The organism is Streptomyces sp. NPDC101194 (assembly GCF_044767885.1).
GTDB lineage: Bacteria > Actinomycetota > Actinomycetes > Streptomycetales > Streptomycetaceae > Streptomyces.
Genome location: NZ_JBIWOS010000002.1, coordinates 885,174 through 942,844, shown reverse-complemented (window position 1 = coordinate 942,844; position 57,671 = coordinate 885,174). Strand labels below are relative to the sequence as shown.

Here is a 57,671-nt window from a genome sequence, read left to right as displayed (position 1 = left end):
CCGGCTACGCCCTCGCGGCGGGCGAACCGCTCGTCGTCGGCGGCCGGGTGATCGCCCGGGGCTCGGGGACCAACGACTGGCGCCGCTACCCGCCCGGCTTCGTCGACGCCGCCGAGCACGCAGTGTCCTGGACCGCCCGCGCGCTCGGCGCGCGACGGCAGATCGAGGTCGAGGTCGTCGCGCACGTCGCGGCTCCCGCCACCGGTGCGCCCCTCGTCGCGGAGGTCCGGGTGAACGGCGGTCGCCCGATCCGGATGCCCCTCGCCCGGCGGGACGACGTGTGGACCGGCCGGGTGGATGTGGACCTGGCCCCGGATCCGTCGGCCGCGATGTCGCCACCGCCGCGCATCGAAGTCGGTGTCCTGCTTCCCGGTTTCGACCCGGGCGCCGGTCCCGAGGCAAGCGCCGATCGTGACACGATCCGCGCCCTGGCCCGGCGGCGACTGGCCCGTGCGGCACACCCCGTGGCGGACGACGCCCACGGCGGTGTGGCGGGACCGTTTCTCGCCGAGACCCTCGCCGCCACTGCCACCGGCGAGGACTACTGACGGATGACGAACGGAAACAACGCACCGGTGCAGCTGTACGGGGAGCCGTTCGACAGCGGCCTCGCCGAAGCCCACGAGCATCACATGGCCGCCGAGTTCGGGGCCGCGTGCGCCGTGCACGACGAACTGCTCACCCTGGCCGAGTCCCTGGAGGACTCCCCCGACGTACGGTTCCTGCGGGCACACCTGCTGGCCGATCTCACGAGCGTCCTCCTCGCCGCCTCGGACCTGCCCCGGGCCCAGGACACCAATGAGCGGTCCCGTGCGCTGCTCGACAGCATCGCGTCGGCGCCGATGGGGCCGCGGGGCCGTCAGCTGTGGCTGGAGATCCTCCTGCGGACAATGATCGCCGGATCCGCCGTGCTGAGCGACACGGGGCGTCTGGACGAGGCCCTGGCCTGTCTCGACGAGGCGGCGGCCACCCTGCCCGAGTTCGATGACCCCGACGGGCTGCGCGCCGCCGAACTCGGCCTGAGCCGGGTCCTCCTGCTGATGGCGCGGGGCGAATGGGGAACCGCCGAGGAACAGGCCACGCTCCTGCTGTCCACCACTCCGGGGACCGCGGCGGAGACCATCCCGCGGCTGCTGACCGCGCTCGGCTCGATCTGCTGCGCGACCGGGCGGTACGACCCGGCCGAGGACTGCTTCGCCCGCGCGGAGGACGGCTTCCGGGCACTGGGCGACACCGGTGAGCAGCAGACGCTGCTTGCACACCGCGCGTTCCTCGCGATGGGGCGAGGTGAACTCGACCGGGCGGAGCGGCTGTTCGCCGAGGCGTCCGCCCTCTTCGAACGACAGCGGCAGTTCGGCGATCTGGCGGCCTGCGAGCAAGCCCGCAGCCATCTCGCCGGCCTGCGCGGCGACACCGCGGGCGCGCACGACCTCATGACGGCGAGCCTGGAGCGGTTCGCGCGACTCGGCGCCTCTGTCGCCGCCGCCGACACCATGCTGCTGGGCGCCCAACACGCCTACGAACGGGGCGACATCGAGGAGATGAAACGGCTGGCCCAGGAAGCCCGTGACGTCTATCAGGCCCGGGAGATCCACGAGCGGTGCGCCCAGGTCGACCTCATGCTCGCCCGAACCATTGAGGACAACCTGAACCGGACGGACCACGGCGACCACGAGAGGGAGTCCGTCGACACCGCGCTCTCCCTCGCCCTCCCCGCCGCACTGGCCCTGGCCGCGGCACGCCACGACTTCGTCACCGCTCACGCACGCAACCAATGGCTCGAACTGGCCGACGACGCCATGCGGTTGGCCTTCCGTCTCGCCGTACGCCGCCAGGACCAGGGGCTCCTCTTCGAACTGGTGGAACACCGTTGCGCGGGCGCCGCGCTGGCACTGGGCTGCGCGCCGGGGTCCGTCGCGTCCTCCGGCGCGGACGGGACGCCCGTCTTCCCGGACCCCGCCATGAAGGCGTACGGCGAGGGCGACGACGGGGCCATGACGCTCGGGGGTGTCGCCGCGGAGGCCGCCGTCTCCGTCGGTCTGCGCGTCGCGCCGCCGCCGAAGGTACGGATGTCGGCGGAATCCGGCCGGGTCGCGCTCCAGGAGTACATCGCGGCGGCCGAGTTCCGCTATCGCCGACGGATCGTGGACGAGAAGGAAGTTCCGTTCTGGAACACCGACGAGCTGACCGGCCGCCCGGTGGTCCAGGTCCGACTCGCCGACGCGGGCGACCTGTTCATGACGTGGATGTGGGCCGGCGGCGCCCGGGGATTCGGCACCGGGCGCGGCCCCGCCGCCGAAGTCGACCGTTCAGTGAGGGAGTTGGCCGCCGCGCTGCCCGGATCGGGCGAGGGAGCGGCGGGTATGCGCCGCGCCTTCGAGTCGGGCGCGCTGGCCGACCACCGCGCCGAGCGACGGCTCGCGCGGACGCTGGGCGAGGCGCTGTGGCCGGAGGAGCTGACCGCGCAGATCCGCCAGGTGTCGGCGCGTGCGGGGCGTCCGCTGGTACGCGTCCAGCCGTCGCCCCGGGTCGCCCAGATCCCCTGGGAACTGCTGGCCGTCGACGACGCGGGCACCCGGCTCCTCGATCTGGCAGACGTGGTGACCACCGCGCCGACGTCGTTGCGACGGCAGAAGGCCACTGAACGTCCGACACCGCACTCCGGCCCGGTCGTCCTCGTTCTCGACCCCCGTGTGCCCGGCTTCCGGGCCGACTCCCCGCTCGGCTCGGTCCTGGGACCGCCCGGCTCGGATCCGGAACTGCTCTCACTGGTCCGGAGCCACCTCGACACGGGCGCCGTGAAGCCGTCCCTCACCACCCCGGCGGAGGCGTTCCGCCGCACCGACCTGGACCGGGACTGGCTGGGCGGAGCGCTCCGCAAGGGGGCACGCAGACTGATGTACGTCGGGCACGTCAGCGGCGCCCCGGTCGCCGGCGGGCAGAGTGAGGACGGCACCCTCCATCTGTGCTGCGGCCCGCAGACCGTCGGCCTGACCGAGCCGGTCCGTACCCATCGGCCGCTGTCGGCCAAGGATCTCCTGCTGGGCACTCTGCCCCTGCGCGGCGACGGCGAGCCGGGTGCGCGGATCTGGCCCGCGCCGCCGCGGGTCGCCCTGATCGGCTGCGAGAGCGGCGGCGATCTGCGGTTCGCCGAGTCGTTCGGCCTGGCCACGGCGATGCTCCACAACGGTGCCGACCTGGTCACCGCCACCCGCTGGACACTGCCGACCAGCTTCGCGTTCCACCGGCTGGCCGATGTGCCCGAGTCCGTACGCCCGCTGTCGGAGGCGATCGTCGCCGTCGACGCCGCCCATGAGGACCGCGACCCGGTGCACCGGGTCTGCCGCTGGCAGCGCGAGCAACTCGACCGCTGGCGCGCCGACGGCCGGATCGAGCACTCCCCCCTGCTGTGGGCGGCCATGACCTGCATCGTCGTGTGACCACGGGCGCCGCTTCCCGTCGGCGACAACATCTTCGTCGCCCGAGGAACTGACTGCGCGCGAGTTGCGGGCGTCCGCTCTCCGCTTCCACGGGACCGGGGGCGCGGGAGGCAGACGAGATCCCGGACTTCGCGGCTATCGGGGCTGCCACGACCGTACGAGGTCCTCCGGCCCCCAGTGCGCGGTGAGCGGCAGATCATCGGTCACCCCACAGCGGGAGACCGCGACCAGTGGAGTATCCGGGGCGGTACCGGGGACGGCGAGCATGTCGCGCACCAAGGCGTCGTACTCATGACGGCCGAAGGGCTGGGTCTCCAGCCACTTGACCGACCCGACGAAGGAAACCTGCCGGGCCACCGGCTCGCGGTCCGCACCGATGAGGTCGATCTCGGGGTTGTTCCGACGGTTCCACCAACCGCCGATGGCCTCGGTCTCGGGCCACTCATCATTGGGCATCAGACGCAGCAAGGACGCGCGGATCAGTGGCTCGACCGCTCGCCCACGCCAAGTGGTCCATGACCGCTCGATGCGTTCCAGCGCCAAGTCACCGCGGCCACGCTCGATGAGTGGGATCGCGCGTGCCAGGAACGCCAGCCAGAACCGCAGATACGGGTCGGCGATCCGGTAGCGCTTGTTCTTGCTGTCCGGCTTGACCGACAGGGGGAGATCAGCAGCCAGGACTCGCTTGGCCTGCAGCATGGCCAGCAGCGGGGAGAGCGTGCCGGACGGCAGAGCGCTGGCGCCGCCGGCCCGGGCTGCGATTGCACTGAACGTGCGCTCACCGCTGCCAACCGCTTCCAGCACGGCCCGTGAGTGCGAAGCCTCGGGGAATTCGCCCAGCAGGGACAGCTCGCCGGCCACCAGCAAGGGCGAGAGAGGATTGGCGACCGACGCCTGCAAGAACGCTGTACGCCCCATTCCCGGCCGCCACGACTGCACGATCTCGGGGAATCCGCCAGTGATCAACTGGGCGTCGACGGCCCCTGCGGCGTCGAGTTCGGTCATGGCCTGTACGTCGGCCAGGTTCAGGGGGTGGACGGTCATTTTCGCCGCCCGACCGAAGAACGGGCGTCCGTACGACTGCAGTGCCTCCATCACCGATGTATCGCTGCCGACCAGCAGCAGAAGCACGGGCTTGGAGGACAAGTGACGGTCCCAGACAGTCTGGAGTGCGCCCTCGAATTCCTGATCCTGCTCGACCAGCCAGGGCACCTCGTCGATCACCGCGATGCTGGGCGAGTCATCGGGTACCGCGAGCGCCAGCGAGCGCAGGGCCTGGTTCCAGTCCTGCGCCTGGAGGCCGGCGACCAGCTCCGCCCCAGGCAGTAGCGACTGCGCGAGCGTCGCGGCAAAGTCGGCGCGCTCCGTCACAGGGTTGCGCCCACGGGTGGCCTGAAACACCACGTACGGCGCTCCCGAACGGTCGCAGAACTCCTGGACCAGTCGCGACTTCCCCACTCGGCGCCGACCCGTCATGATCACAGCCCGCCCCCGGGTGGCCCCAACCGCCTCTGCCACTGTCCGGTACTGCTCAGCCAGCAGCTCAAGATCTCCGGCCCGACCTTGAAACTCCACGACGCACCCCCGAGGACAATTGACGTAGATAGATTCTTACGTAGATTGAATCTGACTTCATCTCGTCCTGATGGATCGAACGGGGGAAAACCCAGAGGCCCGACTCGGAAGAGCCGGGCCCCTTCTGACCTGCCTTTTCGCCAGATCAGTGACGTACCGTATCGCGTCCGTCACACGTTGAAGCGGAACTCCACCACGTCCCCGTCCTGCATCACATAGTCCTTGCCCTCCATGCGTGCCTTGCCCTTGGCGCGGGCCTCGGCGACGGAGCCGGTCTCGACCAGGTCCTCGAAGGAGACGATCTCGGCCTTGATGAAGCCCTTCTGGAAGTCGGTGTGGATCACACCGGCCGCCTCGGGGGCCGTGGCGCCCTTCTTGATCGTCCAGGCACGGGCTTCCTTCGGGCCTGCCGTGAGGTAGGTCTGCAGGCCCAGCGTGTCGAAGCCGACACGGCCGAGGGTGGCGAGGCCGGGCTCCTCCTGGCCCATGGACTGGAGGAGTTCCAGGGCCTCGTCGTCGTCGAGCTCGATCAGCTCGGACTCGATCTTGGCGTTCAGGAAGATCGCCTCGGCGGGGGCGACCAGGGCGCGCTGCTCGTTCTTGAAGTCCTCGTCGACCAGCTCGTCCTCGTCCACGTTGAAGACATAGAGGAAGGGCTTGGTGGTCAGGAGGTGCAGCTCGTGGAGGAGCTTGCCCTTCTCCGTGCCCGCGGTGATGCCGGCGGCGAAGAGGGTCTGGCCGGACTCCAGGATCTTCTGGGCCTCCTCGACCGCGGCGAGGACCGCGACCTTCTCCTTCTGGAGACGGGACTCCTTCGTGAGGCGCGGGACGGCCTTCTCGATGGACTGGAGGTCGGCGAGGATCAGCTCGGTGTTGATCGTCTCGATGTCGTCCTTGGGCGAGACCTTGCCGTCGACGTGAACGACGTTCTCGTCCTTGAAGGCGCGGATGACCTGGCAGATCGCGTCCGACTCACGGATGTTCGCGAGGAACTTGTTGCCCAGGCCCTCACCCTCCGAAGCGCCCCGGACGATACCGGCGATGTCGACGAAGTCGACCGTCGCGGGGAGCAGTCGCTGGGAGCCGAAGATCTCCGCCAGCGTGTTCAGACGCGCGTCGGGGACGCCGACGACGCCGACGTTCGGCTCGATCGTGGCGAACGGGTAGTTGGCCGCCAGCACGTCGTTCTTGGTCAGGGCGTTGAACAGGGTCGACTTGCCGACATTCGGCAGACCGACGATTCCGATCGTGAGCGACACGTTGGCGACTTCCTGAGGAGTGAGGAGTGAGGCGAGGGGGGTGGTGAGCGGGTGGAAGGGCGTCGGCCCGGGTGGGCCGATTCTCCAGTTTACGGGCGGGCGCAACCGGGTAACCACGGGTCCGGTCCGGGTGCCGAATCGGTTCCCGTTCGGCCGTGTGGCATCGAACTGCCCCCCAAGCTCACCCAAAGCGCGTGTCCCGCACCCGTTTCCTCCCGTTCGGCGACCTACGTTGTCCCGGTGGAGCAGCACAGGACACGTCCCCCGCAGCGCGGCCGGTCTCGGCAGGCCCCGCTGTCCCCGCAGGGCACCATCGACGAGGCCGCGACCGTCTACCGGGTGGTGGAAACCAAGCCGGAGGGCCGGTCCCGTCCGGTGCCGCCCATCGTTCTCGCGCTGCGCAGGCTGCCCAACCCCCGGCTGACCGGTATCGGCGCCGGGCTCTTCGCCGCCGCCGCCATGTTCGTACTGGCGTGCCTCGACCAGCTGATCCTGGACGGTTCGTCGGTCGTGTTCGGCGTGCTGTTCCTGCCGGTCAGCGCGCTGACCGCGCTGTGGGTGCGACCCGCGGACCTGGTGACCGCGCCGATCATCGTGCCGATCGCGTTCGCCGTCGGAGTCATCCCGATCTCCGGCGGTCCGAGCGGCTTCGCGGGCCAGACCATGGCGCTCGTCACCGCGCTCGCCGTGCACGCCGGATGGCTGTACGGCGGCACCCTCGTCGCCGGTCTCATCGCGACCGTGCGGAAGGTACGGCTGATGCGTCAGCGCCAGCGGCAGCGCCGGACGCTGCTCGCCGCGCAGACGGCGCGGGCCGCACAGCCGCCCCGCCGCCCCCAGCGCTGACCGGGGGAAGAACGAAGGGACGGGGCGCGGGGCGGAGCAGTCGTGTGCGCCCCGGCCGTCACCACCTACACCGTGCCGGTGCCCGCCCGCACCGTGCTCGCCGCCGACATCGCAGCGCCCACGATGCCCGCGTTGTTCTGCAGCTCCGCGGGCACCATCTCGGCCCGTACGTGCTCGATCAGGGGCAGGAACTTGTCGGCCTTGCGGCTGACTCCGCCACCGATGATGAAGAGCTCGGGCGAGAACAGCATCTCCACATGGGCGAGGTACTTCTGCAGCCGGTGCGCCCAGTGGTGCCAGCTCAGCTCCTCGTCCTCCTTGGCCTTGGTGGAGGCGTGCTTCTCCGCGTCGTGGCCGTCCAGCTCCAGGTGGCCCAGCTCGGTGTTGGGGACGAGCCTGCCGTCGATGAAGAGGGCGCTGCCGATCCCCGTACCCAGCGTCAGTACGATCACGGTCCCCATGCGGCCACGCCCCGCGCCGAAGGCCATCTCGGCGACGCCGGCCGCGTCCGCGTCGTTCAGGAGGGTGACGGGCAGGCCGAGTCTGTCGCCGAGCAGTCCACGGGCGTCGGTGTCGATCCAGGCCTTGTCGACATTGGCCGCCGTACGGGTGCAGCCGCCGGTGACGACGCCCGGGAACGTGATGCCCACCGGGCCGGACCAGCCGAAGTGACCGACCACCTCCGCCACGCACTCGACCACGTCCTTGGGCGTGGCTGGGTGCGGTGTCAGTACTTTGTGGCGCTCCTGCGCCAGGTCTCCGCGGTCCAGGTCCACGGGAGCGCCCTTGATCCCGGATCCACCGATGTCCACGCCGAAGATCTGCATGCAATCCACGGTACGGGCAGGTGGCCCGGCCCACTCCCCGGAACGGGAAGCCGTCGGTGCGCAGCCGTCACTTCTCCGCGAGTGCGGCGGCCTCGGCCCGCAGGTCACGGCGGAGTTCCTTGGGCAGCGAGAAGGTGATGGACTCCTCGGCCGCCTTGACGATCTCCACGTCCTCGAATCCGCGCTCCGAGAGCCAGGCCAGAACGCCGTCGACCAGCACCTCGGGAACGGACGCGCCCGAGGTGACACCGACCGTGGAGACACCCTCCAGCCAGGCCTCGTCGATCTCCTCGGCGAAGTCGACCAGATGGGCGTCGTTCGCACCCGCGCCGAGGGCGACCTCGACCAGGCGGACGGAGTTGGAGGAGTTCTTGGAGCCGACGACGATCACGAGGTCGGCGTCCGCGCCCATCTGCTTCACGGCGATCTGACGGTTCTGCGTGGCGTAGCAGATGTCGTCGCTGGGCGGCGAGACCAGGAGCGGGAACTTCTCCTTGAGCGCGCCGACCGTCTCCATCGTCTCGTCGACGGAGAGGGTGGTCTGGGAGAGCCAGACGACCTTCGACGGATCGCGCACCTCGACACCCGCGACGTCCTCGGGGCCGTCGACCAGCGTGATGTGCTCGGGGGCCTCGCCGGAGGTGCCGATGACCTCCTCGTGCCCCTCGTGGCCGATCAGGAGGATGTCGAAGTCCTCCTGCGCGAAGCGGACGGCCTCCTTGTGGACCTTGGTGACCAGGGGGCAGGTCGCGTCGATCGTGGCGAGCTTCCGCTCGGCCGCCTCCGCGTGCACGGTCGGCGCGACGCCGTGCGCGGAGAACATCACGATCGAGCCCTCGGGGACCTCCGCCGTCTCCTCGACGAAGATCGCGCCCTTCTTCTCCAGGGTCTGTACGACGTACTTGTTGTGGACGATCTCGTGGCGGACGTAGACCGGGGAGCCGTACTGCTCCAGGGCCTTCTCCACGGCGATCACGGCACGGTCCACGCCCGCGCAGTAGCCACGGGGAGCGGCGAGCAGGACGCGGCGAGGTGTCGGAGCAGTCATGCGTCCCATCGTAAGGCCGCGCCGGACGCGCGGAAGATCGGCGGGGTCGCGAGACTGAGGCGTACGCGACTCAACGGAGGGCTCATGTCGGGGACGGGCGGCGGCGGGGTCATGGAGGCGGGCGGGGCGAGCGGGGCGCACCAGGAGAAGGGCAGGCTGCGGCGGACGCTCGGCTTTCGCGATCTGGTGGTCTACGGGCTCCTCTTCATCGCGCCGATGGCGCCCGTCGGTGTCTTCGGCACACTCGACGCGAAATCGGGCGGTGCGGTCGCACTGGTCTACGTCGCGGCGACCGTCGTGATGGCGTTCACGGCCTTCAGTTACGCCCAGATGGTGCGCGTGGCCCCGCTGGCGGGCTCGGTCTTCGCGTACGCGCGCAGGGGGCTCGGGGAGGGACCGGGGTTCATCGCCGGGTGGATGGCGATGCTGGACTACCTCCTGATCCCCGCCGTCGCCTATCTCTTCTCCGGGATCGCGCTGAACGCGCTCGTGCCCTCGGTGCCACGGTGGGTGTGGACGGCGCTCGCGGTCGTCGTCACCACGCTGCTCAATCTCTGGGGTGTACGGGCCGCCGCCCGGGCCGGTTTCGCGGTGCTCGCGATGGAGATCGTGGTGCTGCTGGTGTTCCTGGTGTCGGCGGTGGCGGTGCTGGTGGTGAACGGGGCGCAGCGCGGCTGGCTGACCCCGTTCACCGGTGATTCCGGCTTCTCCGCGTCGGCGGTGCTGGGGGCGGTGTCGGTGGCCGTGCTGTCGTATCTGGGCTTCGACGCGATCGCCTCGTTCGCGGAGGAGGTGACGGGGGGCTCGTCGAAGGTCGCGCGGGCGCTGCTGTTCTGCCTGGTGCTCGCGGGCGTCCTGTTTGTGGCGCAGGGGTATCTGGCGGCGCTGCTGGAGCCGCTGACGTCGGCGGAGCTGGCCTCCGATCCGGCCGCGCAGGGCTCGGCGTTCTACGACACGGTGGATTCCTCGGTCGGGACCTGGCTGCACGACCTGGTGGCGGTCAGCAAGGCGATCGGGGCGGCGTTCGCCGCGCTGGCCGGGCAGGCGGCCGCCGGGCGGCTGCTGTTCGCGATGGCCAGGGAGCGGCGGCTGCCCCCGCCGCTGTCCAAGGTCGATGCGCGGTCCGGGGTGCCGCGGATCGCGATTCTGCTGGCCGCGACGGTGACGTCGGTGGCGGCGGTGTGGGCGGCCCGGCGCGCCGACGGTCTCGACCACCTGGTGTCGGTCGTCGACATCGGAGCGCTGACGGCGTTCGTGCTGCTGCACGCGTCGGTGGTCGGCTGGTTCGCCGTACGCCGCATGGAGGGGCCGCCGAGCTGGTGGCGGCATGTGCTGGTGCCGGTGGTGGGTGCGGGGGTGCTGATCGCGGTGATCGTGGAGGCGACCGCGAGCGCCCAGGTGGTGGGGGTGTGCTGGTTGGCGGTGGGGCTGGTGGTGGTGGCGTTGCAGCGGCGGCGTCGCACGGTCTGAGGGGGCGGTGTCGCGCCGACGGCACGTGGCGGTCGGCATGGGCGGCTGATTGTCGGTGGGGGCGGTTACGCTCGCTCGCATGGCTCTCCAAACGTCCGCGGAAGCTCCGCTGCCCGTCGGTGATGTGTCGCGGCTCATCGGGGGGTGGATCGACCGGCTGGGGGCGGTCTGGGTCGAGGGGCAGATCACCCAGCTGTCACGGCGGCCCGGTGCCAGCGTGGTGTTTCTGACGCTGCGCGACCCCTCGCAGGACATCTCGGTGAGCGTGACGTGCTTCCGCCAGGTCTTCGACCGGATCGCGGACGTGGTGACGGAGGGGGCGCGGGTCGTCGTCCTCGCCAAGCCCGAGTGGTACGCGCCCAGGGGCCAGCTGTCCCTGCGGGCCACGGAGATACGACCGGTCGGCATCGGCGAGCTGCTGGTCCGTCTTGAGCGCCTGAAGAAGTCACTGGCCTCGGAGGGGCTCTTCGCGCTCGACCGGAAGAAGTCCCTCCCGTTCCTGCCGCAGCTGATCGGACTGGTCTGCGGACGGGCCTCGGCCGCCGAGCGCGACGTCCTGGAGAACGCGCGACGGCGCTGGCCCGCGGTGCGTTTCGAGGTGCGCAACACGGCGGTGCAGGGGGTGCACGCGGTCAATCAGGTGGTCCAGGCCGTGAAGGAGCTCGACGACCTGCCGGAGGTCGACGTGATCGTCGTGGCGCGGGGTGGCGGCAGCGTGGAGGACCTGCTGCCGTTCTCGGACGAGCAGCTGATCCGGACGGTCGCCGCGTGCCGCACGCCGGTGGTGTCGGCGATCGGCCATGAGCCCGACTCCCCGCTGCTCGACCTGGTCGCGGATCTGCGCGCCTCCACGCCGACGGACGCGGCGAAGAAGGTCGTGCCCGATGTCGGCGAGGAGCTGGACCGGGTGCAGCAGTTGCGGGACCGTGCGCTGCGGACGGTGCGCGGGCTGCTGGACCGGGAGGAGCGGGGGCTGGCGCATGCGCTGGGCCGCCCTTCGATGGAACGTCCGCATCGGATGGTGGACGAGCGGGCGTCGGAGATCGATGCCCTGATCGGGCGGGGCAGGCGGGTGCTGGGGCATCTGCTGGACCGGGCGGACTCGGAGCTCGCCCACACCCGGGCGCGGGTGGTCGCGCTGTCGCCCGCCGCGACGCTGGAGCGCGGATACGCGGTGCTGCAGCGGGCCGACGGTCATGTGGTGCGCGCCCCCGCGGACGCGGGGGCGGCGGGAGATGTGCTCCGTGCGCGGGTCTCGGGTGGCGAGTTCGCGGTGCGGGTCGCCGGTGAGTGAGCGCGGGCGCGGCGGGGACGCTCCGGGCGGTGGATGTCCGGCGCGCGGGCGCCGGACGGGTTCGGAGTGCGGGCCCGCGGATGACGACGGACGAGGTCGAAGGCTCCTGGCGGGCCGGAACGTAGGGTGGGGCGCATGACGGACGACGGGACTACGGCGGCTGCCGCGGGCACGCTCGGATACGAGCAGGCCCGTGACGAGCTGATCGAGGTGGTGCGCCGCCTGGAGGCGGGCGGTACGACGCTGGAGGAGTCCCTCGCGCTGTGGGAGCGGGGCGAGGAGCTGGCGAAGGTGTGCCGGCACTGGCTGGAGGGCGCGCGCGCCCGGCTGGACGCGGCCCTGGCGGGGCCGGCCGACTCCGGGGAGACCGCCACGGCAGCCGACGACGACGGCTGAGACCGCCCCGCCGTGCGTGAGGGCCACGGCGGCCGCCCCTGCGGCGGGCGCCGCACCGCAGGAGCCGTCGACGGCGCAGAAGGGCCGGTTGCGGCACAAGAGTCCCGTGCTGTGTAACGGGTCACTCCGCTCCGGTTTTAGTTGAAAGTTAACCTACCTCTCCCGTACCGTGGCCGTCGTTGCTTGATCCACGTGTACGTCCGGAAGGTAATTCGCACGATGTCCCTCGCTCTTGACCCCGCCGCCCAGGACCTCCTCTTCCGCGAGGCCCGCACCGCCAACACCTTCACCGACGAGCCGGTGACCGAGGAGCAGGTCCAGGCGATCTACGACCTGGTCAAGTACGGCCCCACCGCGTTCAACCAGTCGCCGCTGCGCGTCGTCCTGGTCCGCTCCGACGACGCCCGCGCGCGCCTCGTGAAGCACATGGCCGAGGGCAACCAGCCGAAGACCTCCACCGCCCCGCTGGTCGCCATCCTGGCCACCGACAACGAGTTCCACGAGGAGCTCCCGGCCCTGCTCCCGCACTTCCCGCAGGCCAAGGACGCGTTCTTCTCCGAGCGCCCGGTCCGCGAGTCGGCCGCCGCCCTCAACGGCGCGCTGCAGGCCGCGTACTTCATCATCGGCGTCCGCGCCGCCGGTCTGGCCGCGGGCCCGATGACCGGCTTCGACGCCGCGGGCATCGAGAAGGAGTTCCTGGACGGCGACCACAGCCTGCTGATGGTCGTCAACATCGGCAAGCCGGGCGAGGACGCCTGGTTCCCGCGTCTGCCGCGCCTCGCCTACGACGAGGTCATCACGACCGTCTGATCGTCGCCGCGCGCACGGAGAAGGCCCTGGAGCACCTGATACGGCTCCAGGGCCTTCCCCGTACGCCGCGCACGGGGCTTCACACTCCGTGCACAGGGCTTCGTGCGCCCCGCACGGCCGTCAGACCAGTTCAGGACGTCCTGAGCGCGGCAGCCATCTCCGCCAGCCGCTCGGGCGACGCGGAACCCGTGACCACCGTGGTCGCGCCCTTGTCGTGGCGCACGAGGGCGTCGTACTTCTCGCCCTTCCAGTGCTGCCACGTCTCGCCCGCGACCTCCTGCGTACGCCCGGTGTCCTTGGCGTCCTGGCTGACCTCGGTCACGTACTTCTTCGCCGCCGAGGTGGACTGCTCCACCGCGACGTACTTGCCCTCCGGGTCGAGGAAGCCCAGGTGCCAGCTGTTGCCGGCCTTGCGGTCGTAACTGACCGAGGTCGGCTTCCACTCCTTGGCCAGTCCGTCCGGCGCGGCCACCGGGTAGGGCGCCGCGCGCCGCGCCGTCAGCAGCTCCACCCGGTAGTCGACCGGCTTGACCGGGTTGGCGTTCTCGTCATGCGGAACGAAGATGTAAACAACCCCCGCGGCGGCGGAGATCACCGCCATCGACAGGAACATGTCCCGCACCGTCTGCTTGCCTCGCTTGCTAGCCACGGGTCCATGGTCGCATCAGACCCACTCGGTCCGATTCGGGGGGCAGCCGCTCATAAGTGACCCGGTCTGCTCATTTTGTCGACCTGACGATAGAGTCACAGCACCCTCTTCCGGTCGTCGTCGTACAGAAAGGTGCGCTCCGATGTCCGAGCATCATCTGCCGTCTCAGTTGGAGGTCTCCCCCGAGGCCCCCGACCGCAACCTGGCCCTGGAGCTGGTCCGGGTCACCGAGGCCGCCGCCATGGCAGCAGGACGCTGGGTGGGCCGCGGCGACAAGATCGGCGCCGACGGTGCCGCCGTGAAGGCCATGCGGACCCTCGTCTCGACCGTCTCGATGAACGGCGTCGTCGTCATCGGCGAGGGCGAGAAGGACGAAGCCCCCATGCTGTTCAACGGCGAGCGCGTCGGTGACGGCACCGGCCCCGAGGTCGACATCGCCGTGGACCCGATCGACGGTACGACCCTGAACGCCAAGGGCATGCCCAACGCGATCGCCGTCCTCGCCGCAGCCGACCGCGGCGCCATGTTCGACCCGTCCGCGGTCTTCTACATGGACAAGCTGGTCACCGGACCCGAGGCCGCCGACTTCGTCGACATCAACGCCCCGGTCTCGGTGAACATCCGCCGTGTCGCGAAGGCGAAGAACTCCGCCCCCGAGGACGTCACCGTCGTCGTCCTGGACCGCCCCCGCCACGACGGCATCGTCAAGGAGATCCGGGAGACCGGCGCCCGGATCAAGTTCATCTCCGACGGCGACGTCGCGGGCTCGATCATGGCCGCCCGCGAGGGCACCGGGGTCGACCTGCTGATGGGCATCGGCGGCACCCCCGAAGGCATCATCTCCGCCTGCGCCATAAAGTGCCTCGGCGGTGTCATCCAGGGCAGGCTCTGGCCGAAGGACGAGGCCGAGCGGCAGCGCGCGCTGGACGCCGGGCACGACCTGGACCGGGTGCTGTCCACCGACGACCTGGTCAGCGGCGACAACGTGTTCTTCGTCGCGACCGGCATCACGGACGGCGAGCTGATGCGCGGCGTGCGGTACCGCGCGGAGACGGCGACCACCGAGTCGATCGTCATGCGGTCCAAGTCCGGCACCATCCGGAAGATCGACTCGACGCACCGGCTGTCGAAGCTGCGCGCCTACAGCGCCATCGACTTCGACCGCGCGAAGTAGGCGCGGCCCCCAGGAGGCGGGTCCGCGACGCGGATCCCCCGAGAACGCGAAGAGGCGCCCCCGTGTGCGGTGGGGGCGCCTCTTCGCGTGTACGGGCGCGGGCGGACACACGCCCGCGCGGACCGGCGCGCTGCCGGCCCGCTCAGCCCGCCGCGGCGACGCGGCCCGTCACTCCGGAGGACGCCGAGGACGCCTTGAGCTCCATCTCGCGCCGTCTCCGACGGGCGAGCACCACACGGCGTTCGGCGGCGGTGAGGCCGCCCCACACCCCGTACGGCTCCGGTTGTATGAGGGCATGTTCCTGGCATTCGACCATCACCGGACAGCGCGCGCAGACCCGCTTCGCGGACTCCTCGCGCGCGAGTCTGGCAGCAGTCGGCTCCTTCGACGGGGCGAAGAACAGCCCGGCCTCGTCCCGGCGGCACACCGCCTCCGAGTGCCAGGGACCGGCCTGGTCCTCCCGAGCGGGGGTGCGCTGGGGAGGGACGGCGGCGACCTGCAGGGGCTGATGCGGCAGTTGCAGCACGGTCTACTCCTGACGACGGCTTCGCGAGCGAGAGACGATGCAGCACTCCCTACCCGCTGTGCGTAGGCCTATGCACTGCGTGTCACCCGGCTCCAGGGTGCCGAATTGCGTTTGGTCAGGAATTTGGCTTGTTTTCGAAGAGCCTCGAAGAGCTTCGAAGGGAATACGCGGACTTCGACAGGCTTCGACGGACATCGACGGAGACCGAAAGGGTTCGAAGAAGCCCGAAGAAGTCCGAAATGGTTCGGCGCTGTTCGGAAGTATGCGAGGGAGCGGGCCTGAGGGCTGCCCCGCAATCCCTGGTGGAGCAGCGCGCGGCCTCGGATGCGGTGCGTCGCAAGGCGGAGGGCCGTCCGCCCACCGGATGCGTGCGGACGTTCCGACAACGCGGCGAGGTGCCGTGGCCGTCGTCGTGCGCCCGCCAGGCGGTACGGACGGCCCTCAGCCGCTCAGCCGAGGTATTTGCGCAGCCGGTCCTGGAGATCCGCGATGAACTTCCCGCGCTTGGGCTTCGCTTCGACGCTGCCGAACACCGAATAGCCGTTGACGACGACCACGGGCGCCTCGGGGTCCGCGGATTCCAGTGTGGCGACCTCGAAATTGCCGAAGACACCCGTGCCGCTGCCGCGCAGCGAGATGTTCTCCGGGACCTTGATCTCGACACTTCCGAAGATGGCGGTCGCATTGATCACCGTGAGCCTCTGGCCGAAGAGCGCCTCGGTCAGATCGATCTCCACGCTGCCGAAGAGCGCGAAGGCGTTCGTACGGCCACCGACCCGCCAACGACCCTTGCGGGTGGAGCTGCTGAAGACCGCCACCAGGTTCTCGGCGGGGCCCGCCGGGCCCTCCGCGCCGTGGACGCCGGGCATGGCGGCCGAGCGGGCAGCCCCTGCGGGGGCGGGCAGATCCCGCACCAGCGGCTCCAGTTCGCCGACCGTCTTGGCGCGGTAGACCGCGTCGACCCGCTCGCCGTGTTCCTCGGCGGTGAGCCGGCCCTCGGCCAGGGCCTCGCGCAGGATGTCCGCGATCCGGTCACGGTCCGCGTCGGAGGCACGGATACCGGCCGGCTCCGCCGGGGCCACGGAGGGTTGCTGGGGGTGCTTTTCGAGGTCCACCGACCCAGCGTACCCAAACGCGATAGATCGCGACTAGCCCCCGCCTCGTCCCCGCCGTGTCGCCCGCGTCCGGGGGCCGCACTGAGCCTTACCTCACAGCTTCGGCCTCCGCTCGGCGTTCTACCCTGGTGGATGCGCTGCCCAAGGGAGGTCAGCCGCCGTCTGCCGAGTGAGGAATGGCCGTAATGCCAGAGTTTGCGTACTCCGATCTGCTCCCTCTGGGAGAGGACACCACGCCGTACCGTCTGGTGACCTCCGAGGGTGTCTCCACCTTCGAGGCCGACGGCCGTACGTTCCTCAAGGTCGCCCCGGAGGCGCTGCGCACCCTGGCCGCCGAGGCCATGCACGACATCTCGCACTACCTGCGCCCCGCCCACCTGGCGCAGCTGCGGCGGATCGTGGACGACCCCGAGGCGTCGTCCAACGACAAGTTCGTCGCACTCGACCTGCTGAAGAACGCGAACATCGCCGCCGCGGGTGTCCTGCCGATGTGCCAGGACACCGGCACCGCGATCGTCATGGGCAAGCGCGGGCAGAACGTACTCACCGAGGGCGGTGACGAGGAGGCCCTGTCGCACGGCATCTTCGACGCGTACACGAAACTGAACCTGCGTTATTCACAGATGGCTCCGCTCACCATGTGGGAGGAGAAGAACACCGGCTCGAACCTGCCGGCCCAGATCGAGCTGTACGCCACCGACGGCGGCGCGTACAAGTTCCTCTTCATGGCGAAGGGCGGCGGCTCGGCCAACAAGTCGTTCCTCTTCCAGGAGACGAAGGCCGTGCTGAACGAGGCCTCCATGATGAAGTTCCTGGAGGAGAAGATCCGTTCGCTGGGAACGGCCGCCTGCCCGCCGTACCACCTGGCGATCGTCGTCGGCGGTACGTCGGCCGAGTTCGCGCTGAAGACCGCGAAGTACGCCTCCGCGCACTACCTGGACGAGCTGCCCGCCGAGGGCTCCCCCACCGGCCACGGCTTCCGGGACAAGGAGCTGGAGGAGAAGGTCTTCGAGCTGACGCAGAAGATCGGCATCGGCGCCCAGTTCGGCGGCAAGTACTTCTGCCACGACGTGCGGGTCGTCCGCCTCCCCCGCCACGGCGCCTCGCTCCCCGTCGCGATCGCCGTGTCCTGCTCGGCGGACCGCCAGGCCACCGCGAAGATCACCGCCGAGGGCGTCTTCCTGGAGCAGTTGGAGAAGGACCCGGCCCGCTTCCTGCCCGACACCACCGACGAGCACCTCGACGAGGCGGGTGATGTCGTCGAGATCGACCTGAACCGGCCGATGGACGAGATCCTCGCCGAGCTGACCAAGTACCCGGTCAAGACCAGGCTCTCGCTGACCGGCCCGCTCGTCGTGGCCCGCGACATCGCGCACGCCAAGATCAAGGAGCGGCTGGACGCGGGCGAGGAGATGCCGCAGTACCTGAAGGACCACCCGGTCTACTACGCGGGCCCGGCGAAGACGCCCGAGGGCTACGCCTCCGGCTCCTTCGGTCCGACGACGGCGGGACGGATGGACAGCTACGTCGCGCAGTTCCAGGCGGCGGGCGGCTCCAAGGTGATGCTCGCCAAGGGCAACCGGTCCAAGCAGGTCACCGACGCGTGCGACGCCCACGGCGGTTTCTACCTGGGCTCGATCGGCGGCCCCGCGGCGCGCCTCGCGCAGGACTGCATCAAGAAGGTCGAGGTCGTCGAGTACGAGGAGCTCGGCATGGAAGCGGTGTGGAGGATCGAGGTCGAGGACTTCCCCGCGTTCATCGTCGTCGACGACAAGGGCAACGACTTCTTCACCGAGCCCGCCCCGGCGCCGACGTTCACCAGCATTCCGGTGCGGGGTCCGGGTCTCGCCTGACGCGTCGGGACGTGCGGGGCGCGGGCGACGTGCGCGAAGCGCGCGGAGCCGTCGTCCCGCGGGGGCGGTTCCGCCGGACGAATCACGGCGGGGCGGCCCCCGCGCCTCTCACTGCTCCAGCAGGCCCGATGTCGCGATCAGATAGCCGAGCTGGGCGCGGCTGTTGCTGCCGAGCTGCTCGGAGACCCTGCGCACGTGCTCCGCGACGGAGCGGCGGCTCATGCCGATCCGGCGGGCGATCGCCTCGTCCGTCTCGCCGCCCACCACCGCCTGCAGGATGGTCCGTTGCAGGTCGGAGGTGACGACGGGGGTGCGCAGCGGTACGCGCTCCGGTCGCACCGGGACCGAGCGGGCCCAGGCTTCGTCGAAGTGCCGGACCAGGAAGCGGACCAGGGACGGGTGCTGGATGCGCAGAGCGCTGTGCGGCTCGTCGGAGTACGGGACGAACGCGAGGTTCCGGTCGAAGACGATGATCCGGTCGACGACCTCGGCGAGTGTTCTGACCTCGGCGCCCTCGGTGGTCACCCGCTCGATGTAGGCGAGCGTCGTACGGTCCGAGCGGACGGTGTGCTGATAGATCGTCCGCTGCCGGATGCCCCTGCGCAGATTGTGCAGGTCCCGGCGCAGCGCCACCTCCAGCGTATGTGCGGGACGGCCGCCGCCGGGCTGGGCGGTGCGGACCTCCTCACGGCAGCCGGCGACGCCCGCGTCGAGCGCCTTGCCGATGACGGCCGCGCCGGAGAGCCGGGTGAGGGCGGTTTGTTCGAGCCGGTGCACATCGGCGTACAGGCCCTCGAAGACGGCCAGCGCGGCGCGGGCCGAACGGAGCGTGCGACGCTGCCGCGCGATCGCCTCCTCGATGGGCCCGAGTGCGTCGAACGAGGCGGTCTCGGGCGGAACGGGAATCAGGTACCCGGGTGAGTCCCGGTCCTCCACCATCAGATGAAGGCCGCTCAGACAGCGGGGCACGTCGTCGGCCGGAAGGCTTCCCTCCGTGAGCGCGCGCCGATAGGCCGCGAGGGCGGTGTCGCAGACACGGTCCGATGACGATTCGCGGCAATCACACGCCCGTGGGCCGGAATGATCGTCCTTCACAACCATGCAGATTACATTCGTGCAGTCCGCAGGCCATGGGCGAGCACGGACTCTCGGTGACCATGGGCCGGTGACGCACGACATCGGGCACGGGAACGACCGGCCGGACCGCGTGCCGGACATCGATCCGGCCGAAGCGGCACGCGGCGAGCGCCGCTATCGATTCCTCGTCGCGGGTTACTCGCTCTCCTCGTACGGCACCTTCCTGAATACGGTGGCGCTCAATCTGTTCGTCTACGAGACGACGGGCAGGGCGCTCGCGATGGGCCTGTTCATGGCCGTGCGTCTGGGGTCCGGGTTCCTCGCCGGCCTCGTGGCCGGTGTTCTCCTCGCCCGGTTCAGGGCCAAGAGCGTCATGCTGTGGACGAATGCGGCGCAGGCGGCGGTGATGCTGTCGCTGGTCCTCGCTCCGGAGGGGATGCGCACGGCCGCGTTGACGGCCGTTTCCGTGGTGGTCGGCGCCTGCGGAACGCTTTTCATGGTGTCGCTGCGCAGCTCCATTCCCGAGATGGTCGGCGACGATCGCCGGCCCTGGGCGAACTCCCTTTCCATCACGGGGCGTTCGCTGGCCATGGTGGCGGGGTTCGCTTCGGCGGGAGTGGTGGTCTCGCTGGTGGGCTACACCGCGGCGTTCGTGGTGGACATGGGCACCTTCGTGGTCTGCGCCGTGACGGTGGCTCTGCTGCCGATCGCGGGCGGCGGCGGAGGGAAGGACGCCCGGCCGGAATCGGAGGGGGATTCCGGCGGGCGTCCGCAGGAGGGGAAGAGGGGGGCCGGGGCGGGGCGGCGGCGGTCGCCGGGGGCGTTCCTCCGGTCCGCCGCCGCACCCGGCCTCGGCCTGATGGTGGTGCTGCGCAGTGTGGACGCCTTCGGTTCGTCCTCCCACAACGCGGCGCTGCCGGTCCACTCCGCCGGGCTCGACGCCTCGCGCCCCGCCGTGTTCGTCAGCGCGTTCTGGTGTCTGTGGGCGCTGGGGAACGTCGTCGCCCAGCAGCTGATCCAGCGGTACGTGGCACGCACCGGGCGGTCGGTGGGGGCAACGGGTTTCGGGTACGGCACATGTCTGATGTCCGGGGCGTTCATCCTGGCGTTCGCGGGGTTCCCGTACGCGGCGACGGCTGTGATCGCACTGGTCGCGGGGGCGGCCGACGGACTCACGGAGGTCTCGTACACCTCGCATCTGCAGACGCTTCCCGCGGATCTGCGCGGTCATGCGTTCGGCCTCTCCGCGACCGTCGAGAACCTCGGGTTCGGCGTCGGCATGATCCTGGTCGCGGCGGCGCTCGACAGCCACAGCCCGCTGACCGTCGTCGCCTGGTCGCACGGGGCGGCCATCGCGGTCGCCGTCGTGTTCCTGATCGGGGTGACGAGGCCGCGGAACGGAGATCGTGTCCCCGCCCCGCCCTCAGGCGCCGATCGCGACGGGCAGCTGCGGTGAGGCTTCCCGCACGACTGTATTCAGCCAATCTTGAGAGGACCACCGGGAGGCCGGCCGCGCGGCCCCGCGCGCGGTGCGGGGTGCGGGCTCCCGCAGGAGTCCGCGCGGAGGTGTCGGCGGACGCCGGCGGTGTCCGGGAGCCGGATGCCGGGTCTCCGGGCCCTCCGGAACGCCTTGCGGAACGCGTGTCCGGCACGGGTCGGGCGGAACCCCGTCCTGGCCGGCGCTCGCTCTCGGCCGCCTCACGCCCGGACGCGGGGCGGGCCGGACCGGCACCGCCGCTTTCGCGCAGCGGGCCGCGCCGCGGACTTGCGCCGTGCCGGGCCGCTGCGGTGGGTTGTCGGACGTTCCTGACGCGCTCCGCGGACCCGGGGATTCAGGAAACCGCCCCGGGGCACCGGAAGTCGGGACCCGGGAACCGGGAACCGGCCGCCGGTGGGCCCGGGAACAGTCCCGGAAAGCCGGCGGACCCCCGTTCGGAACCGGGAACCGACCCGGGAAACCGGGACCGGCTCCCAAAGGCCCGGGAGCCGACCGCCACCCCCCACACCCCCGAACGCCTGCCGAGCCGAACGGCCCGGCGCGGGTTCGCCCCTCGTCTCCCACCCTCACCGTCGATCACCGGAAAGGCGGACACCGCATGTCGCCGCTCCCCCGGCGCAGCCACGCCGACGACCTGCTGTCCTTCATCAGGGACAGCCCATCCCCCTACCACGCGGTGGCGAGCGCCGCCCGGCGTCTTGAGAAGGCCGGCTTCCGTGAACTCCACGGCACGCAGGACTGGACGGGCGCGACCGGCGGCGCCTTCGTCGCCCGCGGCGGCGCCCTGATGGCCTGGTACGTCCCCGAGGACGCGGCCGCCCACACCCCGTTCCGGATCATCGGCGCCCACACCGACTCCCCCAATCTGCGGATCAAGCCCGTCCCCGACACCGGATCGGCGGGCTGGCGGCAGATCGCCGTGGAGGTCTACGGCGGCGTGCCGCTGAACACCTGGCTCGACCGCGATCTGGGCATCTCCGGACGGCTGACGCTGCGCGGCCCCGACGGCGGGGTCGCGTCACGGCTCGTCCGGATCGACGAACCGCTGGCACGGGTACCCCAGTTGGCCATCCATCTGGACCGTACGGTCAACGACGGGCTCGCGCTCGACCGGCAGCGCCATCTCAGCCCGCTCTGGGCGCTCGGGGCTCCCGAGGAGGGTGCGCTGCTGCGCCGGGTCGCGGCGGCGGCGGAGGTGGACCGGGACGACGTGCTCGGCTGGGACCTGATGCTCCATGACGTCCAGCCGCCCGGATACCTGGGCGCCGACCGGGAGTTCGTGGTGTCCGCCCGGCTGGACAACCTGGTGTCGGTGCACGCGGGCGTCACGGCCCTGGTGGGTGCGGCGACCGGGGCCGAGGAGCCTTCGTACATCCCGGTCCTGGCGGCCTTCGACCACGAGGAGGTCGGCAGCGGTTCGGACACGGGGGCGCAGGGGCCCCTGCTGGAGCGCGTCCTCGGCCGTTCGGTCACCGCGCGCGGCGGCGGTGCCGAGGACTGGTCACGCGCCCTGTTCGGCGCCTTCTGCGTCTCCGCCGACATGACGCACGCGGTGCACCCCAACTACGCGGAGCGGCACGACCCGGGCCACTGTCCGCTGCCCAACGGCGGACCCACGGTCAAGGTCAACGTCAATCAGCGGTACGCCACCGACGGCACCGGCATGGCGGTGTTCACGGCGGCGTGCGAGCGGGCGGGCGTGCCGTGGCAGTCGTTCGTCTCCAACAACGCGATGCCGTGCGGTACGTCGATCGGTCCGCTGACCGCGGCCCGGCTGGGTGTCGCGACGGTCGACGTGGGGGTGCCCGGACTGTCCATGCACTCGGCGCGCGAGCTGTGCGGGGCGGACGACCCCGGTGCTCTGGCCGCCGTCCTGGGCGCTTTCGTGACGTCGGGCTGACGCCTCGGCCGGTGCGGGAAGGGTGGGGCGGGGGTCCGAATCGGCTCCCCGCCCCACCCCGTACCGGGGTACGGACTACGCGAACCGCTGCTGCGCGCTGCCGTCGCAGCTCTGCAGCCTCAGCGGGTCCTTGGCCGCCGCGAGCGTCAGGCACAGCCCGGTCGAGGCCGCCGGGCGCAAGGTCCCGGACTGCCTGACGAACTGCTGGTTGGCCGCGCCCGAGCAGTTCCACAGGATGAGCGTGGCGCCCGCCTTGTAGTCGGCGCCCGGCACGTCGAGGCACCGGTCGTGGCTCAGCTCGGTACGGATGTTCTTCGTGCCGGAGTCGTACCACCAGCCCTGGTTGCGGCCGCCGTGGCAGTCCCAGCCGGCGATCGGGGTGTTGTTGCGGGTCACCGAGGCGGGAACGTCCACGCAGGTGCCCGTGGCCTCGTTCTTGAGGGGTTTGAAGACGTCGTCCCACGCCGCGGCCTGGAGAACCGGCTGTCCGGTGCTCGCCGGGTCGGCGCAGCTCGCCTCGCGCAGCGACGAGTTGTAGATCTGCGTCAGGCAGGAGGCGAAGGCCGCGTGGCCGCGCGCGTTCGGGTGGAAGGACTGCCGGACGGAGTTGGAGTCCGGCGGGAAGTGCGACAGGTCGATGTAGAGGCCGCGGGCCCAGGTGTTGTCGCTGCAGACCTCGTGACCGTGGAAGAGCCGGGAGTTGTCGAGGTAGACGGCTCCGGTGTCGGCGGCGGCCTTGCGCATTCCGCGTTCGAAGGCGGGGACCGCGACGTCACGGCCCCAGGCGGCGTCGGAGTCGTATCCGGCACAGCCACCGGGAAGCTTGCCCGGGAAGTCCGGGTTGTCGTAGAAGTCCGGTCCGATCGGGCTCGGGTAGCCCATGACCACGAGCTTGTAGTCGCCGGTGGCGTATCCGGCGTCCGACATGACGGTCCTGAGGTCGCGCACCGTCTTCTCGACCTTGGGGACGAGCCCGTCGACGCGCGCCTGCCAGCCGCCCTCGTACTTCGGCTGACAGGTGCCCTGGGAGAGCACCCAGCGCTGGACGCAGTCCGTCATGACCGGGCCGAACTGCAGGTCGTCATTGGCGCCGGCGACCAGCACGATCATCTTGATGCGGGTGTTGCGGGCCTTGATGGCGAGGTTGTCGCTCTGCACGAGCTCGTCGGCGTACTGCTTCGATCCGCCGATCACGATGTTGCCGGTGTAGGCGCCGGAGCAGGAGACGTTGTACGTGACGTCGGCCGGGATGCCGGTGCGGTGGATGGCGGAGTCCGGCGAGCGGTGGCACCAGTTGTCGGGGCCGTCGGTGCCCGCCTCGTACGTGCCGACGCCCTCGCCGGAGATCTCGCTGTCGCCGAGCGAGATCAGCCCGGTCTTGCGGTCGGCGAGCGGACGCTCGGCCGGGTCGCCGTACAGCCGGGTGGCTTCGGCGGCGCGGATGGCCTCCAGTTCGGGTGACAGGGGGGTGGATGCGGTAGTGGTGGTGCCGGGCCGGTCCGCCGCGCCCGCCGGTCCCGCGGCGAAGGCCGTACCGCCCAATGCCGCCGCCATGGCCGCGGCGGCCGCGACCGTACAGCGAAGTCTGTGCCTGGTGCGCCTCATTGCGCCTCCCCGGGTTGTGGTTACCCCCGGTATTTACTGGTCGGTAGGCAACTTGGGAATAGACAGAACAAGACAAGTGCTCAACTTTTTCAGGAGGTTGCACCCATGGACGAGTCACAGACCCCCGCACCGACCCCTGCGGGCGGCACGGATTTCCGCATCGAACACGATTCGATGGGCGAGGTGAGGGTCCCCGCGGACGCCAGGTGGCGGGCCCAGACGCAGCGCGCGGTGGAGAACTTCCCGATCTCCGGACAGCGCCTGGAGCGGGCCCACATCGAGGCCCTGGCCCGGATCAAGGCGGCCGCCGCCAAGGTGAACGCCGAACTGAAGGTGCTCGACCCGGACATCGCCCTGGCCATCCAGGGGGCCGCCGAGGAGGTCGCCGAGGGGCACTGGGACGCCCACTTCCCGATCGACGTCTTCCAGACCGGGTCCGGCACCTCGTCCAACATGAACACCAACGAGGTCGTGGCCACTCTCGCCACCGAGCGCCTGGGCCGCGAGGTCCACCCCAACGATCACGTCAACGCCTCGCAGTCGTCCAACGACGTCTTCCCGTCGTCCATCCACATCGCCGCGACCGCGGCCGTCACCGGTGAGCTGATCCCGGCGCTGGACCACCTGGCGACCGCCCTGGAGCGCAAGTCCGCCGCATTCGCGACGGTCGTGAAGTCGGGGCGTACGCATCTGATGGACGCCACACCCGTCACCCTGGGCCAGGAGTTCGGTGGCTACGCGGCGCAGATCCGGTACGGGATCGAGCGACTGCGCTCCTCGCTTCCCCGCCTCGCCGAACTGCCGCTGGGCGGCACGGCCGTCGGCACCGGCATCAACACCCCGCCCGGCTTCTCCGCCGCCGTCATCGCCGAGGTCGCCCGCGCCACCGGACTGCCGCTCACCGAGGCCAGGGACCACTTCGAGGCGCAGGGCGCCCGGGACGGGCTCGTGGAGACGTCCGGCCAGCTCCGCACGCTCGCCGTCTCGCTCACCAAGATCTCCAACGATCTGCGCTGGATGGCGTCCGGACCGCGCACCGGTCTGGCCGAGATCAGCCTTCCCGACCTCCAGCCCGGCTCGTCGATCATGCCCGGAAAGGTGAATCCGGTCATTCCCGAGGCCGTTTTGATGGTCGCGGCCCAGGTGATGGGGAACGACGCGACGGTCGCCGTCGCGGGTGCGGCGGGCAATTTCGAGCTGAATGTGATGCTGCCGGTCATCGCGAAGAACCTGCTGGAGTCGGTGCGGCTGCTGGCCAACGTCTCCCGGCTGCTCGCGGACCGCACGGTCGACGGGATCACCGCGAACGTCGAGCGCGCCAGGGAGTACGCGGAGTCCTCGCCGTCCGTCGTCACCCCGCTGAACAAGTACATCGGTTACGAGGAGGCGGCGAAGGTCGCCAAGAAGTCGCTGGCCGAGCGCAGGACGATCCGCGAGGTGGTGCTGGAGTCGGGATACGTCGAGCGCGGCGACCTCACGGTCGAGCAGCTCGACGAGGCGCTGGACGTGTTGCGCATGACCCGCCCGTGACACGCGTCGCGGCAACGGGTCCGCGGCATCCCTAAGATCTGCCCATGGCAGGTACGGACAGCGGACACATCGAGCACTGGGCGCCGGGCGATCACATCCTGTGGCGCTACCGCGGCAACGTCCCGCGACCACGGGACGCCGCGCCGGAGCGCGCCCCGGACCCGGTGCACATCTGCCGTCCCGTCACCGTCGTCCAGGACACCGACGAGCTGCTCGCCGTGTGGGTGGCGCCCGGCACCGAGTGCGTGAAGCCGGTGCTGGCGAACGGCACCGAGGTGCACGACGAGCCGCTCGCCACCCGCTACACCGCCCCGCGCACCACCGCCCGCGCGCCCTGGCTCGGCAACGGCGTTCTCAAGCTCGCCCGTCCCGGTGAACCCTGGTCGGTCTGGCTCTTCTGGGAAACCGGCTGGCAGTTCCGCAGCTGGTACGTGAACCTGGAGGAACCGCGCACCCGCTGGGCGGGCGGCACCGACTCCGAGGATCACTTTCTCGACATCTCCGTCTACCCGGACCGCAGCTGGGTCTGGCGCGACGAGGACGAGTTCGCCCAGGCGCAGCGGGTCGGTCTGATGGCCCCGCGGACCGCACGGCGGGTGCGGGAGGCGGGCCGAGCGGCCGTCGAAATGATCCAGGAGTGGGGCGCGCCGTTCCGGGACGGCTGGGAGGACTGGCGGCCCGATCCGCGCTGGCGGATTCCGGCGCTCCCGGATGACTGGGACCGTACCCCCTCGCACATGGCGTCATGAGACCCTTGTTGCACCCCAGGGGGGCAAACGTAGGATCGTCGTCCGGAGCACGCATCCGCTCCAACCGGCGGACAACGAACCGGACCTGATCACAAGTCACCGCACGAGCACCACGCACTGCATGAGCTGTATGAGCCGCATCAGTCGTATGAATCGCCTGAGCCACTACGAGGGGGTGGAGACGTGCTCGCTGTCGCTCGCCCCGTCGCCGGAAACGTTGTCACCGAGCCGTCCCGCGGGCATCCGGTTTCGGCCCCTCGTTCGGGGGCATCCGGTGACAGCCGTTGTTATCGCCGCTCTTGCCGGGGCACAGTAGCGCCCCACGAGGTGATTGCCTCATACAACCGGCCCGGACGGACGGAACCCCACGCGTGACGGAGCACCCCACCTCCCACGAAGGCCGGCAGCCTCTCGCCGCCCGGTCGCAGGAACGCGCCCGGCCGCGGCAGCAGGATGCCGCGTCGGCCGCTTCCCCTGCCACCGCGGCGATCCCCGGCCCGGCCACGGCGCCGGGCGCGGGAGCGAGTCAGGCGGCCCCCGCGGGACTCGACCCACAGGCCGCGGCCCGTCGCGAGGGCGACCGGCTGCGTTTCGTGGGCGCCGCCACCCGGCGGATCGCCCGCGGCATAGACCTGGACGAGATCGTGCTGGGTCTGTGCCGGGCCAGCGTGCCGACCTTCTCCGACGCCATACTGGTCTACCTCCGCGACCCGCTCCCGGTCGGTGACGAGCGGCCGGTCTCCCCGTTCGTGCTGCGGCTGCGCCGGTCGGACCGGCTGCGCCTGAACGAGGACGAGACCGAGACCCCGTCGGAGATCGAGCGCCTGCGGCTGCCCGCCCTCGACCCGCACGGCGACATGCCCCCGGCGGCCGAACTGTGCGAGGTCCGCTCGGGCGGCGCGCTCGCCGAGGTGCTGCGCGGTGTGCGGCCGGTCTTCGGCGACTCCGCGGCGGCCCGCGCCGCGCTGCCCGAACTGCTCGGCGCCGGACGGGCCGTACCCACCGGGCACCGCGCGATCCTCGCCCCGCTGCGCGGCCGGCGGCGGGTGATCGGCGCCGCCGTCTTCCTGCGCGGCACCGAGCGGCCGCCCTTCGAGGCCAACGACCTGCTGGTCGCGGCGCAGCTGGCGACGCACACCGCGCTCGGCATCGACAAGGCCGTGCTGTACGGGCGCGAGGCGTACATCGCCGACGAGCTGCAGCGCACCATGCTGCCCGACTCGCTGCCGCAGCCGACCGGCGTCCGGCTCGCCTCCCGCTATCTCCCGGCCGCCGAGACGGCCCGGGTCGGCGGCGACTGGTACGACGCGATCCCGCTGCCCGGCAGCAGGGTGGCCCTGGTCGTCGGTGACGTCATGGGCCACTCCATGACGTCCGCGGCGATCATGGGCCAGCTGCGCACCACCGCCCAGACCCTGGCCCAGCTCGACCTGCCGCCGCAGGAGGTGCTGCACCATCTCGACGAGCAGGCGCAGCGGCTCGGCAGCGACCGCATGGCGACCTGCCTGTACGCGGTGTACGACCCCGTCGCGCACCGCATCACCATCGCCAATGCCGGGCATCCGCCGCCCGTCCTGCTCCATCTGGGCGGCCGTGCGGAGGTACTGCGGGTGCCGGCGGGCGCCCCGATCGGCGTGGGCGGTGTGGACTTCGAGGCCGTCGAGCTGGACGCGCCGGCGGGCGCCACGCTGCTGCTGTACACCGACGGTCTGGTGGAGTCCCGGCTGCGGGACGTCTGGACCGGGATCGAGATGCTGCGCGAGCGGCTCGCCGCCACCGCCCGGCTGACCGGCCCGGACCACTCGCCACCGCTGGAGGCCCTGTGCGACGACGTCCTGGACATGCTCGGCCCCGGTGACCGGGACGACGACATCGCGCTGCTCGCCGCCCGGTTCGACGGGATCGCGCCGAGCGATGTCGCGTACTGGCACCTCGAACCGGAGGAGACCGCGCCGGGCCGGGCCCGCAGGCTGGCCCGGCGGGCCCTGAGCCGATGGGGGCTCGACGAGCTCTCCGACTCGGTGGAGCTGCTGGTCAGCGAGGTGGTGACCAATGCCGTGCGGTACGCGGAGCGGCCGGTGACGCTGCGGCTGCTCCGTACCGACCTGTTGCGCTGCGAGGTCGGCGACGACGCCCCGCAGCTGCCCCGGCAGCGCCGGGCACGGGACATGGACGAGGGCGGACGGGGTCTGTTCCTCGTCAACCGGATGGCCAGACGGTGGGGCGCGACGCGTCTGTCGACCGGCAAGGTGGTCTGGTTCGAGATGCCGACCCGGGGCCAGTAGGAGGGTCCGGGCGGGGCACGCGCGAGAGCCCTGCACGGACGGTAGCCAAATGTTGCCGACCTCCTGTCGGCGGAGTTGACTTCAGTCGTGAACGAGGCGACCTGACCGAAACCCCCACCGACGGGAGGACGCTCGTGCCCGAGGAAACGAAGACCAAGAACACCCCATACACCACGAACAACGCCGGAATCCCGGTGGAGAGCGATGAACACTCGCTCACTGTCGGATCCGACGGACCGATCCTGCTCCAGGACCACTACCTCATCGAGAAGATGGCCCAGTTCAACCGTGAACGGGTCCCCGAACGAGTGGTTCACGCCAAGGGCTCCGGTGCCTACGGCGTTTTCAAGGTGACCAACGACGTCAGCCAGTTCACCAAGGCCGACCTCTTCCAGCCGGGCAAGCAGACCGCCATGCTCGCCCGCTTCTCCACGGTCGCCGGCGAACAGGGCTCTCCCGACACCTGGCGCGACCCCCGTGGGTTCGCTCTGAAGTTCTACACGGAGCACGGCAACTACGACATGGTCGGCAACAACACGCCGATCTTCTTCGTGCGCGACCCGATGAAGTTCCAGGACTTCATCCGTTCGCAGAAGCGCCGCCCGGACAGCGCGGTGCGCGACCACGACATGCAGTGGGACTTCTGGACGCTGTCCCCCGAGTCCGCCCACATGGTGACGTGGCTGATGGGCGACCGGGGCATCCCGAAGACCTATCGCCATATGAACGGCTACAGCTCGCACACCTATATGTGGGTGAACGCGGGCGGCGAGCGGTTCTGGGTCAAGTACCGCTTCAAGACCGACCAGGGCATCGACTTCTACCCCCAGGCCGAGGCCGACGAGATCGCGGGCATCGACGGTGACGTCCACCGCCGCGACCTGTTCGAGTCGATCAAGCGCGGTGACCACCCGAGCTGGACGCTGTACGTCCAGATCATGCCGTTCGACGACGCACCGGACTACCGGTTCAACCCGTTCGACCTCACGAAGGTGTGGCCGCACGGCGACTACCCGGAGATCGAAGTCGGCCGGATGACGCTCAACGAGAACCCGGAGGACTTCTTCGTCCACATCGAGCAGGCGTCCTTCGAGCCGTCGAACCTGGTGCCCGGCATCGGTCCGTCGCCCGACAAGATGCTGCTCGGCCGGCTCTTCTCGTACCCGGACACCCACCGGTACCGGATCGGCCCGAACTACGCGCAGCTTCCCCCGAACCGTCCGCGGTTCGGCCGGAACTCGTACGCGAAGGACGGTCCCATGCGGTACGAGCCGACGCGTACGGGAGCGGTCTACGCGCCGAATTCGTACGGCGGTCCGGCCGCGGACACCGAGCGCTTCGGCGACCCGGCGGGCTGGGCCACGGCGGGCGAGATGGTGCACGAGGCGTACAAGCTGCACCGCGAGGACGACGACTGGGGCCAGGCGGGCACGATGGTGCGCAAGGTCCTGGACGACGCGGCCCGCGACCGGCTGGTTTCGAACATTTCCGGCCATCTGCTGGACGGGGTGAGCGCCCCGGTCCTGGAGCGGGCGCTGCAGTACTGGCGCAACGTCGACAAGGACCTCGGCGACCGGATCGCCAAGAAGGTCAACGGCGGCTGACACCGTCGTACGCGGCGGACACGGGTGAGGGGCGGTGCCGGTCGGCACCGCCCCTCACCCGTGTCCTCACGACCTCACTGTCCGGGCGGGCGGTTCGCGACGTTGTTGTTCACGACGTTGTTGTTGCTGTTGCCCGGCCGTCCGGGGTCCCCTCCGTCGCCCGGCAGACCCGGGGTCTGGCTCGGCGGCGGCTCCGGGGTCTGGCTCGGCGGCGGCTCCGGCGACTGGCTGGCCGGCTGGCTGGGCTGGTCGCTCGGGCTCTGTGCCGGCCGGCTCGGCTCCTGGGACGGGGAGTGCGTGGGGCTCTCCGGGGCGGAGGGGGTGTTCGACGGGGTGTTGGGCACGGTGGCCTCGCCGCGCTCGACGTCCTGCAGGTCGAACTGGTTGCTGGAGCCGCCGTTCAGCGCGCCGAGGGTGTAGTCCGCCCAGATCTCCGCCGGGAAGCCACCACCGTTGGCGCGGCCGGAGTTCGCGGTGCCGGTCAGGCTGACCTGGGTGCCGCCCTGGGGGGATTCACCGAAGAGCGCGACGACCGTGGTGAGGTCCGGGGTGTAGCCCGCGAACAGGGCGGCCTTGTTGTTCTCCGAGGTGCCCGTCTTGCCGGCCGCCTCGTAGGCCGAGGTGTTGGCCGCCCGGCCGGAGCCGCTCTTCACGACGCCCTGCAGGACGGAGGTCACGGTGTCGGCGGACTTGCGGCTGATCACCTGGTCGCCGATGCCCTTGACCGGCTCGACCGTCCGGTCGCGGTGGACGGCGGACTTCACGATGAACGGGGTGACCTTCTTGCCGTGGTTGTCGAGCGTGGCGTACGCGCCCGCCATGTCCCAGGTCGAGGCGTTCATCGTGCCGAGCGTGATGGCGGGGCGCTCGGGGAAGTTCGTGTCGGGCAGACCGAGCGCCAGCGCGGTCTTCTTCACCGCGGCGGGGCCGACGTCGACGACCATCTGTGCGAAGACCGAGTTGATCGACTTGTTCATCGCGGTCTGCACGGTGACGTCGCCGTAGCTCTGGTTGTCCTCGTTCTCCGGGGCGAACGGCGTGTCGCCGCCCACCACCGGCCGCTTGCTGGTGCCGTCGTAGCGGGTGTTGACGCCGATCAGATCGCCGTCCTGGGTCTTCGACTCGTTCTCCAGCGCGGAGGCGAACACCAGGGGCTTGAAGGTGGAGGCGGGCTGGTAGTCCCGGCGCGTGGCGTTGGACACGTAGTGCTTGACGTAGTCCACCCCGCCGTAGAGCGCGACGACGGCTCCGGTCTTCGGATCGACGGAGGTGGCACCCGCCTGGACGGTCGCGTCGACCTTGTTGCCCTTGCGGTCCAGCTTGGACTCCAGCTGCCGGTCGACCGACTCCTCCAGCTGCTTCTGCCGCTTCTTGTCGATGTTGAGGGTGAAGGTCCAGCCGCCGGCCTGCCGCATCTCGGCCGTGATGCCCTGCTTCTTCAGCTCCTCGTTGGCGGCCTCGACGAGGTATCCGGTCTGGCCGTTCATGCCGGGGGCGGGCTTGGGCTTGTCCGGGACGGGGAACTTCAGGGTGTCGCGCTCGGCCTTGTCGAGCCAGTGCATCTCGACCATGTTGTCGAGCGTGTAGCCCCAGCGCTCCTTGACGAGCTTCTTGCCGGTCGGTGACGCGACCGCCCAGTCGTACTGGCTGGGGGCCTGGAGCAGCGCGGCCAGGTAGGCGCCCTGCGAGACGTCGAGGTTCTTGGCGTCGACCCCGTAGTAGGCCTGCGCCGCGGCCTGGATACCGCTGGCGCCGCGGCCGTAGTAGGAGGTGTTGATGTACCCGGCGAGGATGTCGTTCTTCTCGTACCTCTGGTCGACCTTGAGGGAGATGACCAGTTCCTTGAGCTTGCGGCTGATCGTCGGGTCCTGCGTCAGGTAGTAGTTCTTCACGTACTGCTGGGTGATGGTCGAGCCGCCCTGCTTGCCCTTGCCGCTGAGGGTGTTCAGGATGCCGCGCGCGGTGCCCTTCAGGTCGACGCCCTTGTCCTGGTAGAAGGACTTGTTCTCGGCGGCCACGAAGGTGTGCTGCACGTCCTTGGGGACTTCGGCGAGATCCACGTTCTGCCGGTTGACCCCGTTGCCGGTCCGGGCCAGCACGGTGCCGTCGCTGTACTTGTAGACGTTGCTCTGCCGCTCGGCCAGGGCGTTGGCCTTCGGTATGTCCACATACATGTAGAGCGCCACGAAGGCGCCCATGATCAGCAGGCAGAAGACGAAGAAAGCGCCCAGCATCTTCCGCCAGGTGAAGAGTCTGCGTATGCCGCCGCTCTTCTGGGCCCGCCGCGCTCCGCGCTGCTGGGCTCGTCGCGCATCCGCTCGACCCATCGCTGTTTTGCTCCTGTTTCTCTGCTCGACCAGATCAGCTCAGCCCAGCCAGCTAACACCGTCGGCAAGGACGAAAAGCAAGCGATGTGGCCTTTTCCGGACGTGACAATCAGCACCCGCTCTGTAGGGAACCGACTCGCCAGAGGCGCTCAAGGTTGCGAGGACAGGTAATGTGTAATCACATTGCTAGCACCGAACCAGTCGCTGCCGGCCTTCCGAAACGGGGGATCCCATGTCCGACCACGCCCATCCGTACGACGCGTCCACTCTGACCGCCGACCTCGCACCCGATGCCCCTCAGATGCCTGAACCGCAGGTGAGAGAGGTGACCGCGCACAGCATCCCGGGCGGTCTCGGCCTGCTGCTGACCGTGATCGGAGTGATCGCCGGCATCGGGCTCGCGATCGTCGGCGGCGTCGTCGGCTCGAACGGGAACAACGGCGTGGGCGTCCCGGTGTGCATCTTCGGGATCCTGCTCGCCATCGCCTCCTTCTTCTGCATGACGGGTGTGAAGATGGTCGCACCGGGCGAGGCACGGGTGATACAGCTCTTCGGCCGGTACGTCGGCACGATCCGCACCGACGGACTGCGCTGGATCAATCCGCTCACCAGCAGCCGGAAGATCTCCACCCGGGTCCGCAACCACGAGACGGCGGTCCTGAAGGTCAACGACGCCTACGGCAACCCGATCGAGCTCGCCGCGATCGTCGTCTGGAAGGTCGAGGACACCGCGCAGGCGCTCTTCGAGGTCGACGACTTCCTGGAGTTCGTCGCCACCCAGACCGAGGCGGCCGTCCGGCACATCGCGATCGAGTACCCGTACGACGCCCACGAGGAGGGCGGCCTCTCGCTGCGCGGCAACGCGGAGGAGATCACCGAGAAGCTGGCCGTGGAGCTCACCGCCCGGGTGCAGGCCGCCGGTGTACGGATCATCGAATCGCGCTTCAGTCACCTCGCGTACGCCCCCGAGATCGCCTCCGCGATGCTCCAGCGCCAGCAGGCCGGCGCGGTGGTCGCGGCCCGGCAGCAGATCGTCGAGGGCGCGGTCGGCATGGTCGAGATGGCGCTGACCCGGATCGCCGAGCAGGACATCGTCGAACTGGACTCGGAACGGAAGGCGGCCATGGTCAGCAACCTGATGGTGGTGCTGTGCGGCGACCGCGCCGCGCAGCCGGTCCTCAATACGGGCACTCTTTACCAGTGACGGAAGAGACCCCCGGGCGCAGGCCCCCGCCGCAGCGCAAGCAGATGCTGCTGCGGCTGGACCCCGCGGTCCACGATGCGCTGGCCCGCTGGGCCTCCGACGAGCTGCGCAGCGCGAACGCCCAGATCGAGTTCCTGCTGCGCAGGGCTTTGGCGGAGGCGGGCCGCCTGCCGGGCACGGCCCGCCCGATCCCCCGCAGGGGGCGCCCGCCGAAGGAGAGGCCGAACCCGCCCGGCGACTGAGGCCCGGGGGTCCGGGGGTCCGGCGAGGGCGGAATCCGGCGGGGCGAGGGGCGCCCGCCCCTCGCCCCGAAGCGGTGCACGAGGGACGGACCGGGGAAGGCACGCGAGCCTTCCCCGGTCCGGCACCCCTGCGTATACACCCGAGGTATACACACCATGTACAGTGCTCCGCATGTCTATCGGCCACACCCTGCTCGGACTCCTGGAGTCCGGCCCCCGCCACGGCTACGACCTCAAGCGGACATTCGACGAGAAGTTCGGCCACGACCGCCCCCTGCACTACGGGCAGGTCTACTCGACCATGTCCCGGCTGCTCAAGAACGGCCTCGTCGAGGTCGACGGCGTCGAGAGCGGCGGCGGCCCCGAACGCAAGCGGTACGCGATCACCGAGGCGGGCATCACCGATGTCACCGCCTGGCTCGCACAGCCGGAGAAGCCCGAGCCGTATCTCCAGTCGACGCTCTACACCAAGGTCGTCCTGGCCCTGCTCACCGGCCGGAGCGCCGAGGCCCTGCTGGACACCCAGCGCGCCGAGCACCTGCGCCTCATGCGCATCCTCACCGACCGCAAGCGCCGGGGCGACCTCGCCGATCAGCTGATCTGCGACCACGCGCTCTTCCACCTCGAAGCCGATCTGCGCTGGCTGGAACTGACCGCCGCCCGGCTGGACCGACTCGCCGCGGAGGTACGCGCGTGACCCCCGCCGGCTCCCTGCTCAGCGCCCGCGACCTACACAAGTCGTACGGATCGACCCCCGCGCTCGACGGCGCCTCGTTCTCCATCCACCCCGGCGAGGTCGTCGCCGTGCTGGGCCCGTCCGGCTCCGGCAAGTCGACCCTGCTGCACTGCCTCGCCGGGATCGTCACCCCGGACAGCGGCACGATCACCTACGCGGGCCGCGAGCTCTCCGCGATGTCCGACGCCGAGCGCAGCGCCCTGCGCCGCACCGAGTTCGGCTTCGTCTTCCAGTTCGGCCAGCTCGTCCCGGAGCTGACCTGTGTGGAGAACGTCGCCCTGCCGCTCCGCCTGAGCGGGGCCAGGCGCAAGGACGCCGAACGCGCCGCCCGCCACTGGCTGGAGCGCCTGGAGGTGGACGACGTCGCCGCCAAGCGTCCCGGTGAGGTCTCCGGCGGCCAGGGGCAACGCGTCGCCGTGGCCCGTGCGCTGGCCGCGTCCCCGAAGGTCGTCTTCGCCGATGAGCCGACCGGCGCCCTGGACTCCCTCAACGGCGAGCGGGTCATGGAGCTGCTCACCGAAGCGGCCCGGTCCACCAATGTCGCCGTGGTCCTGGTGACGCACGAGGCCCGCGTCGCCGCCTACTCCGACCGCGACGTCACCGTGCGCGACGGCCGGGCACGCGACCTGGAGCACGCGGTATGACTCTGCTCGACCACAAGAACGTCCCGGCCGACGCGCCGCCCCGGGCCACCGAACCCACCGGCGTCGCCGCCCTGCTGCGCGACCTCGGCCTCGGTGTCCGGTTCGCCGCGTCCGGCGGGCGCGAGGGGTGGATCCGCACCCTGCTGACCGCCGCCGGCGTCGGCCTCGGCGTGGCGCTGCTACTGGTCGCCGCCTCCGTGCCGAACATGCTCGACCACCGTTCCGCGCGCGACCAGGCCCGCTCCGAGACCAAGATCGCCGACTCGCCCGACGCCCAGGCCGAGAAGACCGACACCTCGGTTCTCCGGATCAACGGGGAGACCGAGTACTGCGGCCGGACCGTCATGGGCTACCTGATGCGTGCGGACGGTACGCGTCCGGTCGTCCCGCCGGGTGTCGCACACTTCCCCGGCGCGCACGAGATGGTGGTCTCCCCCGCTCTGAAGAAGCTGCTCGACTCCTCGGAAGGCAGCCTCCTCAGGGAGCGGCTGCCGTACCGGATCATCGGCACGATCGCCGACGACGGCCTGATCGCTCCGGGAGAGCTGTTCTACTACGCGGGCAGCGACACCCTGACTCCCGCCACCGGCGGCCACCGGATCGCCGGTTACGGCGACCCGGGCCCGACCGATCCCATGTCGCCGATCCTCGTCGTGCTGACCATCATGATCTGTGTCGTCCTGCTGATGCCGGTCACGATCTTCATCGCGACGGCCGTGCGGTTCGGCGGCGAGCGGCGCGACCGCAGGCTCGCCGCGCTGCGTCTGGTCGGTGCGGACATCCGGATGACCCGCCGGATCGCGGCCGGCGAGGCGTTCTTCGGGTCGGTGCTCGGGCTGCTGGCCGGCCTGGCCTTCTTCCTGGTGGGGCGTCACTTCATGGGCTCCGTCGAGGTGTGGGACGTCAGCGCGTTCCCGGCGGACCTGGTCCCCGACCCCTGGCTGGCGGCGCTGATCGTGGTCGCGGTTCCGGTGGCGGCGGTACTGGTCACGCTGGTCGCTCTGCGCTCGGTGGTCATCGAACCGCTCGGCGTCGTACGCAGCGGCCGCAACCGCAAGCGCCGGATCTGGTGGCGCCTGCTGGTTCCGGTCGCGGGCCTGGCGGTGCTCGTGCTGTCCGGCAAGGCGGACAGCGTGGTGAACCCCTATCCGATCGCCGGCGGCGCCGTGCTCGTGCTCGTCGGGCTCGCCCTGCTGCTGCCGTGGCTGGTCCAGGCGTGCGTGAACCGGCTGCACGGCGGCCCGGTGCCCTGGCAGCTCGCCACCCGCAGGCTCCAGCTGAGCAGTGGTGCGGCCTCCCGCGCGGTCAGCGGCATCACGGTCGCGGTCGCGGGCGCCGTGGCGCTGCAGATGCTGTTCGCCGCGGTGGGCGACGACTTCAACCGGATGACCGGGCAGGACCCGACGCGGGCCCAGTTCTACACGTACTCCGAGACCGTCACCGGCGACGCGGCCACGCGGACCATCAAGAAGTTCCGGGCCACCGAGGGCGTGACCGGGGTCATCGGGACGGTCGAGACGTACGTCGTCAAACCCGGCAAGTACAAGGACGAAGACGTCCAGCCCACCACCTCGCTGACCGTCGGCGACTGCCCGACGCTGCGCGAGATCGCCCGGATCGACTCCTGCAAGGAGGGCGACGTCTTCGTCGTCCACCCCCCGGACAAGGAAATGGCGGAGTGGACGGACGAGACGGCCCGCAAGGGCAAGCCGGTCGAGCTCAACTCCATGGCGGGGGAACCCGGCGAGAAGTCGAAGCTGTGGACCCTGCCCGCCGACGCCCGGACCGTTCCGTCCCGCAATGATCCGATGGGCCAGGAACACTTCGGCATCGTGGCCACGGTCGGCGCGATCGACCCGACCACCCTGCCGCACGCCCAGACCAACGCGCAGATCCGGGTGGACCGGAGCGTCGAGGACGTCTCCGAGTACGTACGGAACACGGCGGCCCAGCTCGACCCGGGGATGCGCGTCGTCGCCCTGAACTCGGTGGTCCGCGACCGGCAGTACGCCACTGTGCAGAGGGGCCTCCAGGTCGGGGGGACCGCGACGCTGCTGCTGATCGCCGTCGCGATGCTGGTCTCGCAGCTGGAGCAGTTGCGGGAGCGCAAGCGCCTGCTGTCCGTCCTGGTCGCCTTCGGTACCCGGCGGACCACGCTCGGCTGGTCGGTGCTCTGGCAGACCGCAGTCCCCGTTCTCATCGGACTGGCGGTCGCGATCGCCGGCGGTCTCGGCCTGGGGGCCGTGATGGTCCACATGATCAGCAAGCAGGTGACCGAATGGTGGCTGTTCCTGCCGATGGCGGGGGCGGGCGCGGCGCTGATCGCGCTGGTCACCCTGGTGTCGCTGCCACCGCTGTGGCGCATGATGCGTCCGGACGGACTGCGCACGGAGTGACGTCGCGGCAGCCACGAGGGGTGCGGTCCCCGGAGCGGGGGACCGCACCCCTTTCCCGCGCCCTACCTGCCCGTCGTCACCCGCACCGGCAGCGTCTCCATCGCCTCCCGCAACGCCACCGCGAACTCCTCGAACTCCTCGTGCCGTGCCGCGCCCGTCCGCATCCCCAGCGCCACCCGCCGCGACGGTGCGGGTTCCGCGAAGTACCCGGTGGCCAACGCGTCGTTGCGGCCGGTCTCGACCGTCACCGCGGTACGCGGCAACAGCGTCACCCCCAGCCCGCCGGCGACCAGCTGCACCAGCGTGGAGAGGCCGGCCGCGGTCGTGGTGACCGGCGCCCCCTCCGTGCGCCCCGCCTCCCGGCATATGTCGAGCGCCTGGTCGCGCAGGCAGTGCCCCTCGTCGAGCAGCAGCAGCGGCAGTTCGCGCAGCGCCTCACGCGGGATGTCGGTGCGCCCGCCCAGCCAGTGGTCCTGCTCCATGACGAGCACGAAGTCCTCGTCGAACAGAGGGAGTTCGGTCATACCCGGCACTCCGAGCGGTACGGCGAGCAGCAGCAGGTCCAGCCTGCCCGCGGCCAGCCCCTCCAGCAGCGAGGAGGTCTGCTCCTCGTGCACCTGGAGGTCGAGTTCGGGATAGCGGTCGTGGACGAGCCGCAGCACGGTCGGCAGCAGATACGGGGCGACGGTCGGGATCACCCCGAGTCTGAGCACTCCGGTGAACGGCGCCCGGACCGCCTCGGCCTCCTCCATCAGCTCGCCGACGGCCTCCAGCACCACCCGGGCCCGGACCGCGAGCCGCTCCCCGGCCGGCGAGAGCAGCACCTTGCGCGTCGTACGCTCGATGAGCTGGACACCCAGTGCCTCCTCCAGCGCCGACACGGCCCCGGAGAGCGCCGGCTGACTCATCCCGATTGCTGCCGCCGCGTCCCTGAAGTGCAGATATTCAGCGACGGCCGCGAAGGCGCGCAGCTGCGACAGACTGGGCTGTTTGGTTCGATTGCCCTGATTGCTCTGCGCCACTGATAGGCACCTCCGATCATCACGACCGAGTGTAGCTATTTCCGCGATCAATGCACTCTGTGCCAAGGTGGATCTCGTCCAACCCTCAGGAACTCCCGCAAAAGGGAATTCCAACCCCGCAAGGAGAGCGCGTGCTCACTGTCGGTGACAAGTTCCCCGAGTTCGACCTGACTGCTTGTGTTTCGCTGGAGAGCGGCAAGGAGTTCGAGCAGATCAACCACAAGACCTACGAGGGCAAGTGGAAGATCGTCTTCGCGTGGCCGAAGGACTTCACCTTCGTGTGCCCCACCGAGATCGCCGCCTTCGGCAAGCTGAACGACGAGTTCGCCGACCGTGACGCCCAGATCCTCGGCTTCTCCGGTGACTCCGAGTTCGTGCACCACGCCTGGCGCAAGGACCACCCGGACCTGACCGACCTGCCGTTCCCGATGATGGCCGACTCGAAGCACGAGCTCATGCGTGACCTCGGCATCGAGGGCGAGGACGGCTTCGCGCAGCGCGCCGTCTTCATCGTCGACCAGAACAACGAGATCCAGTTCACGATGGTGACCGCCGGTTCCGTGGGCCGTAACCCCAAGGAGGTCCTGCGGGTCCTGGACGCCCTGCAGACCGACGAGCTGTGCCCGTGCAACTGGACCAAGGGCGAGAACACCCTCGACCCGGTCGCGCTCCTCGCGGGCGAGTGAGCTGACAGCGACATGGCACTCGACGAACTGAAGGCCGCCGTCCCGGACTTCGCCAAGGACCTGAAGCTGAACCTCGGTTCGGTCATCGGGAACAGCGACCTCCCGCAGCAGCAGCTGTGGGGCACCGTCCTGGCGTGCGCGATCGCCTCGCGCTCGCCGAAGGTGCTGCGCGAGCTGGAGCCGGAGGCGAAGGCCAACCTCTCCGCGCAGGCGTACACCGCGGCGAAGTCCGCCGCCGCCGTCATGGCGATGAACAACGTCTTCTACCGGACCCGGCACCTGCTGTCGGACCCCGAGTACGGGACGCTGCGCGCGGGGCTGCGGATGAATGTCATCGGCAACCCGGGCGTGGAGAAGATCGACTTCGAACTGTGGTCGCTCGCCGTCTCCGCCATCAACGGCTGCGGCCAGTGCCTGGACTCCCACGAGCAGGTGCTGCGCAAGGCCGGCGTGGACCGTGAGACCATTCAGGAAGCCGTCAAGATCGCCTCGGTGATCCAGGCGGTCGGCGTGACCCTCGAAGCCGAGGCCGTGCTCGCCGAGTAGGACCAGCGGTACCCCTTGCACGAGAAGGGCCCCGAGGACGACCGACCGTCCCCGGGGCCCTTCTTCTCATCCGTCCCGCGTCACTTGCCGGTTCCGTCCTCGGTGCCGCGCTCCCCGACCGCCTTGTCGTCGCCGTGGTCGATGCCCTCGGGCGGCGAGCCGGGCGTGGGGGTCGGAGCGACATCGAGCGCGGTCGCCCCGTGCGGGGCCGGTGTGTGCCGCAGGGCCTCCTCCTGCCCGTACGCCCGTAGATAGCCGACCACCGTATTGGTGACCGCCACGAGCGGCACCGCGACGACCGCTCCGCCGATGCCCGCGATCATGCCGCCCGCGGCGACGGAGAGGACGACGGCGAGCGGATGCACCCGTACCGCGCGTCCCAGGATGAACGGCTGCAGCACATGCCCCTCGATCTGCTGCACCGCGAGCACCACGACCAGCACCATCAGCGCGGTGAACACGCCCTCGGTGACCAGTGCGACGACCACCGCCAGCGCTCCGGACACCACCGCGCCGATCAGGGGGATGAAGGCGAAGAGGAAGATGAACACGGCGAGCGGCACCGCCATCGGCACCTTGAGGAACCAGATTCCGAGCCCGATGAAGATGGCGTCGATCAGCGCCACCAGGACCGTGCCCCGCACATAGGCGGTCAGGGTCCGCCAGGCGCGTGGCCCGGCGCCCGCGACACCCGGCCGGGCCTGGGCGGGCACCAGCTTCAGCACCCAGTGCCAGATCCGCTTCCCGTCGTACAGCAGGAAGAGCGTCGAGAACATCGCCAGCAGCATCCCGGTGAGGAGCTCCACCATCACGGTGACGCCCTGGAGTCCGGCGGAGGTTATCTGCTCGGTGTTGGTGCCGATGGTGTCGCTGAGGTTCTTCGCGACGTCGTTGATCTGCTGCTCGGTGACATGGAAGGGGCTGTCGAGCAGCCAGTTCTTCAGGTCGTCGATACCCGTCCGCACCTTGTCGGAGAGGGTGTCGATGTTGTCCATCACCTGCCAGACGACGAACCAGCCGACCAGCCCGATGATGACGAAGCCCAGAATCGCGGTGACGGCGGTGGCCAGCCCGCGCGGCAGACCGTACCGTCGCAGCCGGGCGACGGTCGGCTGCAGCATCGCGGTGACGAGCAGCGCGGCGACGAAGGCCAGAACCACCAGCTGGACGGCGCTGATGACCCGCATCATCACCCAGAGCGTGCCCGCCAGGACGAGCAGCCTCCAGCCCGCCTCGGCCGCGACCCGCATGCCCCAGGGGATCGCCGCGACCGGATCGGGCCGGGCGGCCACGGACGGGGCGTACGCGGGTGGCGGCGGCACATGGTCGGCCACGGGCTCGCGCCGGGGCACGTCGTCCGGCCGGGCAGTGGGGGGCACCGGCGGTCCGGCCGGCACCACCGGCACGACCTCGTCCGCCTCGGCCTCGGCCTCGGCCCTGCGCCGCTCCAGCCGCTCGCCCAGTTCGGTCAGTTCGGCGCCCAGCCGGCCGAGCCACCCCGGAAGTTTCGACATGATCGTTCCTCTTCCCCCGCTCTCGCTCCCCACCGCTCCCCCGGCGAGCCGTCCGGACCGACCGTACACGCGCGAAGCCCCTCACCGTAGGACGGCGAGGGGCTTCGCGAGGTTGAGACCGGGGCCTCGGACGTTCTAGTACCAGTTGTTGGCCTGCCAGAAGGACCAGGCACCGCACGGGCTGCCGTAGCGCCCGTCCATGTAGCTGAGGCCCCACTTGATCTGCGTGGCCGGGTTGGTCTGCCAGTCGGCACCGGCGGAGGCCATCTTCGAGCCGGGCAGCGCCTGGACGAGGCCGTAGGCACCGGAGGACGGGTTGCTCGCCCGGTAGTTCCAGGTGGACTCGTGGTTCACGATGTTGCTGAAGCACTGGAACTGGTCGGCGGGAACCATCTGCCGTGCCATCGCCTGGACTTGGGCCACGGTGTACGAGCTCTGCGTGGTGAAGGAGGAGGCGCTGCGGACCTCGGAACGGCTGGCACGCTCGAGCGCGTCCTTCTTGTCCTGGCGCTCCTTCTCCAGCTTGGCCTCGGCCGCCTGCTTCTTCGACTTGGCGTCCTTGGCGGCCTGGATACGAGCCGCTTCCTCCACGGACTTCTTCGCCGCCGCGTCGGCCGCGGACGCCTGGGCGTCGGCCTGCTGCGTCAGCGAGGCGGTCTGCACCTGGGCCTGCTGGCCCGCGGGGATGTCTGCGAGCAGCGTGGTGTCGGCTGCGGTCGCCTCGAAGTTGTTGTCGTCGGCAGCGGGAGTGCTGCCCGAAGCAACGCCTACGACGGCGCCGACGGTGGTTACGGCAGTGGCGGATGCCACGGCGAACCCCCGGACCGAGATCCGGCTCACACGGTGTCCTTCCAGCATCGCCCGCTTAGGTGACCTCGCGGACGCAATCGTGCCCCTGGCGCTGGCCTCCCTACTGCTTGGGTCACGGGAGGCACGGGCCCGGTGGGCGACTTCCCGGAGGAAGTGCCGCGTGGTGCTCGCGGGCGGCATACGGACGGCGATTGTTGAGTTGTGTGGTGCGTGGCACCTCTGGAGGTGCGGGTGTGCCGTATGCGGGGCCTGACGGAAGCAAGACTCTGCCGGAACGGCACGCCGGGAAGCAATTCTCCGTTGCGTGTGAAAGCTCACATCCCGTTTGGAGCAAGCGTTTTATGAAAGTGCCACGCAACGCGATGCCGCCCGGCTAGGATGCTTCGCTCGCCGGGCGGCACCAACGGTCGTATCCCGTATCAGATCTGGCCTTCCTCCAGCATTTCGGTCACCAGCGCGGCGATCTGCGAACGCTCGGAGCGGGTGAGCGTGACGTGCGCGAAGAGCGGATGCCCCTTCAGCTTCTCGACCACGGCGACGACCCCGTCGTACCGGCCGACCCTGAGGTTGTCCCGCTGGGCCACGTCATGCGTGAGCACCACCCGGGAATTCGCCCCGATCCGGGACAACACGGTCAGCAGTACGTTCCGTTCGAGCGACTGCGCCTCGTCGACGATCACGAAGGAGTCGTGGAGCGAGCGGCCACGGATGTGGGTGAGCGGCAGGATCTCCAACATGCCGCGCCCCAGTACCTCCTCGATCACCTCGCGCCCGGCGACCGCCGAGAGCGTGTCGAAGACGGCCTGCGCCCAGGGGCTCATCTTCTCGGCCTCGGTACCGGGAAGATAGCCGAGCTCCTGTCCACCGACCGCGTACAGCGGACGGAAGACCATCACCTTCTGGTGCTGCCTGCGCTCCAGGACGGCTTCGAGCCCGGCGCAGAGCGCCAGCGCCGACTTGCCGGTGCCGGCCCGGCCGCCCAGCGACACGATGCCGACGTCCTGGTCGAGGAGCAGATCGAGGGCGATGCGCTGCTCGGCGCTGCGGCCGTGGATGCCGAAGGCCTCCCGGTCGCCGCGCACCAGGCGCACATTGCCCTCGGCCGTGACCCGGCCGAGCGCCTTGCCGCGCTCGGACCGGAGGACCAGTCCGGTGTGCACGGGCAGCTCGGCGGCTTCGGGAACGTACAGCGTCTCCTCGCCGTAGAGCAGATCCACCTGCTCGGCCGCGAGGGGCAGTTCCGTCATGCCCGTCCAGCCGGAGTCCGTGATGGCGAGTTCGGCACGGTACTCCTCGGCGAGGAGGCCGACCGAGGACGCCTTGATGCGCAGCGGCAGGTCCTTGGAGACGACCGTGACGTCGTACCCCTCGGCCTGGAGGTTGCGCGCGACCGCGAGGATCCGTGAGTCGTTGTCCCCCAACCGGTAGCCGGCGGGCAGTACGCCGGGATCCGAGTGGTTGAGTTCGACGCGCAGCGTCCCGCCCAGATCCCCGAGCGGGATCGGGGCGTCCAGCCGGCCGTACCGGGTCCGGAAAGTGTCCAGCAGGCGCAGGGCCTGCCGGGCGAAGTACCCGAGCTCCGGGTGGTGCCGTTTGGCCTCCAGCTCCGTGACCACGACGATCGGGAGCACGACTTCGTGCTCGTCGAAGCGGGCCAGGGCGTTCGGATCGGCCAGCAGGACGCTGGTGTCGAGTACATAGGTGCGCCTGTCGGACATGCGGCGCTTCGTGCTGGTCACCACGGAAGGACGTACCCCCTCGGACGAGGTTGGGGTGCGACGGCGTCGCGGAGCATCCCAATGGGAGAGGACGGACCGGGCTGCGACCCAGATGCACGGGCCGAGCACCGGCCCTCCGCGTCGGCCGCACTGTGTGTACGGTCCTTCGTGTGCAAAGGGCCTCCCGGGCGAGCGGACTCCATGCCGCTCACTTGGACACGACGTCCGCCTGGTTGGTGACCGGACATCGACCTGTCAGGGGTATTCCCTCGAACACGCGAAGCCATGCCGCCCGGGACGGGCGGGGTGAGCGGGGCCGATACGTCCGGGCACGTCAGCACGGGCCCATCGCCGCAGCGGTCCTGCCGGGGACGTTGCTCCCTCCGGGGGACGAGAGCCCCGGGAACAGGCGGTGTCGGCCACCGTGGCGGCGACGTCGGGGACGTTGCTCCCTCCGAGGGACGAGAACCCCGGGAACAGACGGTGCCGGCCGCCGTGGCGGCGACGTCGGGGACGTTGCTCCCTCCGAGGGACGAGAACCCCGGGAACAGACGGTGTCAGCCGCCGTAGCGGCGGTGCCGGGCCGCGTAGTCGCGCAGGGCCCGCAGGAAGTCGACGCGCCGGAAGGCCGGCCAGAAGACCTCGCAGAAGTAGTACTCGGAGTGCGCGCTCTGCCAGAGCATGAAGCCGGACAGCCGCTGCTCACCGCTGGTGCGGATGACCAGGTCCGGGTCGGGCTGGCCCCGGGTGTAGAGGTGCTCGGAGATCAGGTCGGTGGAGACGATCTCCGCCAGGTCCTCGAAGGACGTCCCCTTGGCGGAGTGGTCCAGCAGCAGCGAACGGACCGCGTCCGCGATCTCCTGGCGCCCGCCGTAGCCGACGGCGACGTTGACCAGTATCCCGTCGACTCCCAGCGTGGCCTGCTCGGCCTCCTTGAGGACGGTCTGGGTGTGGGCGGGCAGCAGATCGAGCGTGCCGACGTGATGGACCCGCCAGCGCCCGTCCGCCGCGAGGTCGCGCACGGTGTTCTCGATGATGCCGAGAAGCGGGGTCAGCTCGGACTCGGGCCGGTCGAAGTTGTCGGTGGAGAGCAGCCAGAGTGTGACGACCTCCACATCGGTCTCGCTGCACCAGCCGAGCAGTTCCTGGATCTTGTCCGCGCCGGCCTGGTGTCCCTGCGCGGCCGTGCCGCCGGACGCCTTCGCCCAGCGCCGGTTGCCGTCGAGGATGACGCCGATGTGCTTGGGCACCTGGGTGTGGTCGAGGCGCGCCTCGACCCGACGTGCATAGAGCCCGTACACCAGGTCGCGCAAGTTCACTGAGTTCACCTCTCGGTTCTGTGCGGGCCCGCCCGCCCCGATGCCCGGGGGCCCGGGTCGTCCCCCTGGGGATCGCCGCACGACTCCACGGAGTCCATCGCCACGGCGTGTCGCGGCGGTCCCCGAAGCCGCCACATTACTGCGCAGGCGGCACAGCGGCCCAACCCGGCCTGTCACAAGTCCGTGATAAGGAGAGAAACGTGACTGATTCTCCTCTCTTCTACCGCGCAGCCGGTTCGCGCTACGACTCCATGGAATACCGCCGCACCGGCCGCAGCGGTCTCAAGCTCCCGGCCGTCTCCCTCGGCCTCTGGCACAACTTCGGCGACGACCGCACGCTGGACTCCCAGCGGGCGATCCTGCGCCGCGCCTTCGATCTCGGGGTGACCCACTTCGATCTGGCCAACAATTACGGGCCGCCGCCCGGCTCCGCCGAGCTCAACTTCGGCAAGATGTTCCGGCAGGACTTCGCCCCGTACCGGGACGAGTTGATCATCTCGACCAAGGCCGGCTACGAGATGCACCCCGGCCCGTACGGCGAGTGGGGCTCCCGTAAATATCTGCTGTCGTCGCTGGACGCCTCGCTGAAGCGGATGGGGCTCGACCACGTCGACATCTTCTACTCCCACCGCTTCGACCCGGACACCCCGCTGGAGGAGACGATGGGGGCGCTGGCCTCCGCCGTGCAGCAGGGCAAGGCGCTGTACGTGGGTGTGTCCTCGTACAACGCGGAGCAGACGGCCGAGGCGGCCCGGCTGCTCAGGGAGATGGGCGTCCCCGCCCTGATCCATCAGCCGTCCTACTCGATGATCAACCGCTGGATCGAGGACGACGGGCTGCTCGACACCCTGGAGACGGCCGGCATGGGCTGCATCTCCTTCGTGCCGCTCGCCCAGGGCCTGCTCACGAACAAGTACCTGACGGGCATCCCGGAGGGTTCGCGGGCCACCCAGGGCAAGTCCCTGGATCCCGGTCTGCTCTCCGACGAGGTGGTGCGCCGGCTGAACGGGCTGAACGACATCGCCCGGCGGCGCGGCCAGTCGCTCGCCCAGTTGGCACTCACCTGGGTGCTGCGGGACACCCGGATGACGTCGGCGCTGATCGGTGCGTCGAGCGTGCGGCAGCTGGAGGAGAACGTCGCGTCGCTCTCGGGGCAGCCGTTGTCCGACGAGGAGCTGAAGGAGATCGACACCTTCGCCGTGGACACCGAGGGCACCAACATCTGGGCCGGACGGGGCTGACCGAAGCGGTCCTCGCGGGCCGGTCGGCGGGGGCCGTACGCGGAGCCGGCCCGTGGTCGGCACGCGGCCGGCGCCGCGCGGACACAAAAAACGGGCCGGTCCGTGGGGGGGGATACGGACCGGCCCGAGGGGGGGTTTCCACCATAACCCTTCGTAAGTGATGCTGCGTGCCACGCCACTCCACAATCACTCTCCGAATTCACCGGACTCCGTTCCGAGCACGGTGTCCGGTTTGACGTCTCAGTGGTCGCCGACCGGTTTCACACAGCCGGTCCCTTCGAGGTACCGGCCATGGGCCTCGGCCGTGACGAGCCCGTTGACCAGGCCGTCCGGCGTGCCCTCCACACAGATCGGGCCGAGCTCGACGATGAATGTGGTGCGGTGGGGGCCGAAGGTTCCGGTGGAGATGGACCCGGGGCCGTACCCCGGACCGACGAGTGCCTCGTGGAGCTGGGGCTCGGTGGTCCTGCGGTCCTCCGCGATCCCGGCCAGACCCGCCTCGACCTTCTTCACCTCCGCCTCGCCCCTGGCCCGGTCGGCCGGGGACAGCTCCGCGGCGGACTGGAAGGCGTGGTTCTCCCGGTAGTGCGGCGCACCGTCGCCGGCGCCGGGCTCGACATGGGGGAGGCCCCGCGGCCGGCGGACCGCTGCTCCCCGCACCGGGTCCGGCCTCCCCGGCCCGCTGTGTACCGCAGCCGGCGAGGCCGGACGTCAGGAGGGGCACCGCCGCGTGGTGAGCGCCTTGGCCGCATGTCTCGCAGGGGTCATGCGCCGAGTAAGGGACAGAACCTGACCTGATCGACCGCTACTTTCCGGAACATGACGACACGAACCGCGATCGTGACCTGGACCGAGGCGAACGCCCGTCGGATGGAACGCCAGGGGCTCGCCTCTCCGGCACGTCTCGCCCCGGCCGACGTGGTCGGCACGCTGCCGGCCGCGCACGCCCAGGTGCTGTCGGCGGCGGAGCTCTCCGTGGGGCTGCGGACGGCCGATGTGACCCGCACCGATGTGCGTGAGGCGCTGTGGACACGACGCACCCTGGTCAAGACGCACGGCCCGCGCGGCACCGTCCATCTGCTGCCGATGGCCGAACTGCCGATGTGGACGGGCGCGTTGTCCGCCGTACCGAACGGACGCAGTCCGCTCCCCGCGGATGTCCGGATGACCCCGGAGCGGACCGAGGCCGTGATCGAAGCGATCGCGGACGCGCTGACCGGTGCCGAACTGACCGTCGACGAGCTCTCGGAGGCGGTGGTGGAGCGTACCGGGGCATGGGCCGGGGAGCGGGTGATGCCCGCGTTCCAGGACATGTGGCCGCGCTGGCGGCAGGTGACGCACCTCGCGGCTCATCGCGGCGCGCTGTGCTTCGCACCGGACCGCGGGCGCAGGGTCACCTACACCCGTCCGGACGTCGTCCCGCTCGACGGCCCGGCGGCGCTCGCCGGGCTCGTGCACCGCTATCTGCACGCGTACGGTCCGGCCACGCCCGAGCACTTCGCGAAGTGGCTGGCCGCACCACGTCGTTGGGCCGCGGACCTGTTCGCGGCCATGGCCGCACGCGGGGAGATCGAGGAGGTGCGGTACGAAGGGGAACCGGCCTGGCTGGTGACGGGCGACACCGACTTTCCGTCGGAGCCGGTGCGCGGGGTGCGGCTGCTCCCCTACTTCGACGCGTATCTCATCGCGTCCCGGCCGCGCGAGAAGCTCTACCCCGGCGCGGCCCACGGCCGCGCGCTGGCGGGTGGCCAGGCGGGGAACTTCCCGGTGCTGCTGGTCGACGGGACCGCGGCCGGGGTCTGGCACCAGCGCCGGTCGGGTCGGCGGATCGCCGTGACGGTGGAGCCGCTGTCACCACTGACGGACGGACAGCTGCGGCAGCTGGAGGAGCAGGTGGTCCGGGTCGGCGAAGTGCTGGAGGGGAAGGCGGAACTGACGGTGGGAAAGGTGACGGTGGGGGCACACGCATAGCGTCCGCCGGTGCGAGCGGTGCGGTGACGGAACGGGGTCTCCACGGCCGTCCGGTCGCCGTTCCCTCCCACGGTCCGAGGGGCGCGGCGCCCCTTCGGCGGGCCTGCCGTCAGCTTCTCGCCGGTGCGCCCCGGTGGCCGCGGGTGAAGCGGATCGCCACCGTGTCGCCGCCGATGACCACGAAGCGTCCGCCCTCGCACCGGATGACGGCCTCGTGCACCTCGCCCCGCTCGTCCCTGCGCTCCTCGGTGCGGGTGACGGTCCAGCCGCCTTCGGGCGGTCGCGGCAGGTTCGGCACGGTGGCGAACTCCCACTGTCCCGACGGTACGCACCAGTCCGGCAGCCTCGGCCAGGCACCGGGGCCGACGTGCAGGGTCCAGTCGGAGGCGCAGGTCAGAAGCACCGACTGGCCGTCGGCCAGCAGGAATTCCACGGCTTCCGGCTCCCCCATCCGCCCCTCCGGCCGGTAGTAGACGCCGAGTACCTCGACGATCCGCTCGCCCCGGAGCCAGTCGGCCCTGCCCTGCCGCGGGACACGCGGTGCCTCGTCCTCGTCGCCCACCCTCATGGCCGGTTCCCTCCCCATCCGCTCACCGTCCAGGGTCGCACCCTTCGGGCGAAAGCGGCGGGCCCGGTTTGCGGGCCTCGATCAGGAACCGGGTGGTGTGCGCGACGAACCGCCCCTCGGTCTCGATCCGGTGGTGCAGCTCGGCCAGCCGCGACCGGTACTCCTCGACGGTGAAGCCCGGCACCATCCAGATCACTTTCCGCAAGAAGTAGACGACGGCGCCGATGTCGAGGAATTCGGTGCGCAGTCTCTCCGCGCGCAGGTCGACGACCTCGAGCCCGGCCGCCTCCGCGGCTCCCCGTGCCTGCTCCGGGTCGCGGGCGCCGCGCACCTCGGGCGGCTGCGGGCCGAGGAAGTACTCGACGAGCTCGAAGACGCTGGCCGGGCCGACCTGTTGCGAGAAGTACGTGCCGCCGGGGGTGAGGACCCGGGCGATCTCCGCCCACCAGGTGGTCACCGGATGCCGGCTGACCACCAGGTCGAAGGCGTTGTCGCCGAACGGCAGGGGCGGCTCGTCCGCGTCGGCGACCACGGCCACGCCGAGCGGGTGCAGGAGGGCGGTGGCGCGGGCGACGTTCGGCGGCCAGGACTCGGTGGCGACGGTGAGCCGCGGCAGTCGCGGTACGGAGGCGAGGACCTCGCCGCCCCCGGTCTGGATGTCGAGCGCGGCCCCGGCCTGTCCCATCCGCTCCGCCATGGCACGGGCGTAACCCCATGAAGGGCGCTGTTCGGTGGCCCGGCCGTCGAGCCAGGAGAAGTCCCAGCCGTCGACGGGGACGGTGGCGGCCTCGGCGACGAGGGCGTCGAACCGCGCGCGTTCCGCTGCCGCGTCGACGGTGTTCGCCGCGTCCGGCGTTCCTGGTGTCTCTTCGGGTGTTCCGGACATACGCGAATGGTGTCAGCCGGGAACCGGTTCGCGCGACCTCAATACTGCGGCGTCAAGGCCGTCGGCCGGTTCGCCCGGCGGCTCTCACGCGGCGAGTGCGCCGAGCAGCATGCCCAGCAGCGCACCCGTGAGCATGAACGGTCCGAACGGGATGCCGGTCCTGCGTCCGGCCCGCTTCAGGACCATCAGCCCGAACCCGTACGCCGCGCCGAGCAGGAACCCGGCGAACCCCCCGGCGAAGAGCACGGGCCAGCCGTACCAGCCGAGTGCGACGCCGAGGGACAGGGCGAGCTTGACGTCCCCGAAACCCATGCCGTTCGGATTGATGAGGAAGAGCAGGAAGTAGAAGGCGCCGAGCGCCGCTCCGCCGAGCAGGGCGGACAGCCAGGACCCGCCGTGCTCCGGGAGCAGTGCCGCAATGCCCAGGAGCACGACGACGGTCGCGGCGGCGGGCAGCGTCAGACGGTCCGGCAGGCGGTGCACGCGACGGTCGATGGTCGCCAGGAGTACGCCCACGGGGGCCAGCAGCAGCCAGACGGCGAGCTCGGGACGCGGTCCGGTGGCCGCCGCGAGTGCGGCGCAGGCGAGCGCGGTGACGACGGGGACCAGGACGCCGGGGGCGTAACGCCCCGAGGACGGCACGGGGTCGTCCTCCCCTTCGCTCCCGTCCCCCGGTTCGGCGCCCGGAGCGGCTGCCACCGGGACCACCACCGCGCACCGGGCGCACCGGGTGGAGCCGAGCCAGCCGCGGGCGGCACCCGTCAGGGCGTGGCCCGCGGGGCAGCTGTCCCGCCAGGCGTCCTCCGGTTCGACGGAGAACCGGTAGGCGGCGCGCGGGACCAGCAGTCCGGCCGCCGCGCCCCAGAATGCGGCGAGCGCTGTCAGCATGGCGTACACGGAGCAGACCCTAGGCGGGCGGCGGGCACGGGGCATGGGTCCAGGGGCCCACTGCGGACCGTTCCGGACCCAGCGGGGGTCACCGGACGCTACCGTCTTGGCCATGGCTCAATGGCGCAATGGGAACGGCACGTTGACGGTCACCGATCCACAGGGAGGGCAGGAGCCGGAGATACCGCTGCGGATCGCGGCCACGTACCGGGCCAGGAGCCGGGGACTGCTCGGCCAGGACGGGATCGACGGCGCCCTGCTGATCACCCCGTGCGGGAGTGTGCACACCTTCCGGATGCGGTTCGCCATCGATGTGGCGTACCTGGACCGGAAGTTCCGTGTCGTCGCCGTCCACACGATGAAGCCGGGCCGGCTCGGGATGCCCCGGCTGCGGGCCCGTCATGTGATCGAGTCGGAGGCCGGGGCGATGGAGAAGTGGGGACTGCGGCCCGGGGCGCGGGTGCGGATCGTCCGGACGGAGGAGAGCCGGGGCTGAGGCGCGGGCGGCCGGGCGCCGCCCGCGCGTCCGGGGCTCGGCCCGGCGGCGGTACCCGCCCGGCTACCGTGCCGGTTCGGCGCCGGCGTCCAGCCACTGCGCGGCGGCCGCCAGCAGCGACGTCACCCCGACCTCGACGGTCGGGTCGACGGCCGGTGCGAACAGCGGTGAGTGGTTGCCGGGGATCCCGGCGGGGATTCCGTTCTCCAGCAGGGCGTCGTGGTCGACGGCCTTGTACGCGGCGGGGTCGGTGCCGCCGACGTACCAGAAGACCGAGGGCGCTCGGAGGGCGGTGCCGAAGGTGCCGAAGTCCTCGCTCGCCGGGAGCGTGTGGGGCAGGGTGAGGACGTGCTCCTCGCCCAGGGCCTCGGTGAGCGCCGCCCGGACGGCGGCGGTGGCCTGCGGCTCGTTGACGGTCGCCGGGAAGGCGTTGAAGTGTGTGATCTCCGGCTCCTCGGGGGCGCCGGAGGCCACCGCCTCGGCACGGATGATCCGCTGGACGGCGTCCAGGACCCGTTCCCGTACCGCCGGGACCGTGCTGCGGATGTTGATCGTGAGTTCGGCGGTGTCCGGGATGATGTTCTCCTTGGTGCCGCCGTGGATCGAGCCCACGGTCACCACCGCCTGCTGCCCGGAGCCCACTTCACGGGAGACCACCGTCTGCAGCCGCATCACGATCGCGGCGGCCATCACGACGGGGTCCACGGTCGCCTCGGGCATGGACCCGTGACCGCCCCGCCCGGTCAACCGCACCCGCAGGCTGTCGGACGCGGCCATCACCGGACCGGGCCGGGTACCGACGAATCCCGCCGGGAGGGGCGCCACGTGCTGGCCCAGGCAGACGTCGGCGCGGGGGAAGCGCTCCAGGAAGCCGTCGTCGATCACGGCCGCTGCGCCACCGATCTCCTCGGCGGGCTGGAACACCGCGACGACGGTGCCGCGCCAGGCGTGCCGGTTGGCGGCGAGCAGCGCGGTGGCACCCAGCAGCCAGGTGACGTGCATGTCGTGGCCGCAGGCGTGCATCACCGGGACCTCGTCGCCCGCCGCGTCCACCGCGGTCCTCGTGGAGGCGTACGGAAGTCCGGTCTCCTCCTTCACCGGCAGTGCGTCCATGTCGGCGCGGAGCAGTACCACCGGGCCGTCGCCCGCGGTGAGGACACCGACGACGCCGGTTGCGCCCACCCCCTCGGTGACGTCCCAGCCCTGTTCCCGCAGGCGGGCGGCGACGATCCCCGCCGTGCGGACCTCCTGGAAGGAGAGCTCGGGGTGGGCGTGCAGATCCTCGTACAGGGTGCGCAGTTCGGGCAGTCGGCCGTTGAGTCCGGAGAGCAGCGAGGTGGCCGGGACAGTCATGGATGCTCCGATGCGAGAGGGGTACGGCGTACCGGGGAAGCGAGGAGCGCGTGGCCTCCTGCGGGGTCGCGACGGCTGGCGCCTCGGCCGACGGGAACAACGCCGGGAATTCCCGGTCGGTTCGGGGTCCCGGGGCACCAAGATCGCGGGTGCGGAACAGGCACGGCACTCCTTCGCGCGAAGGCCGATACTGGGTGTCGGCCGCGAGGTGCCCCCTACGATCCGGCCTGTGCGGGAGGGAGGTCCGAAAATGCAGGAAAGCGTCGTCGGCGCACCGGACGCACCGGATTCCGGCGCGGGGTTCACCGAGTCGGATCTCGCTCTCGTCGACGCGCTGCAGGCCGCGCCCCGTGCGCCGTGGACCCGTATCGGCCGGGCGCTCGGCGTGGACGCGACGACCGCGGCCCGCCGCTGGGAACGGCTGCGTGCCGACCGCCTGGCGTGGATCACCGCCTACGACGCGCCGAAATCGGCCACGGTCGCCCATGTCGAGGTGCGGTGCCGCCCCGGCACGCTGGAGACGGTCGGCTCCGCCCTGGCCGAACTGCCCTGGGTCTTCAGCATCGACGAGACGGCCGGTGACTTCGATCTCTTCCTGTCCGTCGCCGCCACCGACCTGCCCACGCTCGGCCGGTCGGTGCATCGCACCATCGGCGGCCTGCCGGGGGTGCGCTCGACCCGCACCCGGCTCGGGATCACGCTCTACGGCGAGGGCGGCGACTGGCGGATACGGGCGATGGAACCGGCGGGACGTGCCATGCTGCCCGCTCCCCGTGCCGCGCGGCGGGCCACGTACAGCACGGACATGCGCGACCGCCCGTCCGCCCAGGACCAGGCGCTGTTGACCGCCCTCGGCGGCGACGGACGGCTCGGCTACACCGAACTGGGTGCCCTGACAGGGATGAGCGAGCACACCGCACGCCGCCGGCTCCAGCGCCTGGTCCACCGCGGCGACGTCAGTTTCCGCTGCGACATCGCCCACCCGCCGGCCGGTCTGCGGACCATGGTGATCTACCGGGCCGCCGTCCCGCACGCACGTCTCGAACACACCGGAAACACGCTGGCCCGGATGGAGCAGGTCCGCATGTGTGTCTCCGTCAGCGGGCCGCACAACCTCCTGGTCGTGGTCTGGCTGCACGGCCTGGACGCCATCGGCCCGTTCGAGACGCTGCTGGCGGAGCGCTTCCCGGCACTGGAGGTCAAGGACCGTACGGTGGCGCTGCATTCGCCCAAGCGCATGGGCTGGCTCCTGGACACCCGGGGCCGCGCGGTCCGCCGCGTCCCGCTGGGCCTGCCCCGGCCCTGACCGGGACCGGGCTCACGGAGGGCCGGAACCGAGCAGCGTCCATGCCCCGTAGGCGGCCGAGGCCACCGCGAGCACGGCCACCACCGTCACCGTGCGGGCCGTGGTGCGCAGCCGCAGCAGCGCGACGGCGGGCGGCAGGAGCAGCGGGAACGCGGGCATCATCAGCCGCGGTCTGGACCCGAAGTACCCGGAGCCGATCAGCGCGATGACGACGACGGCGACGCAGTAGGCGAGCACGGGGAGCGGCTGGCGCTGCCGTACGCACAGGAACACCACCCATCCCAGGCCCGCCAGTGCCGCGCACAGCCCGAGCGCGGCGGGCAGCGGCAGCCCGAGGACGAACGAGGCGAGCGCCGCGCCTCCGTCGATGCTGTTGCCCCACTGCGCCTGGACGTCGAAGTACGCGAACGGGCCGCCCTGCCGTACGGCGACGAACACCACGTACGCGAGCCAGCCCAGCGGTGCGAGTGCCACACCGGCCAGCATCCGCGCGTTGCGGCGCACGATGCCGTCGGTCCGGCCGGCCCGGTACTCGCGTACGAGCGTGACCGCGGCGGTGATCGCGAGGGCGGCGATGAGCGCCGCGGCGGAGGGTCTGGTCAGCCCGGCGAGCACGCACAGGGCGCCCGCCACGATCCAGCGCCGGGTCAGTGCGGCGTACAGCGCCCAGGCGGCGAACGCGGTGAACAGCGTCTCGGTGTACGCCATCGACTGGACGAACGCCGTCGGGTACACGCCCCACAGCGCGGCCAGCAGCACCCCGGCCCGGCGCCCGTACAGATGCGCCCCGACGGCGAAGATGCCCCAGGCGGCGAGGAGCGAGGCGACCCAGGCGACCAGCAGTCCGGCGCCCGCCGGGGAGAGCGGGGTCAGCTCGGCGACCGCCCGTTCCAGAGCGGGCAGCAGGGGGAAGAAGGCCAGGTCCGGGTGGACGCCGCCATCGGGAAGGGTGACGGTGTACCCGTAGCCGTTCTCGGCGATCCGCTGGTACCAGACGGAGTCCCAGCGCCCGCCGAGGAGGTGGAGGGGGCTCTTGTCGGCGCGGGACGCGGCGACGGCGAGGACGACGAGACCCGTCAGGCGCACGGCCGCGTACGCCCCCAGGGCCGGCGCCGCCGCCGCGAGGGTCGTGGCGAGCCTGCCGCGTACGGGAGGCCGGGGCGGCTGCGGCGTTCGGTGGTCCCGCTGCCGCACGAGCAGCCGCGCGGGAGCGGTGGCCTGGGCGGCCGGGTCGTCGTCGGGCATGCTGTCGATTATCGCCGCGATGCCGACGGGGTCACGGCCGGAGCTTGGTGCGGGAGAGCGGCAGGGCGGGGGCGATCGACCAGAGGACCTCGGCCTCCTCCTCGCCGGGGTTGTCCCAGGCGTGTGCGGCGCGGGCCGAGAACGTCGTGGAGTCACCGGCCTCCAGGAACCTGGGCTCGCCGTCCACGCTCAGCCGCAGCGTGCCGCGGACCAGGTAGGCGAAGACGGTCTCGGCCTCCAGGCTGTACGCGCCGCCCGAGCCGCCGCCGGGCCGCAGGATCGTCCGCATGACCTGGACGTGCCGTTCCTCGGCCGGTGTGAGGAGGAACTCCTCGATGCCGTGTCCGCCCATCTCCAGCTTGGCACCCAGGCCGCCCTTGACGACGTCCTGGTCCGGATAGTCGAAGAGCGCGGCGATGCCGGTGCCCAGTGCCTCGCAGATGCGGATCAGGGTCGGGACGGAGACCGAGGTCTTGCCACGTTCGGCGAGGCTGACGAACCCCTTGGTCACGCCTGCGGATTCGGCGATCTGAGCGAGCGTCAGCCCTTGTGCCCGACGGAGCTCGCGCAGCCGCGGACCGATCGTGGACATGTGGCTGTCAGAGGCTTCGGACATGGCGGACACGCTACCTGTCGGCGGAGTCACCGTCGGTGGTCGGGGACAAACGCAGGTCAGAAGGGTCTTTACCCATCGAGTTTAGTGCTGTAAAACTTTGACGAAAGTTTAATGGCGCTAAACAAGGCGTCCGGGTGGACCGCTGTGCCGCCCTCCCCCTCCCCCTTCCCCCGCCCGTACCGCACTCGTCCGAGGAGTAAGCCGATGAGCTCCCCGTCCTCCCAAGAGAGCACCGCGCGCACCGTGCGCGGCGTCGTCTTCCGCTCCCCGGGGCAGGAGGTGGCCGTCACCGACGTCACCCTGGCCCCGCCCGGCCCCGGAGAGGTCGAGGTCGCCGTCACGGCGGCCGGTGTCTGCCACTCCGACCTCCATGTCATCCGCGGCGAGTGGGACCACCCCACCCCGGTCGTGCTGGGACACGAGGGCTCCGGTGTGGTCACCGCCGTCGGCGAGGGCGTCACCGGCCTCGAAGCCGGCGATCACGTCGTGCTGTCCTGGGTCCCGTCCTGCGGCTCCTGCCGCTTCTGCCTCTCCGGGCGTCCGGCCGCGTGCAGCCTGGTCGCCGAGGTCGTGGCGCCGGGCGGGGTCCTGTACGACGGCACCAGCCGGCTCTCCGTCGACGGCGAGCCGGCCCACCACTACCTGGGCGTGTCCTCGTTCGCCGAGCGCGTCGTGGTCCCCGCGTCCGGCGCGATCAAGGTGCGCGAGGACGCGCCCCTCGATGTGATCGCCCTGGTCGGCTGCGCCATCGCCACCGGTGTCGGCGCGGTCCGCAACACCGCGGGGGTCGAGGCCGGGGCCACCGTCGCCGTCATCGGCTGCGGCGGTGTGGGCCTGTCGTGCGTGCAGGGCGCCCGGCTGGCCGGGGCCGGCCGCGTCGTCGCCGTCGACGTCGTCCCCGAGAAGCTGGAGCTGGCCCGTCGGCTCGGTGCGACGGACGCGGTCGACGCGCGGGACGGCGATGTCGTCGAGGCGCTGCGGGCCCTGGTCCCGGAGGGCCTGGACTACGTGTTCGACGCCATCGGCAAGATCGAGACCACCGAGCAGGCCATCGCCGCGCTCGGTCAGGGCGGCGCCGCCGTCATCGTCGGCCTGCCGCCGACCGGCCGCACCGCGCGCTTCGACCCGCTCGCGCTCGCCGAGGCCGACCAGCGCATCCTCGGTTCCAACTACGGCTCGGTCGACGCCGCCCGCGACATCCCGGCGCTGGTGGACCTCGTGGTGTCGGGTGAGCTCGACGTGGAATCGATGATCTCGGCACGGCGCCCGCTGGACGAGGCGGGCGACGCCCTGGCCGACCTCGCCGCCGGCCACGCCCTGCGTCAGCTGCTGATGATGGAGGACCGGACATGAGCACCGCCGGAAAGCAGGCCGCGCCCGGGAAGCCGGCCGACGGCCTGGCCCACC

The 57,671-nt window shown here is 70.8% G+C and carries 50 protein-coding genes (2 of these 50 cut by a window edge); 28 read left to right on the top strand and 22 right to left on the bottom strand.

Going from position 1 to position 57,671, the window contains the following annotated elements:
• Both ACIRP2_RS11025 and ACIRP2_RS11020 read left to right on the top strand, forming a co-directional pair.
• Positions 1–548, top strand: the end of a protein-coding gene (locus ACIRP2_RS11025; protein ID WP_404248669.1) for a hypothetical protein. Its footprint begins 754 nt before the window's first position; the window shows 548 of its 1,302 coding nt (coding positions 755–1,302); the start codon falls outside the window, past its left edge; its stop codon occupies positions 546–548.
• Positions 549–551: 3 nt separating this feature from the next.
• Positions 552–3,440 (top strand): hypothetical protein, encoded by a 2,889-nt coding sequence (locus ACIRP2_RS11020; RefSeq protein WP_404248667.1) that lies wholly within the window; start codon positions 552–554, stop codon positions 3,438–3,440.
• 135 nt (positions 3,441–3,575) lie between these two features.
• Here ACIRP2_RS11020 and ACIRP2_RS11015 read toward each other — a convergent pair whose 3' ends face one another.
• Positions 3,576–5,015, bottom strand: coding sequence for an ATP-binding protein (locus ACIRP2_RS11015; RefSeq protein ID WP_404248665.1), 1,440 nt, complete (start codon positions 5,013–5,015; stop codon positions 3,576–3,578).
• A 170-nt stretch (positions 5,016–5,185) separates the two neighbouring features.
• Positions 5,186–6,274 carry a redox-regulated ATPase YchF gene (gene ychF / locus ACIRP2_RS11010; RefSeq protein WP_404248663.1) on the bottom strand — a complete coding sequence of 363 codons (1,089 nt, stop codon included), beginning with the start codon at positions 6,272–6,274 and terminating at the stop codon, positions 5,186–5,188.
• Positions 6,275–6,514: 240 nt separating this feature from the next.
• Here ychF and ACIRP2_RS11005 point away from each other — a divergent pair, with 240 nt between their 5' ends.
• Positions 6,515–7,120: a DUF6542 domain-containing protein gene (locus tag ACIRP2_RS11005; RefSeq protein WP_404248661.1), complete on the top strand. Its 606-nt coding sequence runs from the start codon at positions 6,515–6,517 to the stop codon at positions 7,118–7,120.
• Between the two features lie 65 nt (positions 7,121–7,185).
• Here ACIRP2_RS11005 and ppgK read toward each other — a convergent pair whose 3' ends face one another.
• Both ppgK and ACIRP2_RS10995 read right to left on the bottom strand, forming a co-directional pair.
• Positions 7,186–7,947, bottom strand: a complete 762-nt coding sequence (gene ppgK / locus ACIRP2_RS11000; protein WP_404248659.1) for a polyphosphate--glucose phosphotransferase — start codon at positions 7,945–7,947, stop codon at positions 7,186–7,188.
• Positions 7,948–8,014: 67 nt separating this feature from the next.
• Positions 8,015–9,004 carry a 4-hydroxy-3-methylbut-2-enyl diphosphate reductase gene (locus ACIRP2_RS10995; RefSeq protein ID WP_404248657.1) on the bottom strand — a complete coding sequence of 330 codons (990 nt, stop codon included), beginning with the start codon at positions 9,002–9,004 and terminating at the stop codon, positions 8,015–8,017.
• 75 nt (positions 9,005–9,079) lie between these two features.
• Between ACIRP2_RS10995 and ACIRP2_RS10990 the strand changes: the two genes are divergently transcribed.
• The 4 genes from ACIRP2_RS10990 to ACIRP2_RS10975 all read left to right on the top strand — a co-directional run bounded on the left by ACIRP2_RS10990 (position 9,080) and on the right by ACIRP2_RS10975 (position 12,965).
• Entirely contained in the window at positions 9,080–10,465 is a 1,386-nt protein-coding gene (locus ACIRP2_RS10990; RefSeq protein ID WP_404248655.1) for an APC family permease, read from the top strand.
• 79 nt (positions 10,466–10,544) lie between these two features.
• A complete protein-coding gene (gene xseA / locus ACIRP2_RS10985) occupies positions 10,545–11,759 on the top strand; it encodes an exodeoxyribonuclease VII large subunit (protein ID WP_404248653.1) in 1,215 nt (404 codons plus the stop codon).
• 135 nt (positions 11,760–11,894) lie between these two features.
• Positions 11,895–12,155 carry an exodeoxyribonuclease VII small subunit gene (locus ACIRP2_RS10980; protein ID WP_404248651.1) on the top strand — a complete coding sequence of 87 codons (261 nt, stop codon included), beginning with the start codon at positions 11,895–11,897 and terminating at the stop codon, positions 12,153–12,155.
• Positions 12,156–12,374: 219 nt separating this feature from the next.
• The gene (locus tag ACIRP2_RS10975; protein WP_404248649.1) at positions 12,375–12,965 is read left to right on the top strand and encodes a malonic semialdehyde reductase; all 591 of its coding nucleotides are present in this window, start codon (positions 12,375–12,377) and stop codon (positions 12,963–12,965) included.
• Positions 12,966–13,095: 130 nt separating this feature from the next.
• Here ACIRP2_RS10975 and ACIRP2_RS10970 read toward each other — a convergent pair whose 3' ends face one another.
• Complete coding sequence (locus tag ACIRP2_RS10970; RefSeq protein WP_404248647.1) at positions 13,096–13,614, bottom strand: DUF4245 domain-containing protein; 519 nt, start codon at positions 13,612–13,614, stop codon at positions 13,096–13,098.
• 142 nt (positions 13,615–13,756) lie between these two features.
• Between ACIRP2_RS10970 and glpX the strand changes: the two genes are divergently transcribed.
• Positions 13,757–14,788 carry a class II fructose-bisphosphatase gene (glpX, locus tag ACIRP2_RS10965; protein ID WP_404248645.1) on the top strand — a complete coding sequence of 344 codons (1,032 nt, stop codon included), beginning with the start codon at positions 13,757–13,759 and terminating at the stop codon, positions 14,786–14,788.
• 142 nt (positions 14,789–14,930) lie between these two features.
• Here glpX and ACIRP2_RS10960 read toward each other — a convergent pair whose 3' ends face one another.
• Positions 14,931–15,314: a WhiB family transcriptional regulator gene (locus tag ACIRP2_RS10960; protein WP_404248643.1), complete on the bottom strand. Its 384-nt coding sequence runs from the start codon at positions 15,312–15,314 to the stop codon at positions 14,931–14,933.
• A gap of 449 nt (positions 15,315–15,763) precedes the next feature.
• A complete protein-coding gene (locus tag ACIRP2_RS10955; protein ID WP_404248641.1) occupies positions 15,764–16,429 on the bottom strand; it encodes a DUF1707 domain-containing protein in 666 nt (221 codons plus the stop codon).
• Positions 16,430–16,614: 185 nt separating this feature from the next.
• Between ACIRP2_RS10955 and ACIRP2_RS10950 the strand changes: the two genes are divergently transcribed.
• Complete coding sequence (locus ACIRP2_RS10950) at positions 16,615–18,282, top strand: fumarate hydratase (RefSeq protein ID WP_404248639.1); 1,668 nt, start codon at positions 16,615–16,617, stop codon at positions 18,280–18,282.
• A gap of 108 nt (positions 18,283–18,390) precedes the next feature.
• On the opposite strand, the gene ACIRP2_RS10945 is transcribed toward ACIRP2_RS10950, so the two are convergent.
• Positions 18,391–19,377: a LuxR C-terminal-related transcriptional regulator gene (locus tag ACIRP2_RS10945; protein ID WP_404249454.1), complete on the bottom strand. Its 987-nt coding sequence runs from the start codon at positions 19,375–19,377 to the stop codon at positions 18,391–18,393.
• A 70-nt stretch (positions 19,378–19,447) separates the two neighbouring features.
• On the opposite strand from ACIRP2_RS10945, the gene ACIRP2_RS10940 reads away from it, so the two are divergent.
• Positions 19,448–20,815, top strand: a complete 1,368-nt coding sequence (locus ACIRP2_RS10940; RefSeq protein WP_404248637.1) for an MFS transporter — start codon at positions 19,448–19,450, stop codon at positions 20,813–20,815.
• Positions 20,816–21,455: 640 nt separating this feature from the next.
• Entirely contained in the window at positions 21,456–22,757 is a 1,302-nt protein-coding gene (locus ACIRP2_RS10935) for a M18 family aminopeptidase (protein ID WP_404248635.1), read from the top strand.
• A gap of 75 nt (positions 22,758–22,832) precedes the next feature.
• On the opposite strand, the gene ACIRP2_RS10930 is transcribed toward ACIRP2_RS10935, so the two are convergent.
• Positions 22,833–24,362, bottom strand: coding sequence for a ricin-type beta-trefoil lectin domain protein (locus ACIRP2_RS10930; RefSeq protein WP_404248633.1), 1,530 nt, complete (start codon positions 24,360–24,362; stop codon positions 22,833–22,835).
• Between the two features lie 105 nt (positions 24,363–24,467).
• Between ACIRP2_RS10930 and ACIRP2_RS10925 the strand changes: the two genes are divergently transcribed.
• The 4 genes from ACIRP2_RS10925 (at position 24,468) to ACIRP2_RS10910 (ending at position 30,530) form a co-directional block, all read left to right on the top strand.
• Positions 24,468–25,892 carry a class II fumarate hydratase gene (locus ACIRP2_RS10925; protein ID WP_404248631.1) on the top strand — a complete coding sequence of 475 codons (1,425 nt, stop codon included), beginning with the start codon at positions 24,468–24,470 and terminating at the stop codon, positions 25,890–25,892.
• Positions 25,893–25,936: 44 nt separating this feature from the next.
• Positions 25,937–26,641, top strand: coding sequence for a DUF402 domain-containing protein (locus ACIRP2_RS10920; RefSeq protein ID WP_404248629.1), 705 nt, complete (start codon positions 25,937–25,939; stop codon positions 26,639–26,641).
• Between the two features lie 371 nt (positions 26,642–27,012).
• Positions 27,013–28,926 carry a SpoIIE family protein phosphatase gene (locus ACIRP2_RS10915; RefSeq protein ID WP_404248627.1) on the top strand — a complete coding sequence of 638 codons (1,914 nt, stop codon included), beginning with the start codon at positions 27,013–27,015 and terminating at the stop codon, positions 28,924–28,926.
• A gap of 134 nt (positions 28,927–29,060) precedes the next feature.
• A complete protein-coding gene (locus ACIRP2_RS10910; protein ID WP_404248625.1) occupies positions 29,061–30,530 on the top strand; it encodes a catalase in 1,470 nt (489 codons plus the stop codon).
• Positions 30,531–30,604: 74 nt separating this feature from the next.
• Here the strand turns inward: ACIRP2_RS10910 and ACIRP2_RS10905 are convergent, their stop codons facing one another.
• Complete coding sequence (locus ACIRP2_RS10905; RefSeq protein WP_404248623.1) at positions 30,605–32,857, bottom strand: transglycosylase domain-containing protein; 2,253 nt, start codon at positions 32,855–32,857, stop codon at positions 30,605–30,607.
• A gap of 232 nt (positions 32,858–33,089) precedes the next feature.
• Here ACIRP2_RS10905 and ACIRP2_RS10900 point away from each other — a divergent pair, with 232 nt between their 5' ends.
• The 5 genes from ACIRP2_RS10900 (at position 33,090) to ACIRP2_RS10880 (ending at position 38,079) form a co-directional block, all read left to right on the top strand.
• Positions 33,090–34,061, top strand: coding sequence for an SPFH domain-containing protein (locus tag ACIRP2_RS10900; RefSeq protein ID WP_404248621.1), 972 nt, complete (start codon positions 33,090–33,092; stop codon positions 34,059–34,061).
• Entirely contained in the window at positions 34,058–34,303 is a 246-nt protein-coding gene (locus tag ACIRP2_RS10895) for a hypothetical protein (protein ID WP_376211630.1), read from the top strand. Before ACIRP2_RS10900 ends, ACIRP2_RS10895 begins: the two co-directional genes overlap by 4 nt.
• A gap of 172 nt (positions 34,304–34,475) precedes the next feature.
• Positions 34,476–35,000 (top strand): PadR family transcriptional regulator, encoded by a 525-nt coding sequence (locus ACIRP2_RS10890; protein ID WP_404248618.1) that lies wholly within the window; start codon positions 34,476–34,478, stop codon positions 34,998–35,000.
• Positions 34,997–35,683 carry an ABC transporter ATP-binding protein gene (locus ACIRP2_RS10885; protein WP_404248616.1) on the top strand — a complete coding sequence of 229 codons (687 nt, stop codon included), beginning with the start codon at positions 34,997–34,999 and terminating at the stop codon, positions 35,681–35,683. Before ACIRP2_RS10890 ends, ACIRP2_RS10885 begins: the two co-directional genes overlap by 4 nt.
• Positions 35,680–38,079: an ABC transporter permease gene (locus ACIRP2_RS10880; RefSeq protein WP_404248614.1), complete on the top strand. Its 2,400-nt coding sequence runs from the start codon at positions 35,680–35,682 to the stop codon at positions 38,077–38,079. The genes ACIRP2_RS10885 and ACIRP2_RS10880 overlap by 4 nt, the downstream gene beginning before the upstream one ends.
• Positions 38,080–38,141: 62 nt before the next feature.
• Here the strand turns inward: ACIRP2_RS10880 and ACIRP2_RS10875 are convergent, their stop codons facing one another.
• Entirely contained in the window at positions 38,142–39,101 is a 960-nt protein-coding gene (locus tag ACIRP2_RS10875) for a hydrogen peroxide-inducible genes activator (RefSeq protein ID WP_404248612.1), read from the bottom strand.
• A gap of 131 nt (positions 39,102–39,232) precedes the next feature.
• On the opposite strand from ACIRP2_RS10875, the gene ACIRP2_RS10870 reads away from it, so the two are divergent.
• Together ACIRP2_RS10870 and ACIRP2_RS10865 are read left to right on the top strand one after the other, a co-directional pair.
• Positions 39,233–39,787, top strand: coding sequence for a peroxiredoxin (locus ACIRP2_RS10870; protein ID WP_189542777.1), 555 nt, complete (start codon positions 39,233–39,235; stop codon positions 39,785–39,787).
• Between the two features lie 12 nt (positions 39,788–39,799).
• On the top strand, positions 39,800–40,333 hold the full coding sequence (locus ACIRP2_RS10865) for an alkyl hydroperoxide reductase (protein WP_404248610.1): 534 nt from the start codon (positions 39,800–39,802) through the stop codon (positions 40,331–40,333).
• Positions 40,334–40,413: 80 nt separating this feature from the next.
• Here the strand turns inward: ACIRP2_RS10865 and ACIRP2_RS10860 are convergent, their stop codons facing one another.
• From ACIRP2_RS10860 to ACIRP2_RS10845, 4 genes are all read right to left on the bottom strand, one after another.
• Positions 40,414–41,847, bottom strand: a complete 1,434-nt coding sequence (locus tag ACIRP2_RS10860) for an AI-2E family transporter (RefSeq protein WP_404248608.1) — start codon at positions 41,845–41,847, stop codon at positions 40,414–40,416.
• Between the two features lie 135 nt (positions 41,848–41,982).
• Positions 41,983–42,687, bottom strand: a complete 705-nt coding sequence (locus ACIRP2_RS10855; protein ID WP_404248606.1) for a lytic transglycosylase domain-containing protein — start codon at positions 42,685–42,687, stop codon at positions 41,983–41,985.
• 389 nt (positions 42,688–43,076) lie between these two features.
• Positions 43,077–44,399 carry a PhoH family protein gene (locus ACIRP2_RS10850; protein WP_404248604.1) on the bottom strand — a complete coding sequence of 441 codons (1,323 nt, stop codon included), beginning with the start codon at positions 44,397–44,399 and terminating at the stop codon, positions 43,077–43,079.
• 533 nt (positions 44,400–44,932) lie between these two features.
• The gene (locus tag ACIRP2_RS10845) at positions 44,933–45,694 is read right to left on the bottom strand and encodes an isoprenyl transferase (protein ID WP_351085479.1); all 762 of its coding nucleotides are present in this window, start codon (positions 45,692–45,694) and stop codon (positions 44,933–44,935) included.
• A 200-nt stretch (positions 45,695–45,894) separates the two neighbouring features.
• On the opposite strand from ACIRP2_RS10845, the gene mgrA reads away from it, so the two are divergent.
• Complete coding sequence (mgrA, locus tag ACIRP2_RS10840; protein WP_404248602.1) at positions 45,895–46,935, top strand: L-glyceraldehyde 3-phosphate reductase; 1,041 nt, start codon at positions 45,895–45,897, stop codon at positions 46,933–46,935.
• 240 nt (positions 46,936–47,175) lie between these two features.
• Here mgrA and ACIRP2_RS10835 read toward each other — a convergent pair whose 3' ends face one another.
• Positions 47,176–47,595: a hypothetical protein gene (locus ACIRP2_RS10835; protein WP_404248600.1), complete on the bottom strand. Its 420-nt coding sequence runs from the start codon at positions 47,593–47,595 to the stop codon at positions 47,176–47,178.
• A gap of 159 nt (positions 47,596–47,754) precedes the next feature.
• Between ACIRP2_RS10835 and ACIRP2_RS10830 the strand changes: the two genes are divergently transcribed.
• The gene (locus ACIRP2_RS10830; protein WP_404248598.1) at positions 47,755–48,906 is read left to right on the top strand and encodes a winged helix DNA-binding domain-containing protein; all 1,152 of its coding nucleotides are present in this window, start codon (positions 47,755–47,757) and stop codon (positions 48,904–48,906) included.
• Between the two features lie 109 nt (positions 48,907–49,015).
• Here ACIRP2_RS10830 and ACIRP2_RS10825 read toward each other — a convergent pair whose 3' ends face one another.
• From ACIRP2_RS10825 to ACIRP2_RS10815, 3 genes are all read right to left on the bottom strand, one after another.
• Entirely contained in the window at positions 49,016–49,474 is a 459-nt protein-coding gene (locus ACIRP2_RS10825) for a hypothetical protein (protein ID WP_391739188.1), read from the bottom strand.
• Positions 49,475–49,496: 22 nt separating this feature from the next.
• Positions 49,497–50,360, bottom strand: coding sequence for a class I SAM-dependent methyltransferase (locus ACIRP2_RS10820; RefSeq protein WP_404248596.1), 864 nt, complete (start codon positions 50,358–50,360; stop codon positions 49,497–49,499).
• An 84-nt stretch (positions 50,361–50,444) separates the two neighbouring features.
• A complete protein-coding gene (locus ACIRP2_RS10815; protein WP_404248594.1) occupies positions 50,445–51,257 on the bottom strand; it encodes a prepilin peptidase in 813 nt (270 codons plus the stop codon).
• A 103-nt stretch (positions 51,258–51,360) separates the two neighbouring features.
• Here ACIRP2_RS10815 and ACIRP2_RS10810 point away from each other — a divergent pair, with 103 nt between their 5' ends.
• Positions 51,361–51,744: a DUF192 domain-containing protein gene (locus ACIRP2_RS10810; RefSeq protein ID WP_404248592.1), complete on the top strand. Its 384-nt coding sequence runs from the start codon at positions 51,361–51,363 to the stop codon at positions 51,742–51,744.
• 63 nt (positions 51,745–51,807) lie between these two features.
• On the opposite strand, the gene ACIRP2_RS10805 is transcribed toward ACIRP2_RS10810, so the two are convergent.
• Positions 51,808–53,097 carry an amidohydrolase gene (locus ACIRP2_RS10805; RefSeq protein ID WP_404248590.1) on the bottom strand — a complete coding sequence of 430 codons (1,290 nt, stop codon included), beginning with the start codon at positions 53,095–53,097 and terminating at the stop codon, positions 51,808–51,810.
• Positions 53,098–53,347: 250 nt separating this feature from the next.
• Between ACIRP2_RS10805 and ACIRP2_RS10800 the strand changes: the two genes are divergently transcribed.
• A complete protein-coding gene (locus tag ACIRP2_RS10800) occupies positions 53,348–54,403 on the top strand; it encodes an Lrp/AsnC family transcriptional regulator (RefSeq protein WP_404248588.1) in 1,056 nt (351 codons plus the stop codon).
• 12 nt (positions 54,404–54,415) lie between these two features.
• Here the strand turns inward: ACIRP2_RS10800 and ACIRP2_RS10795 are convergent, their stop codons facing one another.
• Entirely contained in the window at positions 54,416–55,648 is a 1,233-nt protein-coding gene (locus ACIRP2_RS10795) for a hypothetical protein (protein ID WP_404248586.1), read from the bottom strand.
• A 31-nt stretch (positions 55,649–55,679) separates the two neighbouring features.
• Entirely contained in the window at positions 55,680–56,264 is a 585-nt protein-coding gene (locus ACIRP2_RS10790) for an XRE family transcriptional regulator (protein ID WP_351085461.1), read from the bottom strand.
• A gap of 204 nt (positions 56,265–56,468) precedes the next feature.
• Here ACIRP2_RS10790 and ACIRP2_RS10785 point away from each other — a divergent pair, with 204 nt between their 5' ends.
• Entirely contained in the window at positions 56,469–57,617 is a 1,149-nt protein-coding gene (locus tag ACIRP2_RS10785; protein WP_404248584.1) for a zinc-binding dehydrogenase, read from the top strand.
• Positions 57,614–57,671 carry the 5' portion of an APC family permease gene (locus ACIRP2_RS10780; protein WP_404248582.1) on the top strand. It continues 1,373 nt past the right edge of the window, so the window shows 58 of its 1,431 coding nt (coding positions 1–58); the start codon lies at positions 57,614–57,616; its stop codon lies beyond the right edge, outside the window. The genes ACIRP2_RS10785 and ACIRP2_RS10780 overlap by 4 nt, the downstream gene beginning before the upstream one ends.

Coding starts and splice junctions, on each gene's coding strand:
- ACIRP2_RS10920 (WP_404248629.1), top strand. CDS start 25,937: ATGGCAGGTACGGACAGCGGACACATCGAGCACTGGGCGCCGGGCGAT.
- ACIRP2_RS10975 (WP_404248649.1), top strand. CDS start 12,375: ATGTCCCTCGCTCTTGACCCCGCCGCCCAGGACCTCCTCTTCCGCGAG.
- ACIRP2_RS10980 (WP_404248651.1), top strand. CDS start 11,895: ATGACGGACGACGGGACTACGGCGGCTGCCGCGGGCACGCTCGGATAC.
- ppgK (WP_404248659.1), bottom strand. CDS start 7,947: ATGCAGATCTTCGGCGTGGACATCGGTGGATCCGGGATCAAGGGCGCT.
- ACIRP2_RS10830 (WP_404248598.1), top strand. CDS start 47,755: ATGACGACACGAACCGCGATCGTGACCTGGACCGAGGCGAACGCCCGT.
- ACIRP2_RS10810 (WP_404248592.1), top strand. CDS start 51,361: ATGGCTCAATGGCGCAATGGGAACGGCACGTTGACGGTCACCGATCCA.
- ACIRP2_RS10995 (WP_404248657.1), bottom strand. CDS start 9,004: ATGGGACGCATGACTGCTCCGACACCTCGCCGCGTCCTGCTCGCCGCT.
- ACIRP2_RS10865 (WP_404248610.1), top strand. CDS start 39,800: ATGGCACTCGACGAACTGAAGGCCGCCGTCCCGGACTTCGCCAAGGAC.
- ACIRP2_RS10790 (WP_351085461.1), bottom strand. CDS start 56,264: ATGTCCGAAGCCTCTGACAGCCACATGTCCACGATCGGTCCGCGGCTG.
- ACIRP2_RS10990 (WP_404248655.1), top strand. CDS start 9,080: ATGTCGGGGACGGGCGGCGGCGGGGTCATGGAGGCGGGCGGGGCGAGC.
- ACIRP2_RS10950 (WP_404248639.1), top strand. CDS start 16,615: ATGCCAGAGTTTGCGTACTCCGATCTGCTCCCTCTGGGAGAGGACACC.
- ACIRP2_RS10795 (WP_404248586.1), bottom strand. CDS start 55,648: ATGCCCGACGACGACCCGGCCGCCCAGGCCACCGCTCCCGCGCGGCTG.
- ACIRP2_RS10825 (WP_391739188.1), bottom strand. CDS start 49,474: ATGAGGGTGGGCGACGAGGACGAGGCACCGCGTGTCCCGCGGCAGGGC.
- ACIRP2_RS10935 (WP_404248635.1), top strand. CDS start 21,456: ATGTCGCCGCTCCCCCGGCGCAGCCACGCCGACGACCTGCTGTCCTTC.
- ACIRP2_RS10820 (WP_404248596.1), bottom strand. CDS start 50,360: ATGTCCGGAACACCCGAAGAGACACCAGGAACGCCGGACGCGGCGAAC.
- ACIRP2_RS11020 (WP_404248667.1), top strand. CDS start 552: ATGACGAACGGAAACAACGCACCGGTGCAGCTGTACGGGGAGCCGTTC.
- ACIRP2_RS10930 (WP_404248633.1), bottom strand. CDS start 24,362: ATGAGGCGCACCAGGCACAGACTTCGCTGTACGGTCGCGGCCGCCGCG.
- xseA (WP_404248653.1), top strand. CDS start 10,545: ATGGCTCTCCAAACGTCCGCGGAAGCTCCGCTGCCCGTCGGTGATGTG.
- ACIRP2_RS10905 (WP_404248623.1), bottom strand. CDS start 32,857: ATGGGTCGAGCGGATGCGCGACGAGCCCAGCAGCGCGGAGCGCGGCGG.
- ACIRP2_RS10805 (WP_404248590.1), bottom strand. CDS start 53,097: ATGACTGTCCCGGCCACCTCGCTGCTCTCCGGACTCAACGGCCGACTG.
- glpX (WP_404248645.1), top strand. CDS start 13,757: ATGTCCGAGCATCATCTGCCGTCTCAGTTGGAGGTCTCCCCCGAGGCC.
- ACIRP2_RS10800 (WP_404248588.1), top strand. CDS start 53,348: ATGCAGGAAAGCGTCGTCGGCGCACCGGACGCACCGGATTCCGGCGCG.
- ACIRP2_RS10900 (WP_404248621.1), top strand. CDS start 33,090: ATGTCCGACCACGCCCATCCGTACGACGCGTCCACTCTGACCGCCGAC.
- ACIRP2_RS10925 (WP_404248631.1), top strand. CDS start 24,468: ATGGACGAGTCACAGACCCCCGCACCGACCCCTGCGGGCGGCACGGAT.
- ACIRP2_RS10890 (WP_404248618.1), top strand. CDS start 34,476: ATGTCTATCGGCCACACCCTGCTCGGACTCCTGGAGTCCGGCCCCCGC.
- ACIRP2_RS10785 (WP_404248584.1), top strand. CDS start 56,469: ATGAGCTCCCCGTCCTCCCAAGAGAGCACCGCGCGCACCGTGCGCGGC.
- ACIRP2_RS10860 (WP_404248608.1), bottom strand. CDS start 41,847: ATGTCGAAACTTCCGGGGTGGCTCGGCCGGCTGGGCGCCGAACTGACC.
- ACIRP2_RS10880 (WP_404248614.1), top strand. CDS start 35,680: ATGACTCTGCTCGACCACAAGAACGTCCCGGCCGACGCGCCGCCCCGG.